We start from the raw sequence: 50256 nt of genomic DNA on the forward strand, positions 1-50256 counted from the left end.
CTCGCCAGCGCCGACGGACACCCCAGCGCCGACCCAGACGCCTGCGCCGACCGAGGCACCGCCGCCGCCAACCGACACGCCGGCTCCAACCGGGACACCGGTCCCAACCGACACGCCGGCGCCGACCGAGGCCGCCCACGGTCCGCAAGGCAACAACGGCCACGGCAACGGCGATCAGGACGCGCCGGGCAATTCGGGCGGCCACAACAACGCCGAAAACGCGGGCGGCGGATCGCCCGTGCCGACCGCCACCCCGGCGCCGACAGCGACGCCCGCGCCGACCGAGGCGCCGCACGGTCCGCAAGGCAACAACGGCCACGGCAACGGCGACCAGGACGCGCCGGGCAATTCGGGCGGCAACAACAACGCCGAGAACGCCGGCGGCGGCACGCCTTCGCCCACCGGCACGCCGGCGCCGACCGACGCCCCCGTGCCGACCACGACGCCTGCGCCGACCTCCACTCCGGCACCTACCGAGGCGCCCGGCAACTCGGGCAGCAACGGCAATGGCGGCAGCAAGGGCAACAACGGACACGGCAACGGTGACCAGGAGGCGCCGGGTAATTCGGGCGGCAACAACAACGCCGAGAACGCGGCCGGCACGCCGGCGCCGACGCCAACCCCGGCCCCGGCGCCGACCGAAACCCCGGCGCCGACCAGCGCGCCAGCGCCGACGACGACTCCCGCGCCCACGGCCACGCCGGCGCCGACCGAGTCCTCTGGCAACAACGGCAATGACGGCAGCAAGGGCAACAACGGCCACGGCAACGGCGACCAGGACGCGCCCGGCAATTCGGGTGGTAACAACAACGCCGAGAACGCGGCCGGCACGCCGGCCCCGACGCCAATCCCGGCCCCTGCACCGACCGAAACCCCTGCGCCGACGGAGGCGCCCGCGCCCACGTCCACGCCGGCGCCGACCGAGTCCTCGGGCAACAACGGCAATGGTGGCAGCAAGGGCAACAACGGCCACGGCAACGGCGACCAGGACGCGCCCGGCAATTCCGGCGGCCACAACAACGCCGAGAACGCCGGCGGCGGATCGCCGGTCCAGACCAGCGCTCCCGCGCTGGTCGAAACCCCCGCGCCCACGTCCACGCCGGCGCCGACCGAGTCCCACGGCAACTCCGGCAACTCCGGCAACAACGGCAACTCGGGCAGCAACGGCAACGGCGGCAGCAAGGGCAACAACGGCCACGGCAATGGCGACCAGGACGCCCCGGGCAATTCGGGCAGCCACAACAACGCCGAGAACGCCGGCGGCGGCGCGCCCGCGCCCACCAGCACGCCAACGCCGACGTCCACGCCGGCGCCAACCACCACGCCACAGCCGACCGACACCTCGGACAACGGCAATGGAAACGGCAACGGCAACGGCAACGGTAAAACCAAGGCCGGCGGCCGGGCGATCCAGGAGAACGCGGACAGCGCCAAGACCGCCGAGGCCAAGTCGCACGACGCCGGCGCCTCCGACGAGGGCACCTCCGCCAAGAGCCAGAGCCTTGCCGGCGACGACGCCCAGTCGCACGGCCTGGGCCAGTCCGACGCGCACGGCGTGACCGCGCCGCAGGACAGCATCCACACCGACGCCGGGAACGACATGTTCCACTTCGGCGACGTGCAGGCCAGCGCGCAGGGGGGCGGCACGGGCGGGAACTGGGCCGACGTGATCGAGATGGACTTCGGCCACGAGGCGGCGGCCGGCAGTGGCGGCGCCTGGACCGAGGAAATCGAGGGCCAGAAGATCGTCGACGGCCACGGGTCGGACGGCGAGCACGGTCCGCAGTTCGGGCCCGACCACCACGAACCGGCGTCGCTGGACCATATCGACAAGCTGCAGTGGTAGACTGACGCAACCCGGCAGGACGGGCGCTTCCCGGCAAGCGCCCGTCCGTTGTTCACGTTACGGATTCCACGCCTTTGCGACCGACCATCTTCGTCTCCATCGCCAGCTACCGCGATCCCGATTGCCAGAACACGGTGCGCGACCTGTTCGAAAAGGCCAGCCATCCCGAGCGCGTCTTCATCGGCGTCTGCTGGCAATACGTGCCGGTGGAGGACGACGACTGTTTCGTGCTGGAGACGCGCCCGGAGCAGGTGCGCACGCTGCGCGTGCACGCCTCCCAGAGCAAGGGCGCTTGCTGGGCGCGCAGCCAGCTGCAGTCGCTGTGGCGCGGCGAGGACTACTACCTGCAGGTCGATAGCCACATGCGCTTCGTCGCCGGCTGGGACGAGGTGCTGATCCGCATGCTGGCGCAGTGCGCCAGCCCCAAGCCCGTGCTGTCGACCTATCCGCTGGCGTTCACCCCGCCCGACACCTACGGCGCGGACGGCGTGGTGACGATCTATCCCAAGGAGTTCGACGAGTTCGGCGTGCTGGCGCAGCGTTCCGAGATGGCCAGCGTGAAGGACGCGCCGCCGCTGCCGCTGCAGAACGCCTTCATCGGCGCCGGCCTGGTGTTCGCGCCGGCGCGCATGATCGAGGAGGTGCCCTACGATCCGCACGTGTATTTCGAGGGCGAGGAGATCACGCTGGCGGCGCGCCTGTGGACCAGCGGCTGGGACATCTTCGTGCCCAACGCGGTCGTCGCCTACCACGACTACGGCCGCCGGCCGGAGCGCCCCCGCCACTGGAAGGACCAGACCGACTGGGACACGCTGAACCAGCACGCCCGCAAGCGCATCCGCCACGTGCTGGGGATGGAGCGCAACGCGGACAGCGCGCAACTGGTGGAGATGGCCCGCTACGACCTGGGCGCGGCGCGCTCGCTGGCCGAGTACGAGGCCTTCTCAGGCCTGGATTTCCGCGCCCGCCTGTACCTGGGGACGCCGCTGACCAAGCCCGACCTGGCGGCCGACCAGCCGGTGCAGGCCGCCGCGCGCAAGGCGGTGTTCACGCACATCTGGAGCGGCAACCTGTGGAACTGCGACGAGACCCGCTCCGGCAGCGGCTCGACGCTGGCGGGCACGGCGGCGCTGCGCAAATGGCTGCCGGAGACGCTGGACTTCCTGGGCGTGGACATCCTGGCCGACGCGGGCTGCGGCGACATGAACTGGAGCGTTGAACTGGCGGGCGCGCTGCGCCTGTACCTCGGCTTCGACATCGTGCCGGAGCTGGTGACGGCGTTGCGCGCGAAGCTACGCGAGCGCAGCAACTGCCTGGTCTCCGAGCTGGACGTCGTCACCGCCACCCTGCCGCGGGCGGACGCCATCCTGTGCCGGGATTGCCTGACCCATCTGCCGCTGGACGCCGTGCTGATGGCGTTGAAGCGCTTCCGCCAGAGCGGCGCACGCCACCTGATCGCCACCACCCACGCGGTCGGCCGCAACCACTGGATACGCACCGGCGGCTGGCAGGCGCTGGACCTCACGGCCGCGCCCTTCCACCTGCCGGCGCCGCGCCTGGTGCTGGACGAGGGCGGCACCAAGCGGCTGGGCGTGTGGGCGCTCTCCGACCTGCCTGAATAAGCTCTCCCGATCCAGAACTTAGCCATTCCTTCCTTGTCGAACCTGGACGAGGAGGGCAAGGCCCATGTTCGATGGCAAGACGATAGAGGAACTGCGCGGCGCCCTCCAGAGCTATGGCCGCCGGCGCTTCCCGGCGTTGCGCGAGGAGATCGACGACCTGGCGAGCCAGGCCTTGTCCGATCTGTGGGAGTACGTCGCCTGCGGGCAGGACGAGGGCAAGGATGCGCTGGATTTGCGCAAACTGGCGTTCGCCATCTTCCGGCGGCGTGCCGTGGACGGATTCCGGCGTAGCGCCCGTCTATGGGCCTTGAGCCTGGACACCCTGCCCGAGGCGGAGCTGCCGGCGGGCGCGGGCGTCGATCCGGCCAGGTCGGCCTTGTACAGCCGCATGCTGCGCATCTGCCTGGTGGAACTGGCCGACGTCGCCGAGTCCGACCGCGCGCTGTTGTCGGCGCTGGACAGTGGCGCGCTCGCGCCCGGCCAACCGATGGCCGCGCGCGAGCGGCAGCGGCTGCACCGGCTGCGGGTCCGCCTGCGGGATGCCATACGGCGGGAACTGGGGGAGGACGCCAGCCAATTGCTGCGCGAGGATTTCTGAATGGGGAGGACGTATGGCGACCTTCGATTTCGAGCCGTTTTTGCATATTGTGCACGTGTCCGACATGCATTACCGGGATGGCGGCGCGCCCACCGATCAGCGCGCCGATGATTTTGTACGGCTATCCACCAGGGTCTTGCGGCGGTTCGGATGGGCCGGGGGCGCCGACGCGCTGATGGAACTGTGGGATCAAGGTGTGGCCGGCCACGATTATCTCGCCCACCGCGAGATGTGTCGCTTTCTCTATGGCTTCGCCGCCAACCCGCAGTTCGGCGGGGTGGAAACCTGGCTGCTCGATACGGGCGACCTCAGCGCGATGGGTGACATGGAATCGCTGCGGAGCGCGATGGGCTGCCTGCGGAAGTACCGGACCCTGCTGCGGGCCAGCCAGTGGCTGGTGCTATACGGCAACCACGACGCGTGGCCAGCAAAGTTTCCGCTCGGAGTGGACGCGGGCGAGCTGGAGCGGCACCGCAGCGCTTTGCGCAACGGCATATTCCCGCCGCGCTGGCCGCAGGGGCCGCTAAGCATAGCGATCCCCCACAGCGCGTCCAGACTCTTGCTACAAGGGGTCAACAGCGCGATAGACGACCAATACTACAACTGGAGGGCGCTGGGGAGGGTTGGGTGCGACCCGCCGTGGGCGCCGGGCGAGGCGAGCGCGGATCAGCTGGATCAACTGGCGAGCGGTGTGGAACGAGGCTTCCATCCAGACGGCCGCACGCGCGACTTCCGCATCCTCGCGTTGCATCATCCGGTCCACTACCCACCGCCGAGGCCGTGGTGGACCATGAGCTTGATGAACGACCGCGACGTGGCACGCTCACTTATCCGTTTCGACCACAAACGGCGCGGCAAGCTGGCCCATCTGGTGCTGAGCGGCCATACGCACGAGACGTATCCGCCTGTCGGCAAACTCCCCGCCAGCGCGAATGCGATCTCGTATGGTCCACTGGCCGACGGCCAGGTGCAACTGATCGCCAACTCCCTGTCGCAGGTGGCGCGGTCCGGGAACCGCGCCGGCAGGTCGCCGACGAACTACGTGCCCAACGGCTTTCAGATCCTGACTTTCCTGGCCGCGCCGGACACCGCCGGCCATGAGCTGTTGCTGGAGCGGCGCGTGATCGGCCGGCCAGGAGGCGTTGGCGAATACGAGATACTGTATCCCAATCCCGCCCGGCCCGAGGTCGAGGCGATTGCCTTTCATTACTAGACCGCTAGGCACGACCTGCCACGGTTGGGTGGCGAGACGGCTAGTGGCGGGTGGAGGGGCCAGGCCACTCGCGCCTGCCGAGGTCCGTTGTGCCAAGTTCGGCTTGGCGGTGCGGCAGCGGGCCGCTTTGCTCGTTCTGCCGCTCCGCGTGCGAGGCGCCGGTCCAGCCGCTCGTCACGCCGCTGGCGGCATCGTTCAGTGCCTCCAGTAGCGCGCGCGCATCTTCCGGTTCGAGGAAGTAACGCGAGCAGATCAGTTCCATGTGGCGCTGATACTCGGATGGGCGCTGGTTTTCGGCCTGGCGCAGAAAGCCGCGGCTGAAGTGGCGGCGCAGTTCATCGGAAGCGGCGAAATCCATCCAGAAATTGACAAAGGCGCGCGCCAAGTCCTGGCTGCGAACCTTCAGCCATTCGGCGTCGGCCAACTCGTCGAATGCCGGCGCGCGCTGCAGTTCCAGCGTCAATTGCTCCCGCAGCAAGGCAAGCTCGCGCTGAAAAGCCGGTTCCTCACCCAATTCCGCCAGTATGGCGCACAGGCTGGCGCTGGTTTCCTCCGTCAGCACCTCGGCGCCGGATGACGCCGTGCGCCGCCGCATGGCGCGCTTGAACACTCGCTCCGCCTCCGGCTGCAGCGCCGCGCACAGCTGGTCGAGACGGCGGTTCAGCGCCGAGATTTCTTCTTCGGAATAAATTCTTCCAGGAGGTATGTAGTTGCGTTTCATTCGATTCCCCGGTGGTGTGAACGAGCGATGTTTTTATCGATCGACGGGGTATATCGCCGGCGCGCCGCGATCGTGACAAAAATTAGTGAATTTTTTTCGTCAGCGATGGGGCGCCGGGGGGATCAGCCGATGAAGGAATCGAACTGCAGGTCGAACTCCTGCAGCGCCTTCTGCGCGTTCTGCATCTTCCTGCGGAACTCGGGGCCGCGCTGCAGGGCCAGGCCCACGGCCAGCACGTCGATCACCACCAGGTAGGCCAGGCGCGCCGAGATCGGCGTGTAGGGGTCGATGTTGAAGATCAGGTCGATCGGGATGAGCACCGTCGCCAGCTCCGCCAGCGGGGTGCCGGACGGCGCCAGCACGATCACCTCCGCGCCGCCGCGGCGCGCCAGCTTCACCGAGCGCACCAGCGCCGGGCTGTTGCCGCGCTGGGAAATGGCCACCACCGCGTCGCCGGTGCGCAGCAGGGCGGCGGCGATGCTGTGGATGGCCGGGTCGGCGTAGGCCACGGTGGGCACGCCGGAGCGGAAGAACTTGTGCTGCGCGTCCGCCGCCACGATGCCGGAGGTGCCTTGGCCGTAGAACTCGATCTTGTTGGCGCGCGACAGGATGTCCAGCGCCTGCTGCACGGCGTCGGCCTTCAGGTTGTTGCGCAGGTCCAGCAGCGTGTTGATGGAGCGGCTGCAGATCTTGTTGACCAGGTCCGCCGCCAAGTCGTCCTGGGCCGGCTGGTCGTTCAGGCCGGGCAGGGCGAGCGCCAGGCCCTGCGCCAGCTTCAGCTTGAATTCGTGCCAGCCGTCGTAGCCCAGGGTGCGGCAGAAGCGCACCACGGTGGGCTCGGACACCTGCGCGGTGCGCGCCAGTGCCGTGATGTTCTGGTCCACGATCTGGGCCGGATTGTCCAGCACCGCCAGCGCGACCTTGCGCTCGGATTTCGAGAGCGCGTCGAGCTGGGTGCGGATGGAGTCGAGTAACATTGTGCGCCTGGTCTTCCGCTTAATCTTCCGGGAGGGCTTCTTCGCGCCACTGCAGGCCGTCGCGGCCGATCAGCGCGCTGGCGGCGGCGGGACCCCAGGTGCCGGACGCGTACGGCGTCGGCAGCGACTCGTCCTGCTCCCAGTGCTTCAGGATGGGCTCCACCCATTCCCACGCCGCCTCCAGCTCGTCGCCGCGCATGAACAGGGTCAGTTGGCCGCGCAGCACGTCCAGCAGCAGGCGCTCGTAGGCGTCCATGCGCGGGGACTTGAAGGTCTCGCGGAAATCCAGTTCCAGCTCGGCCGGTTTCAAGCGCATGCCCTCGCCGGGCGTCTTGGCCATCAGGTTCATGCGCAGGCCCTCGTCCGGCTGCAGGCGGATCACCAGGCAGTTCGGCTGGAAGCTGTTGGTTGGCTGGTTGAAGATCGAGTGCGGGATCTGCTTGAAGCGCACCACGATCTCGGCCAGCGAATCGGCCATGCGCTTGCCGGTGCGCAGGTAGAACGGCACGCCGGCCCAGCGCCAGGTGTCGATCTCGGCCTTCATGGCCACGAAGGTCTCGGTGCGCGAGCGTTCCGGCGCGTCCGGCTCGTCGCGGTAGCCCGGCACGGCCTGGCCGTCCACGTGGCCGGCGCGGTACTGGCCGCGCACGATGTTCTGCGCCAGCGTGGCGGGGGTGAACTTCTTCAGCGAGCGCAGCACCTGCAGCTTCTCGTCGCGCACGGCGTCCGGCGCGATCGAGGTGGGCGGCTCCATGGCCACGATGCACAGCAGCTGCAGCAGGTGGTTCTGCAGCATGTCGCGCAGCGCGCCGGAGGTGTCGTAGTAGCCGATGCGGTTGCCCACGCCCAGCTTCTCGGCGATGGTGATCTGCACGTCCGAGATCCATTCGCGGCGCCACAGCGGCTCGAACAGGATGTTGCCGAAGCGCAGGGCCAGCAGGTTCTGCACGGTCTCCTTGCCCAGGTAGTGGTCGATGCGGTAGATCTGCGATTCCTCGAACACCTGGCCCACTTCGGCGTTGATCTGCTTGGCCGAGGCCAGGTCGCGGCCCAGCGGTTTCTCCAGCACCACGCGCGAGTTCTTGGTGGCCAGGCCGTTTTCCTTCAGGTTGTCGCAGATCTGCGCGAACAGGTGCGGCGGCGTGGCCAGGTAGTAGACGCGGGTGATGGCGCCGTCGGTGCGCAGGGCCTCCACCAGCGGCGCGTAGGTGCCGGCGTCGGTGGCGTTCAGCGACACGTACACGATGCGCGCGGTGAAGCGCGCCCAGGCCTCGGGCGTGACGGCCGGCGCTTTGATCAGCGGCTTGGAGGTGTTGTTGACGATGTCGATGAACTCGTCCTGGCCGCAATCCTGGCGGCCCACGCAGATGATGCGCGCGGTCGCCGGCAGGTCGCCGCAGACGTCGCGGGAGTACATCGCGGGCAGCAACTTGCGCATCGCCAGATCGCCACTGCCGCCAAACAGAACCAGGTCAAAATCGGTAAGAGCCATAATGTGTGTATGTGTGCAAAAAGTTGTGCCGGGTAGTATGTGAAAATTTACTACATAAAAACGACAAAATCAAGAAAATTTACTACATCGACTCACTCGATATAGGCCGGTTCCACGCGGCCGGCGACGTCCACGCGGACCTTCAGCACGTGGCCGCTCAGCGGCAGCCGCGCCAGTTCCTCGGCGGGGCGCTTGCCGGCGCTGGTGATGTACAGCGTCTTCAAGTCCCCGCCGCCGAACGCCACCATCGTCGGGCAGCGCACCGGCAGCTTGATCTCGTCCAGCTCCTCGCCCTCCGGCGACAGTTTCAGTATGCGCCCGCCCTCGAACATCGCGACCCAGTAGTTGCCCTCGCTGTCGACCGCCGCGCCGTCCGGGCGGCCGCCGTAGCCGGGGCTGGCCTTGTCGGTGTCGAACTGCTTGAGCACCCGCTGGTCCGACTGCGTGCCGCTGGCCAGGTCGTAGGCGTAGCGGCTGACGCGGTGCGCGGCGGTGTCGGCGTGGTACATGACGCGGTTGTCCGGGCTGAAACCAAGGCCGTTGGAATTCATCATGCCGCCCGACCAGGCCTTGCGGATCTCGCCGCGTTCGAGCACGAACATCTCGGCGGCCTGCTTGTCGCGCGGCTCGTAGATGGTGCCGACCCAGAAGCGGCCCGCCGCGTCGACCTTGCCGTCGTTGAAGCGGGTGGTGGCGGTGTCGAACGGCGCCGGGGCGATGGCGGTCAGGATGCCGTCGTCCGTGTTCAGGTGCATGAAGCCCGCGCGCAGGGCGACCACCAGGCCGCCTTGCTCGCTGCGCGCCAGCGCCGAGGGCTCGCTGGCCATCGGGAACTTGTGGTGCTCGCCGCTGTCGACGCGCAGGCGGTGCACGGCGAAGCCGTCGATGTCCACCCAGTACAGCGTTTGTTCGCCGGCGTGCCACAACGGGCCTTCGCCCACCAGCATGGCGTCGCCGAAGGCGGATTCGATGTGATGGCTCATGGTGGCCTCAGCGCAGGGTTTGGGCGGATTTGGCCATCGCGATCAGCGCGTTGGTGGAGCTGTCGTGGCGCTCGGGCCGCGGCTCGCCGGCCAGCTCGGCCTGGATGTTCTTGGCCAGCACCTTGCCCAGTTCCACGCCCCACTGGTCGAAGCTGTTCACGTCCCACAGCACGCCCTGCACGAAGGTCTTGTGCTCGTACAGCGCGATCAGCGCGCCCAGCGAGTGCGGACCCAGCACGTCCATCAGGATGGTGTTGCTGGGGCGGTTGCCGGGGAAGGTCTTGTGCGGCGCCAGCAGGTCGATCTGCGCCTCCGGCACGCCTTGCGCCGCCAGTTCGGCGCGCACCTCGGCCTCGGTCTTGCCGGTCATGAAGGCCTCGGACTGGGCGAAGCAGTTGGCCAGCAGCGCGTCGTGGTGGTCGGCCAGCTCGTGGGTGGGGCGCAGCGCGGCGATGAAGTCCATCGGCGTCACGTCCGTGCCCTGGTGCAGCAGCTGGAAGTAGGCGTGCTGCGCGTTGGTGCCGCACTCGCCCCACACCACGGGGCAGGTCGGCGTGTCCACCGGCGCGCCGGCGCGCGTGACGCGCTTGCCGTTGCTTTCCATGTCCAGCTGTTGCAGGTAGGCGGGGAAGCGGTTCAGGTCCTGGTGGTAGGGCGCGATCGACAGCGAGGCGCAGCCCAGGAACTGGCGGTTCCAGAAGCCGACCAGGGCCAGCAGCGCCGGCAGGTTTTCCTCCAGCGGGGCGGTGCGGAAGTGCTCGTCCATTTCATGGGCGCCGGCCAGGAAGTCGCTGAAGTAGCCGAAGCCCACCGCCAGCGCGACCGGCAGGCCGATGGCCGACCACACCGAGTAGCGGCCGCCGACCCAATCCCAGAACGGGAACATGTTGGCGGCGTCGATGCCGAAGGCGGTCACCGCCTGCGTGTTGGTGGAGACGGCCACGAAGTGCTTGGCCAGGTCGGCCTCGGTGCCCGTCTTCAGGAACCAGCCGCGCGCGCTCTGCGCGTTCAGCATGGTCTCGGCGGTGGTGAAGGTCTTGGAGGCGACGATGAACAGCGTGGTCTCCGGGTTCACCAGCGACAGCGCGGCGTCCATGTCGTGGCCGTCCACGTTGGAGACGAAGTGCATTTTAAGGCGCGGGTGCGAGTAGGCGCGCAGCGCCAGGCACGCCATCTTCGGCCCCAGGTCCGAGCCGCCAATGCCGATGTTGACGATGTCGGTGATCGGCTTGCCGGAGTGGCCCAGCCAGGTGCCGTTGCGCACGCGGTCGGTGAAGTCCTTCACGCGGTCCAACACGGCGTGCACGTCCTGCGTCACGTTCTGGCCGTCCACCGTCAATTCCTTGCCTCGCGGCATACGGAGCGCGGTATGCAGCACCGCGCGGTGTTCGGTAAGATTGATTTTTTCGCCGGCGAACATGGCGTTGCGCATGCGTTCCACGCCGCGCTCGCGCGCCAGGGCGGTGAGCAGGGCCACGGTGTCGGTGGTCAGGCGGTTCTTGGAATAGTCCAGGCAGATGCCGGCGGCGTCCACCGACATCTTCTCGAAACGCTGGGGATCGGCCGCGAACAGTTCGCGCAGCGTCTGGGGCTGCACGTCGATGTAATGGGCGGCGAGGGCTTGGTAAGTGGCAGTCGTGGTCAGGGCGGGCTGGCGCATGGTGGTGAGCTCGTTCGTAACGTGGTTGCTTGGATAATATTCATCATACAGGAAAAACAGGTAAATTCACTACAAAATGTGCGTTCGCGGCTTCTACAAGGCCTATCCGCCCCGGATTGGCCCGCCGTAAACGTTCGTCCAGCCGAAAGAAATCGCTTTCGCGATTTCATTTTGTAGTAAAATTTCAGGCAAATACCTCTCATAAGGAACGATCATGGCGGTTCATCCTGTACTCGAAACCGTGACTGCGCGGATTATCCAGCGCAGCCGGCCCTCGCGCGGCGCATACCTGGCGCACCTGGAAGCGGCGCGCGTCAACGGCCCGCAACGCGGCGCGCTGTCCTGCACCAACCTGGCCCACGGCTTCGCCGCCTTCCCGGCCAACGACAAGCTGGTGCTGAAAGAGGTGAAGAAGCCCTCCGTGGCCATCATCTCCTCGTACAACGACATGCTGTCGGCGCACCAGCCGTTCGAGACCTTCCCGGCCATCATCAAGGACGCCGTGCGCAAGGTCGGCGCGGTGGCGCAGTTCGCCGGCGCCACGCCGGCCATGTGCGACGGCGTGACCCAGGGCCAGCCCGGCATGGAACTGTCGCTGTTCTCGCGCGACGCCATCGCCCAGTCGACCGCGATCGCGCTGTCCCACAACATGTTCGACTCGGTGCTGTACCTGGGCGTGTGCGACAAGATCGTTCCCGGCCTGCTGATCGGCGCGCTGCACTTCGGCCACCTGCCGGCCGTGTTCGTGCCCGCCGGCCCGATGACCACCGGCCTGTCCAACAAGGACAAGGCGGCGATCCGCCAGCGCTACGCGCAGGGCAAGGCCACCCGCGACGAACTGCTGGAAGGCGAGGCCAAGTCCTACCACGGCGCCGGCACCTGCACCTTCTACGGCACCGCCAACAGCAACCAGATGCTGATGGAGGTGATGGGCCTGCACCTGCCGGGCGCCGCCTTCATCTCGCCGGGCACCGAGCTGCGCGACGCGCTGACCGCCGCCGCCGCCCAGCGCGCCGCGCTGATCACCGCGCAGGGCAACGAATACATCCCGGTCGGCCACGTGGTCGACGAGAAGTCCATCGTCAACGCGGTGGTCGGCCTGCTGGCCACCGGCGGCTCCACCAACCACACGCTGCACCTGGTGGCCATCGCCAAGGCGGCCGGCATCGTGATCGACTGGAACGACTTCGACGAGCTGTCGAAGGTGGTGCCGCTGCTGACGCGCATCTACCCGAACGGCGAGGCGGACGTGAACCACTTCCACGCCGCCGGCGGCACCGGCTTCGTGATCCGCGAACTGCTGGACGCAGGCCTGCTGCACGACGACGTCAACACCATCCTGGGCAAGGGCCTGCGCAAGCACTGCGCCGAGCCGTTCCTGGCGGATGGTGAAAGCCCGCACGGCGTGACCTGGAGGGACGCCCCGCTGGAAAGCGGCGACGAGAAGGTGCTGCGCAAGCACACCAATCCGTTCTCGGCGGACGGCGGCATGGTGCTGGTGCAGGGCAACCTGGGCCGCGCCGTGATGAAGGTGTCGGCCGTGAAGGAAGAGCACCGCACGGTGCAGGCGCCGGCGCTGGTGTTCAACTCGCAGGAAGAGTTCATGGACACCTACAAGGCCGGCAAGCTCGATCGCGACTTCGTGGCCGTGCTGCGCTTCCAGGGTCCGCGCGCCAACGGCATGCCCGAGCTGCACGCGCTGACCCCGGCGCTGGCCAACCTGCAGGACGCCGGCCGCAAGGTCGCGCTGGTGACGGACGGCCGCATGTCCGGCGCCTCCGGCAAGGTGCCGGCGGCGATCCACGTGTCGCCCGAGGTGCTGGCCGGCGGCGCGCTGGGCCTGGTGCGCGACGGCGACATCATCCGCGTCGACGGTTTCACCGGCACGCTGGAGGCTCTGGTGCCGTCGGACGTGTGGCACGCGCGCGCGCTGGCCACGGCCGACCTGACGCCGAACGGCGTCGGCATGGGCCGCGAGCTGTTCGCCATGTACCGCAACAGCATCTCGGCGGCCGAATCGGGCGCGACCACGTTCCCGCTGCCGTCGCCGATCCCCACCACCGTGGGCCTGCACGCCCAAGACCCCGTCGGCAACACCGTTCCCGGTTCCGACGAAGATTACTCGACGAAGAAGGACTGACCATGACTCTGCTGGAAATTATGCGCACCTCCGCCGTGATCCCCGTGATTGCGATCGACGATCCGGACCACGCCGTGCCGCTGGCGAAGGCGCTGGTGGCGGGCGGCATCCGCGTGCTGGAGGTGACGCTGCGCACCAAACACGGCCTGGCCGCGATCAAGGCCATGACGGGGGTGGAGGGCGCCATCGTCGGCGTCGGCACGCTGACGCAGCCGGAGGAATTCGCCGCCGCGCGCGACGCGGGCGCCGTGTTCGGCGTCTCGCCCGGCCTGACGCCGGCGCTGATCGCCGCCGCCAAGAGCAGCGGCCTGCCGCTGCTGCCGGGCGTGATGACGCCGTCCGAGGTGATGGCCGCGCGCGAGCAGGGCTTCAAGCAGCTGAAACTGTTCCCGGCCGTGCCGGCGGGCGGCGTGGGCATGCTGAACGGCATCGGCGGCCCGCTGCCGGACGTGACGTTCTGCCCCACCGGCGGCATCACGCAGGAGACCGCGTCGCAGTTCCTGGCGCTGAAAAACGTCGCCTGCGTGGGCGGCTCGTGGCTCACGCCGAAGGACGCGATGCAGGCCGGCGACTGGGCCCGCATCACCGAAATCGCGCGCGCCGCCAGCGGCCTGCGTTGATCCAACGCAGCGCCGCCCCGGCGGCGCTCAGCAGACAGCGCGGGGATTTGTTAAACTGGACTTTTCCTTTTTGTAAATTCCTCGCGCCGTGGACTGCAAGCAGTACTTCCATCTGATTTCCACCATCAAGACCGGCTGGGCCGAGCGCTTCGACGAGCTCGACTTTTTGGGCGGCGACGGCGAACTGTTCAAGGGCGCCGCGCTGCGCGACGCCGGCAGCGCCTGTGAACTGATGCGGCTGACCAAGCAGCGCCATTTGTGCCAGTGCGAGGCCTGCCCGGCGGCTTGAATCCTCCCCGCGTTTTCGTTCGCGTTTTCGTTCGTTTTTCAGCTGAATTTTCCCATCTGTATTGAACGCGTGCGCCTTTTGGCGGCGTGCTAGCCTCGCCGGGATTTAGCCATTCCGGTTGCCCGGTCGCGTCCGTTGTCCAATGCTCAGCGAGGTACGTCATGCCAGTCTCGTCTTGCCGTCCGCCCCCTGTTTCACCTCCCGTTTCTATTCCCATGCGGCGTTGCCGCGCCGTGCCCCTGTTGCTGGCGCTGGCCGTCGGCCAGGCGTACGCGGCGGACGTGATCGGCACAGGCGCCAATGGCGCCAACGGCGCCGCCGGCGGCGCGCCGGGCGCCGCCGGCCAGGCGGGCACGCCGGGCCAGAACGCCGTGGCCAACGCCTTGGGCAACGCCGACGCGGCCAACCTCGCCACCGCGACCGGCGGCAAGGGTGGCAACGGTGGAAACGGCATCGCGGGCCTCGCGGGCCAGAACGGCGGCAAGGCCGGCGCGGGAGGCAAGGGCGGCAACGCGGCGGCCACCGCCGTGTCGGCACCGGCGGCGGGCGCCGCGTCCGCGCTGGCGAACGCCAATGGCGGCGCGGGCGGCGCGGCAGGCGTCGCCGGCGCCGGCGGGACCGGCGCGGCGCGGGGCGCGGGCGCCGCCTCGGGCGACGGCGGCGCGGCCGCGGCCACGGCGCGCGCGGTCGCGGCGGCCGGCGCGGCGGCGAGCGGCCACGCCTCGGCCACCGGCGGCGACGGCGGCGCGGCGACGCAGGATGGCGCGACGGGCCGCGGCGGCGCGGCGAGCTCCACGCTGGAATTGACGGGCCACAACGCCGTGGGCTACAGCTACGCGGCCGGCGGCAACGCGGGCAAGTCGCATCCGCAGGCGGTCAACCGGCGCGGCGGCGACGCGGCGGCCACCATGAAGCTGCGCGGCACGGGCACGCTGGAGGGCTACAGCGCGGCCGTGGGCGGCACCGGCGCGTACGACGCGTCCAACGCCTCCGGGGAGGCCGGCGCGCAGGCCGGCAGCCACTCGGACGCGCGCGTGACCGGCGGCGGCCGCGTGAGAGTCTCGGCCTCGGCCGCCGGCGGGCTGGGCGCGGCCGGCGGCGGCGCCGGCAACAGCGGCGGCAAGGGCGGCAAGAGCCGGGCCGGCGCCTATGGCGCCTCCGGCACCGGGGAGGTGGAGGTGAGCGTGACCCAGAACGGCGGGCTGGGCGGCAACGGCGTGGCCGGCGCCAGGGGTGGCGACGGCGGCGACACCTCGCTGCGCAACGCGGCCGGTGGCGCCACCAAGGGCGCGCTGACACTGATGCAGAACGCGCACGGCGGCAGCGGCGGCAACGGCACGGGTGCGGCCGACGGCGGCAAGGCGGGGCGCGCCAGGTCCGCGCTGAAGATAGCCGACGGCGCCGCCGCCAGGCTGGACGCGCGCAGCGACGCCAGCGGCGGCAACGGCGGCAGCGCGGAAGGCACGGGGACCGCGATGGCGGGCGGCAACGCGGTGTCGCGCGTCGCCGCCACGGGCGTGGGAGAGCTGTGGGTGTCCAGCACGGCGGGCGGCGGTTCCGGCGGCTACAGTGCGACGGGCAACGGATCGGCGGGCGGCAACGGCCGGAGCGAGGCGAGCGGCGCGGCGACGGGCGGCAAGGCGGTCACCGTGCAGGCGGCCGCGTACGGCGGCGTGGCCGGTTCGGCCATCACGGCGGGCGAGAAGGGCGGCGCGGGCGGCACGGCCCAGGCCAGGGCCAGCGGCAAGTCGGACGCCGGCGCGCTGCATGTGAGCGCCATCCAGCAGAGCGGCCCGGGCGGCTTCGGCGGCAATGGCGCGGCCGGCGGCGACGGCTCGGACAACACGATGGTCAACGCGGTGTCCGGCGCCACGGCGGGCGCGCTGTCGTTCTACCAGCGCGCGCGCGGCGGCGACGGCGGCGAAAGCCGCACCGGTCCGGGCGGCAAGGCCGGCGGCGGCGACGCCAGCCTCACGCTGGCCGACAACAAGGCGTCCAGCCTGAGCGGCTGGGTGCAGGCCGAGGGCGGCTACGGCGGCAACTCGTACGAGACCGCGTCCGCCATGGCGGGACGGGGCGGCGGCGCCAGGGGCGCGATAGACCTCGCCTCGACCAGGGCCGGCGCTGGCGTCAGCGCCACCAGCGTCGCCAACGCGGGCACGGGCGGCTACAACGAGAACGGCTACCTGGGCGACGGCGGCGACGCCATGTCGCTGGCGCGCGCCACGGGACGGGCCAACGCGCTCAGCCTGGCGCAGGCGTCGGGCGGCAACGCCGGCGCCACGCACGGCAAGGGCGGCGACGCGGCGGCGCGCTCGGAGGCGCTGTCGCAGACCGGCGCCTCCGCCACGGCGCGCGCCACCGGCGGCCTGGGCGCGGTCCAGGGCGACGCCAGCGCCTACGCCGGCGCCAGCTCGCTGGCCGCGGGTGGCGCGGCGCGGGCCGGCGCGCACGCGGCCGGGTCGCTGGGCGGCGCGGTGGCGGACGCCGACTCGGCCGGCGCGGGCGGCACGCGGGTGCGGGCCGTGGCGTCCGCGCCCATCGTCAACGGCGAGGCGCGCGGCGAGGCGCGTTCGACCACGTCCGGCGGCGCGGCGGCGGCGGTGGATGTGCTGAGCGGGACGCCGGTGGCGGCCACGGTGTCCGGCGCGCCGAACGCGGCGGCACGGGCGTCGGTGCTGGCGGGCGCGCCCGCCGTGGCGGCGGCGTTCGCCGGCGGCGAGATGGTCGGACATGGCGCGCAGGGCGTGTCTTATTTGCAGGACCAGGCGCCCGGCAGTATTTACACCTATGAATCGACCGGGCAGTTCCAGTTCAGCACGGCGGGCTCGCGCCAATTGCTGCTCGGCTTCCTGGGCGCCAGCGTGTTGAATCTCGGTTTCCAGCAGCTGGACCTGAACATCACCAACCATGGGACCAGCATTTACGCGCAATCGTTCACCTCGCTGGCCGAGGCGCAGTCCTTCTTCAACAACAGGGTGCTGGACCTGGGCGTGGTCGCCGGCGGCATGCAGGACCTCGTCATCCGCGCCGGCTGGAACGTGGAGGCGCAAAGCGGCTACGCCTTCGATTACGCCCTCGGCATCGCGGCCGTGCCCGAGCCGCAAACTTGGCTGATGCTGGGGCTGGGCGTCGCGCTGGTGCTGGTCTTCCGCCGCCGCTCGGGAAAATAACCAAGGCGGGAATAGACGAAAGCCCCGCCTGCGCCTTTCGGGTTGGCTTTATAAACCTGGGCCTTTTTATATCCGCCGCCGCAATGTCATTGCGCGGCGTCTTTTGATCGTGGATGTACATTTGGCCAAGCAGGCGGACGGCGGCTATTTTCCGAGATATTCGATTTGACGAGCGGCCGGAGTTTGTCGATATTGCCGGAATTGGCGGTCAGGCCCCGGACTGAAATTCCCTATTTTATAGTGAATGGAATGAAACTGGCTTGATACTGTGACCAGTTTATATTGTGGGCAAGCTGTGTGTTTTACGCGACCATCGCATTCGATTCAGGCGTGCGCGTCTTGCGCTACCGCAATATCGGCGGCATCATTCGTGCTCGTCATTCTCTGGCTTGTTCAAGCCGTTTAATAAATCACATGCGATATATTCAATATCCGCCTGTTCACTTAAAAGGAACCGGGCGATGAAGGCATTGTTTCAGGGAATTGCCTCTTTATTCAGAAAGCCCCCGCGAGAGGGCGTGCACGCCTATCTGGACAGCCGCCAGCAATTCAGCGAACAGCTGGTGTCCGTGTGGGACGCCCACATCGATTCCTCGCGCACGCAGATGGAGGACGCGATCTGCGCGCTGGCGGGCCGCTTCTCCGGCATCGTCGACAAGCTGGACCAGGCGCTGGCCGCCTCCGGCACCTCGGAGGACGGCGGCATCGTCGCCGTCTTCAATAACAGCGAGAAGGAACTGGGCGAGGTGCTGGCGCTGCTGAAGAGCACCGCCGCCAGCAAGGCCGCCATGCTGGACAAGGTCCAGCGGTTGCAGCAGTTCACCGTGCCGCTGCAGGCGATGGCGACCGAGGTGGCCAGCATCGCCTGGCAGACCAATCTGCTGGCGCTGAACGCCGCCATCGAGGCGGCCCGCGCGGGCGAGGCCGGCCGCGGCTTCGCCGTGGTGGCGCGCGAGGTGCGCGCGCTGTCGGCCAAATCGGCCGAGACCGGCAAGAGCATTTCGCAACAGGTGGGCCAGATCAGCGCCGCCATCCACTCCACCTGCGACGCCGCCGGCGCCTCGATGGCGCAGGAGCAACAGTCCATGCGGACCTCGGAAAACGTGATCGGCACCGTGCTGGCCAATTTCCAGGACGTGACGGGCGCGCTGCGGCAGTCGTCCGAACTGCTGCAGGAGGAGAGCCGGGGCATCAAGGAGGAGGTGGGCGAGGCGCTGGTGCAGCTGCAGTTCCAGGACCGCGTCAGCCAGATCCTGAGCCACGTGCAGCAAAACATCGCGCTGCTGCCGGACGTGCTGGAACAGCACCGCGCGCTGTGCGCGCAGGCCGCGCCCGAGGGGCCGCTGCCCCGGCTGGAGGCGCGGGACTTGCTGGCGCAGCTGGAAAGCACCTACGCGATGGCGGAGGAGCGCGCGCTGCACCAGGGCGGCGCGGCCTTGCCGGCGCCGGCCGCGCAAGAGGAAGAGGTCACGTTTTTCTAGGAGCCGATGATGAGTATTGACGCGCAGGCGGGGACCAGGGCGGCCCTTGCCATCGAAGGGGAATTGACCGGCCGCCGCGCCGAGGAACTGCGCCAGCGCGTGCTGGGGGCGCTGGAACGGCCGGAGACGCTGGAGCTGGACCTGGGAAGGGTGACCGGCTGCGACAGCGCCGGCGTGCAATTGCTGCTGCTGGCGAAGGCGCGCTCGCAGCAGGAGCGCAAGCACCTGCGCCTGGTGAACCACAGCCCCGCCATCCTGGACGTGTTCCGCCTGCTGGACCTGGCCTCGTGGTTCGGCGATCCGCTGCCGGAGGGCTGGCGCGCCGCCGCCTGATCCCGGAGCCGGCCTGCCGCCGGCGCGGGCCGCCTCAGGCGGTGTGCGCCACCACGCGGTTGCGGCCGCCCCGCTTGGCCGCGTACAGTGCGCGGTCGGCGGCGCCGATCAGGCCCGCCACGTCCAGCGAGTCCGGGCCGCTGTTGGTGGTGGCGATGCCCACGCTCACCGTGATGTGCTTGTCCTCCGAGCCCGCGCTGGCGTGCGGGATGCGCTGCTCGATGGCGCGCTGGCGCACCGCCTCGCCCATTTCCAGGGCCGCCTGGACGTCGGTGTCCGGCAGGATCATGGCGAACTCCTCGCCGCCATAGCGCGCCAGCAGGTCGGCCGAGCGGTGCAGCATGCCCTGCAGCGCCGCCGCCACCTGGATCAGGCACTGGTCGCCCTGCTGGTGGCCGTAATGGTCGTTGTAGGGCTTGAAGTAGTCGATGTCGATCATCAACAGCGACAGCGCGGTGCCGTAGCGCTTGGCGCGGCGCTGCTCCTTGTCGATCGCCACGTCGAAGTGGCGGCGGTTGGCGATGCCGGTCAGGCCGTCCGAGAAGGTCTGCGAGCGCAGCACCATGGCTTGCTCGCGCAGCAGCTTTTCGCGCCCCACGGCCATGCTGACGTCGTTGATCTGGATCAGGCAGTGGCGCGCCGCGCCCTCCACCGTCACCGGCGTCACGGCCACCGCCTGCTGCATGCGCTCGCCGCGCGCGGCCGCCGCCGCGTCGGCGTACAGCGGGAACGGCGACTTGTTCAGCGTCTGCGACAGCAGCGAGGGAAAGTTGTTGTGCAGGGCTTGGCCCACGGCGCTGGCCACGCGCTGGGCGCGCAGTTCGGGGAACACGGCGTAGAAATCCCGGCCCACCACGTCGGCCGCGGCGAGGCGGGAGTGGCGTTCCATCCATCGGTTCCACAGCGCCACGCGGCTGGCGTTGTCGAGCACGATCGCGCCCAGGTTGACAGCGCCCAGCACGCCTTCAAGCAGGCTCAGGCGGTTTGCATCTGGCTTCATCGTGTCAACCCTGGCCCATGACGCGGTTCAGGTAGAGGTTGATCTGTTCCTGCAGGTCGTTGAGGGCGGAGATGTCCAGGATGAAGGCGACATAGCCGTGGATCTGGTGCATCTCCAGGATGAAGTCGATGTGCAGCATCAGCACCACGGCCTCGGCCGCGCTGCCGGAGGCGCTGAGGATCTCCTCGCTGGTGCCGACGTGGTAGACCGGCAGCGAGCCCTCCAGCTCGCGCTGGAAGATGTTGGCCAGCGTGCCGACGCAGGAGTTCAGGATGATGTTGCCGATTTCGCTCATCGCCTCCTGTTCCATTTCCGTCAGCTGCTCCAGCGGCACCGATTCGCCCACCATCAGGCGCACGATTTCCAGGCTCTTATCCTCCGGGAACATGAGGATGGCCTCGGTCTGGAACGCGCCCTCGTAGTGCTGGCTGACGCCGCAGATGCGCTGGCCCTGGTCCTGCTTGTTCTTGCCGCCCAGGAGGGCGGCCGCCTCGGCGCGGTTCAGGAAACTGATCGACGGCACCGACATCGTCACTTCCTCGTTGACGATGCCGCTCATCGAGGCGGCGGCCTGGCCCACGCCGATGTTGAATATCTCGACCAGTGCATCGTGCTGCAGTTCGGTCAATGTCATCGTTTACGCTTCCAGCGGGGCGATCAGGGCCGCGATGCGGGCCTCGGTGATCGGTTTTTCCATGAAGCCCACGCCCAGCTCGGCCGCGCGGTTGCGCGTGGCGGTCTGCACGTTGGCGGTCAGCAGCGAAATGTGGGCGTGGGGCAGCAGCTTGCGCAGCTGCTCGGCGGCGGCGACGCCGCCCATGCCGGGCATGTTCACGTCCATCAGCACCAGGCTGGGCGTGAAGGCGTGGACCTTTTCCAGCGCCTCCTCGCCGGTGGCGGCTTCATGCACGATCCAGTCGGCGTGCATGCTGAGGATGTACTGGCGCGCCATCAGGCGCGACACGCGGCTGTCGTCGACGATCAATACGGTTGGGATGGACTCCATAAGTGTTCCGGGTAGGGCATATCAGATTGCTCATTTTCTCATACCCGGGGCGCTAGCGGTGAGGGTGGCGCAGCAAAATCGGCTTGCCGATCGGAAAATCGGCGCCGAAAGCGGGGGAGGAGGGCGCCCGATCCGCTAAAATAGCGGCTATTCCGCCATTCTTCCATCCAATAGCAACTATTATCATGACCCAAGACGAATTGAAACAAGCCGTAGCCCGCGCCGCCATCGCCCACGTGGAGGGCGACATCATCGGCGTCGGCACCGGTTCGACGGCCAACTTCTTCATCGACGAACTGGCCACGATCAAGCACCGCATCAAGGGCACGGTGGCCTCGTCCGAGGCGACCGCCGCGCGCCTGGCCGGCCACGGCATCCCCGTGCTGGACCTGAACGACGTGGCCGAGATCGCCGTCTACATCGACGGCGCCGACGAGATCACCGAGCGGGGAGCCATGATCAAGGGCGGCGGCGCGGCGCTGACGCGCGAGAAGATCGTCGCCTCGGTGTCGAAGAAGTTCGTCTGCATCGCCGACGGCTCCAAGCTGGTGGACGTGATGGGCAAGTTCCCGTTGCCGGTGGAAGTGCTGCCGATGGCGCGCAACGCCGTCGCGCGCCGCCTGGCCGCGCTGGGCGGCGAGCCGCGCCTGCGCCTCAAGCCGGGCACGCGGGAAGCCTTCGTGACCGACAACGGCGGCAACATCCTGGACGTGGCCGGCCTGGCCATCGCCGATCCGCTGGCGCTGGAGGGCACGATCAACCAGATCGTCGGCGTGATCGCGGTCGGCCTGTTCGCCGCGCGCGGCGCCGACGTTTGCCTGCTGGGCACGCCCGAGGGCGTGCGCACGCTGACCTTCTGATTTCCCCACGCCGACCGGGACGCCCCATGAAACGACTGCTGCTGTTCGCCATCCTGCCGCCGCTGCTGCTGGGCGCCTGTTCGCACATCCCCTTCCTGGGGGACAAGGAAAGGGAGCAGGCGGCCGAGGCGGCCCGCCGCGCCGCGTCCGAGCGCAAGCCGGCGCGGCCCGAGCTGGCCAGCGACGGCAGCAAGCGCCTGGTGATCGACGGCGTCGAGATCGAGCGGGTGGAATTCCGCGCCGGAGTGTCGTCGGCCACGGTGGAGAACATGGCCAAGCAGGGCGGCTGCGTGGGCGGCCCTGGCGCCGGGCTGGTGTCGCAGCCGGGGCCGGTGGAGATCTACCGCATGGTGTGCGGCGACGGCAGGACCTACCTGGCCAAGTGCGAACTGCGCCAGTGCAAGCCTTTGCGCTAAAACCCACTGCGGAACCCGGGGTCAGACCCCCAGGGGTCTGACCCCGGCCTTGGCACTTGGTTTGGCTGAAAAAATGGCGCCGGAAGGCGCCATGTTCATTGCCGCGGGCTTAACGCCTCAGTCCGCCGGCGGCACGTAGCCGGCGGCCGCGTCCGCGCCGTCGCCGAAGAAGTGCTTTTCCATCTGAGTGGCGAGGTATTTGCGCGCGCGCTGGTCGGCCAGGTTCAGGCGGTTCTCATTGACCAGCATGGTCTGGTGCTTGAGCCAGGCGGCCCAGGCCTCCTTCGACACGGACTGGTAGATCTTTTTGCCCAGCTCGCCTGGATACGGGGGGAAGTCCAGTCCTTCGGCTTCCTTGTCGAGTTTGATGCAGTGGACGGTACGGGCCATCTTGGCGCTCCTGAATGCGGTGAAAAAGAGGATTATAAGGTTTTAACCAAAACCTGGGATCGGCGCTGCCAGTTATACATGCGCTGGCGGTCCTTGGGCAGGGCGTCCACGGTGGCGGGCACGAAGCCGCGCTTCTGGAACCAGTGCGAGGTGCGGGTGGTCAGCACGAACAGCCTGGTCACGCCGATGGCGCGCGCGCGGTTTTCCATGTGCTTGAGGATACGCTCGCCGTCGCCCTGGGCCTGCACCTCGGGGTTGACGGTCAGGCATGCCATTTCGGCCATTTTCTGTTCCGGGAACGGATACAGCGCGGCGCAGCCGAAGATCACGCCATCGTGCTCGATGACGGAGAAGTACTCGATCTCGCGCTCGATCAGCTCGCGGCCGCGCTTGACCAGGGTGCCGTCGGCCTCCAGCGGCTCGATCAGCTTGATGATGCCGCCGACGTCCTCGATGGTGGCCTGGCGCAGGCTTTCCAGGTTCTCGTGGCTGATCATGGTGCCCACGCCGTCGTGGGTGAACAGCTCGAGCAGGGCCGAGCCGTCGGTCTCGTAGGGCACGATGTGGGCGCGCGGCACGCCGTTGGTGCAGGCCTTGACGCAGTGCTTGAGGTAGAAGGCGGTGGCCTCGGGCAGGAAGTTCGCCAGCAGCACGGCCTCGGCCTGGTGCGACGACAGCTCGCGGATCTCGGTGCCGCCGGCGTCCGTCATCAGCGGCGTTTCGCTGATGAAGATCAGCTTGTCGGCGTGCAGCGCGATGGCGGCGGTGACGGCCACGTCCTCCATGGTCAGGTTGAAGGCCTCGCCGGTGGGCGAGAAGCCCAGCGGCGACAGCAGCACCAGGCCGCCCGCGCCCAGCAGCGCGTGGATGGTCTCGGCGTCGACCTTGCGGGTGATGCCGGTCAGTTCCAGGTCCACGCCGTCGATCACGCCCAGCGGACGGGCGGTGACGAAGTTGCCGGAGATGATGCGGATGGCGGCGTGCGCCATCGGCGTGTTGGGCAAACCCTGGCTGAAGGCGGCCTCGATGTCCAGGCGCAGCTCGCCGGCGGCCTCCTTGGCGCATTCCAGCGCGGCGGTGTCGGTGATGCGCACGCCGTTGGTGAAACGGCCCTCGACGTTGCGCAGCGCCAGTTGTTCGGCCACCTGCGGCCGCGAGCCGTGCACCACCACGACCTTGATGCCGAGGGCGTGCAGCAGGGACAAGTCCTGCGCCAGCACGGGCAGGGCACCGGCGGCCACCAGCTCGCCGGGGAAGGCGACCACGAAGGTCTTGCCGCGGAAGGCGTGAATGTAAGGCGCGACTGAGCGCAGCCATTGGACGAATTCGGTAGGGTTTTCCATTAGCCGCATTATAATTCGGTGCGCGATGTTCGCGCCAAATACCTGTAAAAAACAATGTCAGAAGCCAGCAAGAAGTCCCCAGTTCCCTCCCAGCAGCCGAATTCCTCCGCCGCACCAGCAACGCCAGCACGACAAGGCGGCCGCGAGGGAGGGCGTCCACCGCGTGATGGCCAGACCGCCCGCGAGGGCGGACGTGCGCGGCGCGAGGACGCGGCCGGCGCCGAAGCCGTGGCTGGACAGGGGCAGCGCGCCCCGCGTTCCGACGCGCGCCCGCCACGCGACGATTCGCAGCAGCGCCGCGCGCCGCGCCCCGACGCCGCCGCGCAACAGGATGGCGCCGCCCCGCGTCCACCGCGCGCGGAGCGCGGCCAGGGCGCCGGTGCGGAACGCGCGCCCCGCGCCGAACGCGGCCCGCGCCTGACGCCGGAGCAGGTCGCCGCGCGCGAGGCCGAATCGGCCTTCCGCAACCCGATGCCGCCGCTGACCTATCCAGAGGACCTGCCGGTCTCCGGCCGCCGCCACGAGATCGCCGAGGCGCTGCGCAAGCACCAGGTCATCATCGTCTGCGGCGAGACCGGCTCGGGCAAGACCACCCAGCTGCCCAAGATCTGCCTCGAACTGGGGCGCGGCAGCAAGGGCCTGATCGGCCACACGCAGCCGCGCCGCATCGCCGCCTCGTCCACCGCCAAGCGCATCGCGCAGGAGCTGGGCACGCCGCTGGGCCAGAACGTGGGCTTCAAGGTGCGCTTCGCCGACACGCTCACGCGCGGCGCCGCCGTCAAGCTGATGACCGACGGTATCCTGCTGGCCGAGACGCAGACCGACCCGCTGCTCAAGGGCTACGACACGATCATCATCGACGAGGCCCACGAACGCAGCCTGAACATCGACTTCCTGCTCGGCTACCTGAAACAGCTGCTGCCGCGGCGCCCGGACCTGAAGGTGATCATCACCTCCGCCACCATCGACGCCGACCGCTTCTCGCGCCACTTCGGCACGCCGGAGAAGCCGGCGCCGGTGATCGAGGTCTCCGGCCGCCTGTACGCGGTGGAGGTGCGCTACCGCCCGGTGGAGCGCGACCAGGTGATGATGCCCGGTCCGAGCGCCGCTTCGGCCGGCGAGCCGAAACCGCAGGCCCGCGCCGCCGCCGCCGCGCGCGAAAAGCGCGACCTGATGGACGCCGTGATCGACGGTGTCGACGAGGTGTGCCGCATCGGCTCCGGCGACGTGCTGGTGTTCCTGCCCGGCGAGCGCGAGATCCGCGACGCCGCCGAGGCGCTGCGCAAGCACCATCCGCCGCACGTGGAGATCCTGCCGCTGTTCGCCCGCCTGTCGGTGGAGGAGCAGGACCGCGTGTTCCGCACCACCAACGCGCGCCGCATCGTGCTGGCCACCAACGTGGCCGAGACCTCGCTGACGGTGCCGGGCATCCGCTACGTGGTGGACGCCGGCCTGGCGCGCGTGAAGCGCTACAGCTACCGCAACAAGGTGGAGCAGCTGCAGATCGAGCCGATCGCGCAGTCCGCCGCCAACCAGCGCGCCGGCCGCTGCGGCCGCGTGGCCGACGGCGTCTGCGTGCGCCTGTACGACGAGCAGGACTTCCTGCAGCGTCCCAAGTTCACCGATCCCGAGATCCTGCGCTCGTCGCTGGCCTCCGTCATCCTGCGCATGAAGTCATTGCACCTGGCGGATGTGGAGGAATTCCCCTTCATCGAGCCGCCGCTGGCGCGCGCGATCGCCGACGGCTACCAGCTGCTGCAGGAGCTGGGCGCGGTGGACGAGTACAACCAGTTGACGCCCCTGGGCCGCAAGCTGGCCAAGCTGCCGCTGGACCCGCGCGTGGGCCGCATGATCCTGGCCGCGCACGACAACGCCTCGCTGACCGAGGTGCTGATCGTGGCGTCCGCGCTGTCCGTGCAGGACCCGCGCGACCGCCCGGTGGAGCACCAGCAGGCGGCCGACGAGGCGCACAAGAAGTTCGCCGACGAGAAGTCCGAGTTCCTCAGCTACATCAAGATCTGGCGCTGGTTCGAGAACGCCATCGAGCACAAGAAAACCAACCGCCAGTTGCAGGACAACTGCCGCGCCAATTTCCTGTCGCAGCTGCGCCTGCGCGAATGGCGCGACGTGCACTCGCAGCTGCTCACCATCGTCAAGGAGCAGGGCTGGCGCATGAACGAGGCGCCCGCCACCTACGAGAACCTGCACCTGGCGTTGCTGACCGGCCTGCTGGGCAACATCGGCTTCAAGTCCGAGGACGAGCCGGGCGCCGGCTACCTGGGCGCGCGCGGCATCAAGTTCCACATCTGGCCCGGCTCGCACCTGTCCAAGAAGCCGGGCAAGTGGATCATGGCGGCCGAACTGGTGGAGACCACGCGCCTGTATGCGCGCTGCGTGGCGAACATCGATCCGGAATGGCTGGAGAAGGTGGGCGGCCACCTGCTGAAGAAATCGTGGGGCGAGCCGCGCTGGGAGAAGCGCAGCGCGCAGGTCAGCGCGTCCGAGCGCGCCACCCTGTACGGGCTGGTGGTGTACAGCCAGCGCCGCATCAACTACGGCGCCTTCAATCCGGTGGAGGCGCGCGAGATCTTCATCCGCGACGCGCTGGTGGGCGGCGACTACGACACGCGCGCGCCGTTCTTCGCCCACAACCACAAGCTGGTGAAGGAGATCGAGAACCTCGAGCACAAGTCGCGCCGCCTGGACGTGCTGGTGGACGATGAACTGATCGCCGCCTTCTACGACAAGCTGGTGCCGGCCGACGTGGTGAACGGCGCCGGCTTCGAGAAGTGGCACAAGGACGCCACGGCGGCCGAGCCCAAGCTGCTGTTCCTGAACCGCGACGAATTGATGCGCCACGAGGCGGCCGGCGTGACCACCGACCTGTTCCCGAAAACGATGATGGCGGCGGGCCTGGAAATGGCGCTCACCTACCACTTCGAACCGGGCAGCGTGCGCGACGGCGTGACGCTGGCGGTGCCGCTGTACGCGCTGAACCAGCTGTCGCGCGAGCGCTGCGAATGGCTGGTGCCGGGCATGCTGAAGGAGAAGGTCCACCTGCTGCTGAAGTCCTTGCCGCAGAAGCTGCGCCGCCATTGCGTGCCGCTGCCGGACTACGCGGCCAAGTTCTGCGAACGGGTGCAGGCCAAGCTGAATTTCGGCCGGGGCGACCTGGTCGACGCCATCATCGCCGACATCCGCGAGCAGATCACCATCGGCGTGCTGACCACGGACTTCAAGCCCGAGACGCTGCCGGCGCACCACTTCATGAATTTCAAGGTGATCGACGAGCATGGCCGCCAGCTGGACATGGGACGCAACCTGGCGACCCTGCAGGCCGAATACGGCGCGCAGGCGCGTCAGAGCTTCCAGAAGATGGCCGAGGCGACGTCGCCGGCCGGCACCCAGCTGCGCGCGGGCGCGCCCGCCGGCGGCAGGGCTGCGGCCGGGGGCGGGCAGGGCACGGGCCAGGGCGCCGCGCAAGGCGGCGGTAAAACAGCGCACGGCGGCATCGCCGCCGACGCCGCGCGCGGCGCCAACGCGGCGGGCGGCAAGTCCGGCCAGCAGGCCGGCGGCGCGTCCGCATCGGCCTCCGCGCCCGCCGCGCCATCGGCCCACACCAACATCACCAGCTGGACCTTCGGCGAACTGCCGGAGATCCTGGAGATCGTGCAGGGCAAGCTGACCCTGATTGGCTTCCCCGCGCTGGTGGACAAGGGCGCGCACTGCGACCTGGAGGTGTTCGACGACCCCACCGTGGCCGAGCGCACCCACCGCGTCGGCCTGCGCCGCCTGTTCGCGCTGCAGATGAAGGACCAGATCAAGTTCATCGAGAAGAGCATCCCCAACCTGCAGCAGATGGGCATGCAGTTCATGTCCATGGGCACGCAGGAGGAGCTGCGCGACCAGATCATCAGCAAGGCGCTGGACATCGCCTGCCTGCAGGACCCGCTGCCGGTGGACGCGGCCACCTTCGCCAAGCGCAAGGAGGAGGGCAAGTCGCGCCTGGTGCTGCTGGTGAACGAGATCGCGCGCCTGCTGTCGCAAGTGCTGACCGAGTTCCACGGCCTGCCCAAGCGCCTGCAGGGCATCAACGCGCAGGCGGCGGCGGACATGCAGCAGCAACTGCAAGGCCTGGTGCACAAGCGCTTCCTGCTCGACAACGACTACGGCCAGCTGGCGCACTTCCCGCGCTACCTGAAGGCGATGAACGTGCGCCTGGAAAAGCTGCGCGGCGACCCCGCGCGCGACGTCAAGCTGATGGCCGACTGGCAAACGGCGGCCGCGCCGTTCCAGCGCCTGCTGCGCGACAAGTCGGCCGGCCGCAACACCGATCCGAAACTGGTGGAATTCCGCTGGATGCTGGAGGAGTTGCGCGTGTCGCTGTTCGCCCAGGAGTTGCGCACGCCGATGCCGGTGTCCGTCAAGCGCTTGCAAAAGGTGTGGGAATCCATGCAGCGCTGACGTTGGCGGTGCGCTAACGCACCGATGGACTCTCCCCGCGCGCGGTATATTGCACTGCAACATAGTGTTGCAGGGAGAGTCTCGATGGCCAAAGCAGCTCCGGGTATGCGCTTGCTGCGCAGTTTGGCCCGCGCCAGCAAGTCGCAACAGAAATTGGTGGCCAGCCTGTTCGCCGTGCCCAAGCCCAAACCCCAGCCAAAATCCAAACCGAAGCCCAAGCCCAAACCCGCGCTTCAAGCCAAGGCGCAACCCAAACGCGCGGCCGCGCCGGCCGCCAAGCTCGCCATCCGCGAGCATGCGCGCCCGGAAGTGCGCGCGCTGCCCGGCAAATGGTTGGCCGCGCAATACCGTTTGCCCGCGTCGGAAGGCCATGCCGCGGGGCAGCAAATGAGCTACTGGCTCTACCTGCCGGACCACGTCCCGGAGCGGGCCGCGCGCAGCGGCCTGCCGCTGCTGGTGATGCTGCATGGCTGCCAGCAGAGCGCCACCCAGTTCGCGCAGGGCACGCGCATGAACCGGCTGGCCGAGGAGAAGGGCTATGCGGTGCTGTATCCGCAGCAGTCCGCCAGCGCCCACGCGCAGCGCTGCTGGAAATGGTACGACCGCGCCACCCAGGAGGGCGGCGGCGACACGCGCGCGCTGGCCGGCCTGATCGAGATGGTCTGCGCGCACCACCCGATCGACCGGCGCCGCGTCTACGCCGCCGGCATTTCGGCGGGCGCCGGCATGGCCAACATCCTGGCGCTGAACCATCCGGAACTGATCGCGGCCGTGGGGCTGCACTCGGGGCCGGTGTTCGGCGGCGGCCACAGTACCGTGGGCGCGCTGCAGGTGATGCGGCACGGCACCGCCGGCCATCACGGCGCGATCCGCGGCGTGATGGCGCGGCGCCCCGCCTTTCCCGTGATGCCGACCCTGCTGATCCAGGGCGAGGGCGACCAGGTGGTGCGGCCCGTCAACCAGCGGCAGCTGGCGCAGCAAAGCCTGCTGTTGAACGGCGTGCCGGCCGGCACGCCCGTGAAGGTGGTGGCCAAGCCGGCCGGGCGCGGCGGCAGCCGCCTCGCGCACGAGATCCGCGACTACCTGGTGGGCGGCAAGGTGGTGCTGCGCGTGGCCAGCATCGACAGCCTGGACCACGCCTGGAGCGGCGGCGATCCGGAGCTGAAATTCAATTCCAAGGCGGGGCCGGACGCCAGCAAGATGATGCTCGATTTCTTCGGCAAGCACCGGCGCCTGGTGTCGCGCCGCAAAGCGGTGTCCGCCGCCTGAGCGTCACAGGAAGAAGGCCAGCGCCGCCACCGCCGTCGGCGGCAGCGCGCCCAGCAGCAAGCCGAGGGCGCCGATCGACTCGTCGCGGAAGCCGCGCCGCAGCAGCGACACGCCGGCCGGGTTGGGCGCGTTGGCGATCACCGTCAGGCCGCCGCCGGCCACGGCGCCGGCCACCAGCATGTATTGCGCCCGCGCCGACATGCCTTCGATCAGCGAGCCCAGGTAGGTGAGGGCGGCGTTGTCGGTGATGGCGGTCAGCGCCAGCGCGCCGAAGAACAGCGCCACCGGTTCCAGGCCGGACACGATGGGCTGCAGCCACCATTGCTGCATGCCGCCCAGGATCACCAGCCCGGCCAGGAAGAAGCCCACCAGCAGGCCCTCCTTCAGGATCAGCGGATGCTGGTGGCGCTGGTAGGCCTGGGTGAAACCCAGGAACAGCAGGAACACGCCCAGGAACAGCACCGGATGGTGGGCCAGCAGCACCACCGCCGCCAGGAAGGCCAGGTGGATCAGCGCCACCACCAGCGGCACCGGACGGTCGGTGCTGCGCGCGCCGCCGGCCGCCTCGATCGGCGCGGACGGCAGGTGGCGCCCCAGCAGCGCGCCGACCACGGTGGCGTTGACCACCACCGCCAGCGCCGCCTTCCAGCCGAAGTTGCCGAGCATGAAGGCGCTGTCCCATTGCCAGGTGGCGGCCACCATCAGCACCGGCGGCGCGGCGTAGGCGGTGAGCGTGCCGCCGATCGAGATGTTGACGAACAGCACGCCCAGCGCGGCGTATTTCAGCCACTCCGGCACCGCGTCCTGGCGGAACAGCAGCGGCGCCAGGATCAGCGCGGCCAGCGTCATCGCGGCCGGCTCGGTGATCAGGGAGCCGGCCAGCGGCACCAGCGCCAGGCCCAGCCACACCAGCGCCAGTTCCGCGCGCAGCGGCGCCATGCGCGCCAGCGCCCGCAGCGCGCGCTGCACCAGGTTCAGCACCGGCCAGGAGGCCGCCACCACCATCACCACGAACACGAACAGCGGTTCGGTGTACTGGCGCGACTCGGCGTAGGCGATGGCGTTCTGCCCGCCCGCCACCAGCGCCATCGCCACGATCAGGATGACGGCCCAGAAGCCGAACACCACCTCCACCTCGCCCAGCAGGTGGAACAGGCCCGCGTGGCGGGGATGGCGGTGCGCCAGCGCCTCGAAGGACTTGGCGGCGAAGGTGTGCAGCAGGGCCAGTCCGAACAGGACGGCGGCGATCAGCTGGATGGTGCTCATGTTGCTCCGTTGATAAGTAAGGCGGGCTCTATCTTACAGTAAGCCCTTGCCAAAACCCGCTCCAGAGAGTACTGTGTATTTGTACAGTATTTTAGATTTTTCGATTTCGATTCAGAGTTGCCATGACACGTCCACAACCCATCGCCGCGCCGGAAAGCCTGCACCCGTCCCTGTGGCTGGCGTCGCAGCTGGCGCACTCGGCCATCCGCTGCGTGGACACCGGCTACGCGGCGCTGTCGGCCCAGCTGCCCGGCGGCGGCTGGCCGCTGGGCTCGCTCACCGAGTTGATGCTGCAGCAGTCCGGCATCGGCGAGATCCGGCTGCTGCGGCCGGCGCTGGTGGGGGTGGCGCAGCGCCAGGTGGTGCTGCTGGGGCCGCCGCAACTGCCGCAGGGGCTGGCGCTGGCGGCGCTGGGCCTGCCCCCGTCCAAGCTGCTGTGGATACGCGGCGGCGAGACGAAGAAGGGCGGCGGCGGCGGCGGCGACATGCTGTGGGCCGCCGAGCAGGTGCTGCGCAGCGGCTGTTGCGGCGCGCTGCTGCTGTGGCAGCGCCACATGCGGGGCGAGACGCTGCGCCGGCTGCACCTGGCGGCGCAGTCGGGCGACACCCTGTTCTGCGTGCTGCGGCCGCTGTCGGCGGCGCAGGACGCGTCGCCGGCGCCACTGCGGCTGGCGCTGCGCGCGGCGGCGGGCGGCATCGACATCGAATTCGTGAAACGCCGGGGACCGCAGCGCGACGAGCCGCTGTTCCTGCCCATGCCACCCTCTTTGCTACAGCGTCATGCGTCTCTGGATCGGCTTTCACCTGCCACGGCTCCCGCTCGAAGTGTTCTGCCCCAGCTGGTCGGAGGATAGCCTCACCGTCGTGCTGGAGCAGGACGGCGTGCTGGCCGTGTCCGCGCGGGCGCGGGCGGCCGGCGTGCGCGAGGGCATGCGCCGCGGCGGCGCGCTGCTGATGGCGCCGGACGCGCAGCTGCGCGAGCGCGCGCCGCCGCTGGAGGCCGAGGCGCTGCACGCGGTGGCGATGGCGCTGCTGCGCTACACGCCGCTGGTGGCGCAGGCGGAGGAGGACACGCTGCTGATCGACGTCGGCGCCAGCCTGCGCCTGTTCGGCGGCGCGCGCGCGCTGTGCCGGCTGGCGCGCGCCAGCATGCGGGCGCTGGGCTTCACCGCCGTGCTGGGCTGCGCGCCCACCGCGCGCGGCGCCTGGCTGCTGGCGCGCGGCGGCGGCGGCCGTTCCTTGACCATCGACGGCATGACGCGCCGCCTGCGGCGCCTGCCCGCCGGCCTGCTGCCGCCGGCGCGGCCCTTCCTGGGCTGGCTCGACGGCATCGGCTGCTTCACGCTGGCCGAGCTGCGGCGCCTGCCGCGGCCCGGCCTGCAGCGGCGCTGCGGCCGCGCGCTGCTGGACATGCTGGACGCGGCGCACGGCGAGGCGCCGGAGATGTTCGACTGGATAACGGCGCCGCCCGGCTTCAAGGCCAAATTGGAGCTGTTCGACCGCGTCGAGCACGCGGACGCGCTGCTGTTCGGCGCGCAGCGCCTGCTGCAGCAAATGACGGGCTGGCTGTGCGCGCGCCAGTTCGCGGTCGAGCGCGTCAGCCTGCTGCTCGAGCACGAGCGCGGCCGGGTGGCGCGCGCGCCCACTCAGATCGAGATCGTGCTGGCCGAGGCCACCTGGCGCGACGAGCACCTGCTGCGCCTGCTGAAGGAAAGGCTGGGCAAGATCGAACTGGCGGCGCCCGTCATCGGCCTGAGCCTGGAGGCGCTGCGGGTGCGGCCGATGACGCCGCCGAGCGACTCGCTGTTTCCGGAGCCGGGCGGCAGCAAGGAGGACCGCGAGCGCCTGTTCGAACTGCTGGTGGCGCGTCTGGGCGCGGACAACGTGCTGCAGGCCGCGCCCCAGGCCGACTACCGGCCGGACCTGGCCAACGCCTGGGTGCCGGTGCACGAGAAGGTGCGCCCGGCCGAGCAGCGCGCCCGCATGCCGCCGCGCAGCCTGCCGCGCCCGGTGTGGCTGCTGCCCAAGCCGGTCGCGCTGCTGATGCGCGACCACCGGCCGTTCTACACCTCGCCGCTGCGCATGGTGTCGAACGCGGAGCGCATCGAGGCCGGCTGGTGGAGCGAGGCGCAGACGCGCGACTACTTCATCGCCGAGGGCGCCGACCACGCCCACTACTGGGTGTTCCGCGAGCGCCTGGGCGCGGAGGACGCGCCGCGCTGGTATCTGCACGGCCTGTTCGGCTGAGGCCGGCCACGGCCGGCGCGCGCTGGGCTACACTTGCGGCTGTTCACCATCTCCACCTTCACCTGGAACCATCATGCGTGCAGAACGACTGGAATTCGCCGGCGCCCACGGCCACAAACTGTCGGCCCGGCTGGAGTCGCCCGACGGCGCGGCGCGCGCCTACGCGCTGTTCGCCCACTGCTTCACCTGCGGCAAGGACGTGTTCGCCGCGATCCGCATCGCGCAGGCGCTGACCGAACACGGCATCGCCGTGCTGCGCTTCGATTTCGCCGGCCTGGGCGCGAGCGAGGGCGAGTTCGCCAACACCAATTTCTCCTCCAACCGGGACGACCTGGTGGCGGCGGCGGACTATCTGCGCGCCCACCACGCGGCGCCGTCGCTGCTGATCGGCCACAGCCTGGGCGGCACGGCGGCGCTGGCCGCGGCGGCCAGCGTGCCGGAGGCGAGGGCGGTGGTGACCATCGCCGCGCCCAGCGACCCGGCGTACGTGACCTCGCTGTTCAGCGAACACCTGGAACGGATCGCCGCCGAGGGCGAGGCCGAGGTGGAGCTGGCCGGGAGGCCGTTCCGCATCAAGCGGCAGTTCGTGGAGGACGCGGGTCGGCACAGCCTGAAGGAGAGCATCGCAGGGCTGCGCAAGGCGCTGCTGGTGATGCACGCGCCGGGCGACGAGACGGTGCCCATCAGCCATGCCATGGGCATTTTCACGCCGGCCAAACATCCCAAGAGTTTCGCGTCGCTGGACGACGCGGACCACCTGCTGACACGGCGCGAGGACGCCGTGTACGTGGCCGATCTGATCGCGGCCTGGAGCGGCCGCTATTTGCGGGGAGTGTGACTACTCGTCGAACTACTCGTCGAACTACTCGTCGAACTCGGAGCTGAGGTCTTTCCAGCCCTTGCGCACGGCGAAGGGCAGGAACTCGTCCGGCGTGTCGAGCACGATCAGTTTCTTTTCCTGCACCACCGGGTCGCCCGGCGTCGGGTCGGGGCCGGTGTAGCCCAGGCCGCGCAGGCGGGCGCCGATTTCGGCGATCAGTTTCTTGTCCCTGTGCAGGCCGTCGGCGGCGGGCGCGGCCAGGTCCACGAACAGGTCGATGACGCCGTAGCCCTCGTCGAAGATACGCAGGGCTTTGATGTCGAGGGAGCGGCCTGAGCCGTCGGTGGCCTTGAAGGGGCCGCTGAGCTGGATGTCGGTGTCTTGGTTCATGCGCTCAGCATACACCAATCGAGGCCGGGGCCGCCAGAGGGCCCCGGCGCCGGTCAGAGCGGCGACAGGATGGCCTGCAGCCGGTCCGGCGTGTCCGGGATGCGCTCCAGCCGCGGATACCGCAGCCCGCCATGGTAGTCCAGCAGGATGGTGCGGAACTTGCCGCCCTTCTTGACCAGCAGTTCGATCGGCTTGCCGGCGTCCTTGCCGCCGGTCTTGGCGGCCGTGACGGCGGCGCGCAGCACCTCCGGCTTGTAGGCCGTGCCGTTCACCGCCAGCACCGTGGTGCCGCCGCCCAGGCCGGCCTGGAAGCCCGGGCCCTCCCATTGCAGCGCCTCGACCTTGCCTTCGCCGTTCAGCGAGAAGCCCAGCGAGTACTGGAAGTCGGCCGACTTGGCGCGTTCCTCCACGCCCCTCAGGTAGGGCGTCGGCGTGTCGGTGTAGACCAGCTTCCAGCCGGCGCGGGTCAGGCCGTCCAGCGGGGCGGGGCCGTTGCCGTCCAGCCGGGCGCGCAGGAAGGCAGCCCAGTCGTGCGGCTGGAGCGCGTTCAGCGCCTTCACCACGTCCTCGAACACGTAGTGGTTGGCCGTGTAGGCGCCATTGTCGATGCCGAAGAAGTTGCGGGCAAAGTGGTCCAGCGATTTGCCGTCGGCGGACAGTTCGCGGATCTTGGTGTCCACGTCCAGCCAGATCAGGGCGCCCTCGTTGTAGTAGTCCTCGCTGCGCTGCCAGCTGCTCCAGCCCAGCGGGCGGCGGCCGTTGATGATGGGATCGTTGGTGGTGTCCTGCACCGGGCGCCAGGAACGGCCCCGCATCGCGTCGTAGCGCGCGGCGGTGGCCGCCAGCGTGTCGCGCACATGCTCCAGCTTGATCAGGCCGGAGCGCGACGACAGCACGTGGCCCCAGTACTGGGTCTGGCCCTCGTACACCCACAGCAGGCTGTTTTGCAAAGGGGTGTTGAAGTCGGGGACGTTCTGGTCGGCCGGGCGGCGGAACTTGCCGTTCCACGAGTGCGCGAACTCGTGCGGCAGCAGGCCGCGCATGGACTCGGCCTTGGCCCAGTCGGTGAAGTAGTCGAGCTTGACGCCGTTCTCGCTGGACTGGTGGTGTTCGCGGCCGATGCCGCCGAACTCCTCGCTCAGCGCCAGCAGGAAATCGTAGTGCGCGAAGTGCTGCGAGTTGAACAGCTTGTAGGTCTGCTGGATCAGCGCGCGGTGCAGTTCGATCTGCTCCGGCTTGGCCTCCACCGCCTCGGCCGTGTCGGCCACCACGTTCAGGTGCACCGGCAGTTTGGCGCCGGGATCGAGGTCGTAGCGCTTGAAGTGGCGGCCGGCGAACAGCGGCGAATCGACCAGCGTCTCCAGGTCCAGCGGCTTGAAGCGCACCACGTCGCCCTGGCGCTCCTGGGTCTCCAGCGCGCTGCCGTATTGCCAGCCCTCGGGCAGCGTCAGCGTGGGCTGGACCATGATGCGGCGCGTCGCGTAGCCGGCCGGGTAGAGCGCCATCGAATGCCACTGCACGCCCAGGATCTCGGCGGTGATGGTGGTGCGGCCCTGGTTGGCCTCGGTGGGCGACAGGTACTGGTATTCGGCCTCCACGCTGGCGGCGCCGGAGGGCACCTCGAGGTGGAAGGCGTGCACGTTGACGGTGTCGCGCTTCCAGGCCAGCGGCTTGCCGTTGGCGCTGAACCTGAGGCCGGCGAGCTGGTTCAGCGGCCCGCTGGGGCCGTGGTTGGCCGGCACCCACTGCGGATAAAGCAAGGTCAGCTTGCCGGGCTTGGCGGGAATGGTCTCGGTGACGCGGAAGATCTGCTGCGAGGTGTTGGTGGCGTCCACCCTCAGCGCGATCGTGCCCGGATAGGGCTGGTCGAGCGGGGCGGGGATGGTCTCCGCGCGGACGCCCAGGGTGGTGGCGGCCAGCAGGACCAGCAGGGATTGGCGCAGCGGTGTCATGGTGCGGAAGGGAGGTAAAAGGCTGAGTGTAGCACGCGGGCAACATCGCCCGTGTTTCAAAACGTGTCGAAAAAAAGTGAAAAAAGACCCCTTGAAAGCGCGGCCTGGCAACCGTATATCGGATGCACCGGTGGCCCAGAAGGGGACCGGAGGACCTTATCGCTTAACTTTAAAAGGATATGAATCATGCGTACTTTTGACCTGACTCCACTGTATCGTTCCGCCATCGGCTTCGACCGTCTGGCCCAGCTGCTGAACGACGCCCAGCGCGGCGACGCCCAGCCCAGCTACCCGCCGTACAACATCGAGCTTGTCTCGGAAGACAAGTATCGCATCGTGATGGCGCTGGCCGGCTTCGACCGCTCGGAGATCGACATCACCAGCGAGCGCGACTCGCTGCAAGTCGTCGGCCGCAAGCAGCGCGATGGCGTGGAACGCACCTATCTGCACCGTGGCATCGCCGCGCGCGATTTCGAACAGCGCTTCCAGCTGGCCAACCATGTGAAGGTGACCGGCGCCTCGTTCGACAATGGCATGCTGACCATTGAACTCGTGCGCGAGATTCCGGAAGCCCTGAAGCCGCGCAAGATCCAGATCGACGGTTCGGGCGCGACTGTCACCGCGCTGGAGCAGCGCGAGGCGGCGTGATCGCCGCCGGTGCGGTAGCGTAGTAGCAACAAGCAGTAACAAGCTGGCCGGGCAATCCGGCCAGCGTCACGTCCGCGCCACGCGCGGCTAGCGTGCCGCAAGCAAGGTTAAGCGGCACCTAAGTCTTCTGCCTCATATTGAATCCATCGAAAAACCCCATTCAATCAGGAGTGCAGCGATGCAAAACAATACTGTTTCTGGAACCATGAAGCGTGGCGTCCTGGCCCTGGCTGTGCTGGGCGCCGTCGGCGCCGGCGGTGCGGTCATCGTCCAACAAAACAACGCCGCCGCCGTGGCGCGGGAGCCGTCCGCCGCCGCCGCGCCGGCCCAGGCCCAGGCGCCGGCGCCGGTGGCCGCGCCGATGATCACCATGCCCGACTTCAGCGTGATCGCCGAGCGCAACGGCCCGGCCGTGGTCAACATCAGCGTCACCGGCAGCACCAAGACCAGCTACGACGGCCCGCAGGGCCGCGGCCGCGATCCCTTCGGCGACGACCCGATGTCCGAGTTCTTCCGCCGCTTCCAGGGGCCGCGCGGCGGCGAGCGCCCCGCGCCCACGCAGGGCGTCGGCTCGGGCTTCATCATCAGCGCCGACGGCATCATCCTGACCAACGCCCACGTGGTGCGCGACGCCAGCGAGGTGACCGTCAAGATGACCGACCGCCGCGAATACCGCGCCAAGGTGCTGGGCTCCGATCCCAAGACCGACGTGGCGGTGCTGAAGATCGACGCCAAGAACCTGCCCGTGGTGCCGCTGGGCCGCATCAGCGACCTGAAGGTCGGCGCCTGGGTGCTGGCGATCGGCTCGCCGTTCGGCCTGGAGAGCACGGTGACGGCCGGCGTGGTCAGCGCCAAGGGCCGCTCGCTGGGCCCGGAGGACAGCTACGTGCCCTTCATCCAGACCGACGTGGCGGTCAACCCCGGCAACTCGGGCGGCCCGCTGTTCAACACGCGCGGCGAGGTGATCGGCATCAATTCGCAGATCTACAGCCAGACCGGCGGCTACCAGGGCCTGTCGTTCGCGATCCCGATCGACGTCGCCGTCAAGATCAAGGACCAGATCGTCGCGACCGGCAAGGTGGCGCACGCCAAGCTGGGCGTGATGGTGCAGGAGGTCAACCAGAGCTTCGCCGACTCCTTCAACCTGGCCACGCCGGAGGGCGCGCTGGTGGCCAACGTCGAGCCGGGCGGTCCCGCCGACAAGGTGGGCCTGAAGGCGGGCGACGTGATCCGCAAGGTCAACGGCCAGAAGATCGTGGCCTCGGGCGACCTCCCCGCCATCGTCGGCCTGGCCATGCCGGGCGACAAGGTGACGCTGGAGGTGTGGCGCCAGGGCAAGGCGATCGAGCTGAGCGGCAAGCTGGGCAACGCCGCCGACAAGGTGGCCGACGCGGCCCGCGCCGACGACGGCGCCAGCAGCAAGGTCAAGCTGGGCCTGCAGCTGCGCCCGCTCGACCCGCTGGAGCGGCGCCAGTCCGGCATCGCCTCCGGCCTGCTGATCGAGGGCGCGGGCGGCGCGGCCGCCTACGCCGGGGTGCAGCCGGGCGACGTGTTATTGTCGGTGAACGGCCGCGCGGTCAACACCATCGAGCAGGTGCGCGACGTGATGGCCAAGTCCGAGAAGTCGGTGGCCTTGCTGATCCAGCGCGGAGATGACAAAATCTTCATCCCGGTGCGGATCGGTTAAATAAACAAGGAAGGGCACGCCATGCGCCTGCTGTTGGTGGAAGACGATACGATGATCGGCGAGGTGGTGCTGGACCTGCTGCGCGCCGAGCACTACGCGGTGGACTGGGTCAAGGACGGCGACATGGCCGACACCGCCCTGCAGACCCAGACCTACGACCTGGTGCTGCTGGACCTGGGCCTGCCGCGCAAGGACGGCCTGGAGGTGCTGCGCGCGATGCGCGCCCGCAAGGAGCTCACGCCGGTGCTGGTGGCCACCGCGCGCGACGCGGTGCAGCAGCGCATCGCCGGCCTGGACGCGGGCGCCGACGACTACGTGCTCAAGCCCTACGACCTGGACGAGCTGCTGGCGCGCATCCGCGCGCTGCTGCGCCGCTCCGCCGGCCGCGCCGAGCCCGTGTTCGAGCACAAGGGCGTGACCATCAACCCGCAGACCCGCGAGGTGCTGGCCAACGGCGCGCAGGTCAACCTGTCCGCGCGCGAGTGGGCGGTGCTGGAGGCGCTGATCGCGCGCCCCGGCATCGTGCTGTCGCGCGCCCAGCTGGAGGAAAAGCTGTACAGCTGGAAGGACGAGGTCAACAGCAACGCGGTGGAGGTCTACATCCACGGCCTGCGCAAGAAGCTGGGCAGTGAACTGATCCAGAACGTGCGCGGCCTCGGCTACATGGTGCCCAAGGCATGAAGATGCCCGTCACGCACTCGTTGCGTGGACGCCTGCTGTGGTTCCTGCTGGCGGCCATCATGCTGACGGCGCTGGGCCAGGCCATCATCGCCTACCGCAGCGCCCGCAACGACGCGGACGAGATCTTCGACTACCACATGCAGCAGATGGCGCTGTCGCTGCGCTCCGGCGCGCCGCTGTCCAACCAGGGCGACGGCTCGGCCGACGTCGGCAACGACGACATGGTGGTGCAGGTGTGGACGCCGGACGGCGTGCAGATCTTCCGCTCGCTGTCGCGCGCCGAGCTGCCGCAGCGCGCCGTGCTGGGCTTTTCCAACGTGCGCGTGCGCGGCGCCACCTACCGCGTGTTCTCGGTGCAGACCAGCAGCCAGACCGTGCAGATCGCGCAGGACATGGCGGTGCGCCAGCGCATGGCCGGCGCGCTGGCGCTGCGCACCGTGGCGCCGATCGCCATGATGGCGCCGCTGCTGATGCTGGTGGTGTGGTGGGTGGTCAGCGGCTCGCTGGCGCCGGTGTCGCGGGTGCGCAAGCAGGTCGCCGCGCGCCAGGCCGACGACCTGTCGCCCGTCTCCGAGAACGACCTGCCGGACGAGGTGCGCCCGCTGGTGCAGGAGCTGAACCTGCTGTTCGGCCGGGTGCGCACCGCCTTCGAGGCGCAGCAGCACTTCGTGGCCGACGCCGCCCACGAGCTGCGTTCGCCGCTGGCGGCGCTGAAGCTGCAGGCGCTCAGCCTGCACCGCGCCGACACGCCCGAGGCGCGCGCCGTGGCCGTGGGCCGCCTGACGGCCGGCATCGAGCGCGCCACGCGCTTGGTCGAGCAGTTGCTGGTGCTGGCGCGGCAGGAGGCCGGCGGCGAGCACAAATTCGAGCAGGTGAACCTGGCCGACCTGGCCAAGCGCACGCTGGGCGACCTGGCTGGCGCGGCCCAGGCGCGCGACATCGACCTCGGCCTGCACCACGCGGACGAGGCCGTCGTGGACGGCCAGGCGGACGCGCTGCTGATCATGCTGCGCAACCTGGTCGACAACGCCATCAAGTACACGCCGGCCGGCGGCACGGTCGACGTCGAGGTGCGGCGCGCCGGCGCCGGCGCCGTGCTGCGCGTCGAGGACAGCGGACCCGGCATCTCGCCGGAGGAGCGCGAACGGGTGTTCAGCCGCTTCTACCGCGTGCCCGGCAGCGCGGCCGGCGGCAGCGGCCTGGGCCTGGCCATCATCAAGGCCATCGCCGAGCGCCACGGCGCCACCCTGTCGCTGGAGCAGTCGGCCCGGCTGGGCGGGCTGCTGGTCGAAGTCGCGTTTCCCACCACCGGAAAGGCCGCGCCCGGCTAGAATGTCGTTTTGACATAGTCAGCGGAGCGGCGCATGAAGAAAATCGGCTTTTCGGGCACCCTGGACCCGATCACCAACGGCCACATGTGGGTCATCGGCGAGGCGCGCGAGATCGCCGACGAGGTGGTGGTGTTCCTGTCCGAGAACTCGGCCAAGCAGCCCAAGTTCTCGGCCGAGCAGCGCAAGGACATCATCGCCCGCAGCTGCGCCGAGCGCGGCTGGGGCAACGTGCAGGTGATGATCGTGAAAAGCGACTACACGGCGCGCGTGGCCAAGCGGCACGGCGTGGACTACCTGATCCGCGGCATCCGCACCACCGCCGACTTCGACTACGAGAACCTGATCCAGCAAACCAATGTGGACGTCATCGGCGGCGCCAAGACCATGTTCGTGATGCCGCCGCGCGACCTCGGCTCGGTCAGCTCCAGCTTCGTCAAGGCGCTCGAGGGGCCGGTCGGCTGGAACTGGACCATGAAGAAGTTCGTGCCGCCGCCGGCCTACCAGGAATGGATCATGAGCTGGCTGCGCAAGGAGTGGGAGGGCCTGTGGCGCTACGCCAAGGCCGACGCGGCGGCCGTGGCCCACGCCGACCAGTGGTTCGAGCGCCTGACCGGCAGCGGCGCCTACGGCGGCGCGCAGCGCCAGTACCACAACCTGGACCACCTGGTGCACGGCCTGGCCGAGATCCGCACCTGGGCCGCCAACGTCGGCCCCAGCGCGCGCGACGCCAACCTGGTGCGCGCCGCCTTCTGGTTCCACGACGCCCATTACAGCCACGCCGTCAGCGGCGCGCTGTCGAACGAGGAGGAGAGCGCGCAGCTGTGGCTGAAGAGCGGCCTGGACGCCGACATGGCCGACGACGTCGCGCTGCTGATACGCGCCACCGACCATTTCCAGAGCGCGGCCGTGTCGCACCCGCTGAAGCAGACCATGCTCAGCGTCGACTTGGCCATCCTGGGCCAGGACGAGGAGGTCTACAGCCACTACGCGCAAGGCATCCGCGAGGAATACCGCCACGTGCCGGCCGACCGCTACCCGGTGCTGCGCGGCCAAGTGCTGACCTATCTGCGCCAGAAGGCGCTCGACGGCACGCTGTTCGGCGACGCCTTCTTCGCCGAGCAATACAACGCCCTCGCCATCGCCAACATGGGCCGCGAGCTGCGCGCGCTGGGGCAATAAACCTATGATCGGCGGTTGGCGCGCCGCTAGCTTCCTTTCTGCAGGCTGATCGAGAATTCGATCAGTTCGCGCTGGCGCGATTGCAACGCCGTGCGCGCGGCATGGCGGACTTCCGGCACCCAATCATTCGCCCTGTGAAGCAACTCGACAATGGCCGCATACGTGCCTAGCTGCGCCAAATAGGGAAGCGCCTTTTCACGCACATGGCCGTTCCGGTGTCTTGCCATTTCCAGCAAGGTTGGTTCTGTCGGTTTCTGCTCGGGCGAAGCGCGGGCTTCTTCGGCATTGTTACCGGTCCGATATGAAACGGCTTAGATGAACGCTGACGGTGGCAGATGAAACCGCTCAGCCAAGGCGCGGATCTGGCGAACATTGAGCTCGCGTTTGCCGCTTAGGATCTCAGAGACCACACTCTGAGCCCCAATTTCGGGCACTTCTGATTGAGACAGGCCATGCTGTTCCATCATCAAACGTAACATATCGGTTGGCGACACTTTCTCTTGCGGGTAGTGAATTGCTTCGTAGTCGCCTATCACGTTGCCCAAGGCGTTGACGAGGTCGGCCAATGGATGGCCCTCCACAGCCGCGCCAGCGTCCAGCAATGCGTTCAGTGAGGATATTGCTGTTTCGTATTCCTTCTCCGAGTTAATAGTATGCAGAGGGACATGCGCTTTCAGAGCGGTAAAGTGATTCGTGATCTCCGCGATCACCGAGTGATCCATTACGGCTTCCATTTGTTGTACTCCTGGTGAGTGAACACGTGCCGGACATACACTTTTTGCTGGATGAAGTTAATCCAGGTGATTACGCGATACTTGTTTCCGCCGATGCCGAAAATGTAGTAGTCGCCAACGCGGTCGGTCGCATTGAAGACGTTTTTGATATCGGCATAGTTGACGAAACTTCGAGTTTCTATCGCCTTTCTCCAAGTCTGTAGCGGTATGCGCGCGGCAGGTTGCCTTGCCGAGAAGTCGAGCAGTGCTTTGTTTGATATCAAGTGCATATGGACAGCTTATAGCAAATTGCTATAGCCGTACATGCCAAAAAAAACGCCCCGGAAACGGGGCGTTCGAAGGCTCGTGGTTTGGCTTAGAACTTGACCCACAGGCGGCCGAAGTAGGACGCGCCGTTCAGGCCGAACTGCACGCTGTCGTACTTGAAGCCGTTGTCGGTCTCGTCCGGGTTCTGCGCGCTCGGCTTGACGTTGAAGATGTTGGCGCCGCCGAAGGTGAGCTTGGCGTTCTTGCCGACGCTGTAGGTCAGGCTCAGGTCGGCCGAGGTCTTGGCCTCGTACTTCGCGTTCGGCACGCCGCCGGCCGTGCCGCTGAAGGTGCCCAGGGTCTGCGGTCCGAAATGGATGATCTTGAAGTCGGTCTCGACCGGCCCGGTGGCGTAGGTGAAGCCCAGCGTGGCCTTGCGGCGCGGGCCGCCCTGCTCGATGAACAGGCGCTCGCGCTCGGACAGCAACACGTCCTCGTAGCCGCGCAGCGAGGCCGGCGCGTGGATGCCGGTCACCTCGGTCTTGCTGAGGTTCATGGCCAGGAAGGTGGTCAGGCGGTTGCCGCCCAGCGTCGCCTTGTGCGACGCGGTCAGATCCAGGCCCTGGGTCTTGGTGTCCACCGAGTTGACGAAGAACTGCGCCTCGCCCACGCCCAGCGCGGCCAGGCGGCCGGCCAGCTCGGGGTAGTTGCCGGCGTTGAAGCGGCCCGACAGCACGATGCGGTCCTTGATCTTGATGTCGTACAGGTCGGCCGTGACCGACAGCGCCGGCGTCGGCGTCCAGGTCGTGCCCAGCGTGAAGCTGGTCGACTTCTCCTCTTTCAGTTTCGGAATGCCGGCCGCGTTGGCGACCGCGCCGCCGTTGGGCGCGAGCACCACGTCGGTCGGCACGCCGCTGATGAAGTCGGTGAAGGTGGACGAGAAATACACCTGCTGCAGCGAAGGCGCGCGGAAGCCGGTGGAGGCCGAGCCGCGCAGCAGCAGCGCCGGCGCGGCGCGGAAACCGCCGGCCAGCTTGCCGGTGGTGGTCGAGCCGAAGTCGCTGTAGCGCTCGTGGCGCACGGCGCCCTGCAGCTTGACGCGCTCGCTCAGGTCCAGCTCCAGGTCCAGGTAGGCGGCCGTGCTGTGGCGCTTGGCGTTGGTGGCGTCGGCCGGCTGGAATCCGGGGAAGCCCTGGCTGCCGGCGTTGCCGCCGAAGCCGACACCGTCGGCGTCGATCCAAGAGCCCGGCTCGCCGGCGAAGATCTTGTACCGCTCGCCGCGGTACTCGGCGCCGAAGGCCACGTTCAGGCCGTTCATCACGCCGTCGTAGTAGCGGCTGAAGTCGGCGTTGGTGGTCATCTGCCGGAACGAGAAGCCGCCCGCGTCGAAGGCCGACGGGCTGACGCCCCGGCCGCCCTTGACCAGGTCGGCGTTGGCGATGGACGCGTTCAGCGTGTTGTTGATGTTGTACATCATCTTGTTGTAGCCGTAGGTCTGCGAGAAGTCCGCGTTCCAGTCGCCGATCCGCGCGCGGTGGCCGACGGTCGCGTAGCGGTCGTCGATGGCGCCGTCGATGTAGGGCACGAAGCCGTTCGGGTACATGGCCGCCGAGTTGCGCGACGGGATGTCGTCGCTGCCCACGCCGCCGCGCGACCAGGCCGCGCTGGAGGCGTCGCGGGTCTGCGCGCCGCCGGTGAAGTAGAACTTGCCGCCCGGGACGGTGGGCAGCTCGCCGTTCACGTACAGGGTCTGGTTCTCGACCTTGGTGTCGCCGATGGTGCGCGGATTGCCCGCCTCGGCGCGGTTGGAGCGGCCGCGGTCCAGGTATTCGCCGGTGACGCCGACCACGCCGCCGCCCAGCGCCACGCCGCAGTAGGCGGACGCCAGGTAGTTCTTGCCGTCGCCCTCGGCGTACTGGCCGTAGCCGGCGACGGCCTCGCAGCCCAGGCTCTTCTTCAGGCCGATGTCCATCACGCCGGCGATCGCGTCCGAGCCGTACTGGGCGGCCGCGCCGTCGCGCAGCACCTGCACGTCCTTGATGGCCAGCAGCGGGATCGCGTTCATGTCGGTGCCGGTGTTGCCGCGGTTGCGCGCGCCGAACAGGTTGACCAAGGCCGTGGTGTGGCGGCGCTTGCCGTTCACCAGCACCAGGGTCTGGTCCGAGCCCAGGCCGCGCAGCGCGGCGGAGTCGACCAGGTCGGCGCCGTCCGCGCCGGTCTGGCGGGTGGAGTTGAAGGAGGGCGAGATATAGGTCAGCGCCTGCGCCAGGTCGAACTGGGCGCCCTGCTCGGCGGTCTTGTTCATCGGGATGATGTCGACCGGCACCACGGTGTCGGTGGCCGAGCTGGCGGCGCGGCGCGAGCCGACGATGTTCACGGTCTGCACCGGCGCGGCGGCCGGCTCGGTGGCGGTCTGGGCCTGCGCGTGCGGCAGGACGGCCAGCGCGGCGCCGCCGTACAGGCTGATGAGTACTGCTTTGCGTAGTGCGGAAGTCGAAAACAAGTGTATCTCCGGTGGAAAAATTGCCGGAATTCTAATCGATACGCGTCGCGCGCAACAACTCCGCAGGACCGCGCGGGCTGTGCGTGGCGGCCGGAAGCGGGTAAAATACTGTATTTATATACAGTACAACAACCATGCCGCCCCCAAATCCGTCGCCAGCGGCCGGCTTGCCCCCGTACGCGGAGCTGTTCTGCCTGACGAACTTTTCATTCCTGCAAGGCGCCTCGCACGCCGAGGAGCTGGTCGAGCGCGCCTTGCGGCTGGACTACGCCGCGCTGGCGATCACCGACGAGTGCTCGCTGGCGGGCGTGGTGCGGGCGCACGGGGTGGCCAAGCGGGCCGGATTGCCGCTGCTGATTGGAGCCCATTTCCACCTGACCGATCCGGACGGCACGCCCGGCCTGTCGCTGCTGGCGCTGGCGCAAAACCGCGAGGGCTACGGCAACCTGTCCGAACTCATCACCCTTGGCCGCACCCGGGCGGAGGTGGCCAAGGGCAGCTACCTGCTGCGCCCGGACGACTTCGCCGCGCCGTTGGCGGCCCAGGCCCACCTGAAGGGCTTGCCGCACTGCCTGATGGTGTTGCTGCCGCGCTATCCGTCCGACCAGCCGGAGGACGTCGACCGGTTGCACCTGCAGGCCGCGTGGATGGCGGCCCAGTTCCCCGGCCGCGCCTGGATCGGCCTGAGCCTGTTGCAGCACGCCTTCGACGAGGCGCACCGCATGGGCATCGACGAGGTGGCGTGGCAGCACGGCCTGCCGGTGGTGGCGGTGGGCGACGTGCGCATGCACGTGCGCTCGCGCAAGCCCCTGCTGGACACCCTGACCGCCGTGCGCGTCGGCCGTCCCGTGTCGGAGTGCGGCTACGAGCTGGCGCAGAACGCCGAGCAGCACCTGCGCTCGCGGCTGCGGCTGGCCAATCTGTTTCCACGCGCGGCGCTGGACGAAACCGTGCGCATGGCGGGGCTGTGCGCGTTTTCGCTGGACGAGCTGAGGTACGAGTACCCGCACGAGCTGGTGCCGGCCGGCCACACGCCGGCCAGCTATCTGCGCCAGGAAACCTACCGTTGCGCGCAGCAGGACCGCTACCCGCACGGCATACCGGAAAAGGTGCGCGACCAGGTCGAACAGGAGCTGACCCTGATCGCCGAACTGGGCTACGAGTTCTACTTCCTCACCGTGTACGACATCGTGCGCCACGCCCGCTCGCTGGGCATCCTGTGCCAGGGCAGGGGATCGGCGGCCAATTCCGCCGTCTGCTACTGCCTGGGCGTGACGGAGGTGAATCCGGCCGAGAGCAAGCTGCTGGTGGGGCGCTTCATCTCGCGCGAGCGCGCCGAGCCGCCCGACATCGACGTGGACTTCGAGCACCAGCGGCGCGAGGAGGTCATCCAGTACATCTACACCAAATACGGCCGCCACCGCGCGGCGCTGGCCGCCACCGTGATCTGCTACCGCCCCAAGAGCGCGCTGCGCGACAGCGGCAAGGCGCTGGGCGTGGACCTGGCGATCGTGGAAAAAGTGGCCAAGTCGCACCGCTGGTTCGACAGCAGGAAGGACTTGCTGGGACGGCTGGGCGAATGCGGCCTGGACCCGGAATCCATGCTGGCCAAGCAATGGGCCTCGCTGGCGTACCAGTTCCTCGGCATGCCGCGCCATCTGTCGCAGCACGTGGGCGGTTTCGTGATCGCCAAGGACAAGCTGTCGCGCCTGGTGCCGATCGAGAACGCCACCATGGTGGACCGCAGCGTGATCCAGTGGGACAAGGACGACCTGGAGGAACTGGGCCTGCTGAAGGTGGACGTGCTGGCGCTGGGCATGCTGTCCGCGCTGCGCCGCTCGCTGGAGTTGATCGGCCAGCGGCGCGGCGAGCAGTTCCGGCTGCAGGATATTCCGCGCGAGGACACGCGGACCTACGACATGATGTGCGAGGCCGACACCATCGGCGTGTTCCAGATCGAGTCGCGCGCTCAGATGAGCATGCTGCCGCGTTTGCGGCCGAGGACGTTCTACGACCTGGTGGTGGAGGTGGCCCTGGTGCGGCCCGGACCGATCCAGGGCGGCATGGTCCATCCCTATCTCCAGCGCCGCATGAATCCGGAACTGGTGGAGTATCAACCACGCCTGGAGGAGGCCCTGCAGCGTACGCTGGGGGTGCCGATCTTCCAGGAGCAGGTCATGCAGATCGCGATGATCGCCGCCGATTTCTCGGCGGGCAAGGCGGACCAGTTGCGGCGCGCGATGGCGGCGTGGAAGCGCAAAGGGGGCATGGAGAAGTACGAGGAAGACATCATTGCGGGGATGACGAAAAACGACTACCCGCTGGAATTCGCGCAGGCCATCTGCAAGCAGATCCAGGGCTTCGGCGAATACGGCTTCCCCGAGTCGCACGCCGCCAGTTTCGCCTTGCTGACCTACGCCAGCTCCTGGATCAAATGCCACGAGCCGGCCGCCTTCCTGTGCGCCTTGCTCAACAGCCAGCCGTTGGGCTTCTACGGCCCGTCCCAGCTGGTGCAGGACGCCAAGCGCCACGGCGTCGTCGTGCGTCCGGCCGACGTGGCCATCAGTGGCTGGGATTCGGCGCTGGAGGAGGAGACCGGTCCGCGCGGCCAGCCCGCCGTGCGGCTGGGCTTTTCCGTGCTGCGCGGCATGCGGCCCGAGAGCGCCGAGCGCATCGAAATGGCGCGCGCCGTGCGGCCCTACGCCAGCGTGGCCGACCTGGCGCGGCGCGCCGACCTGGACCGGCACGACCTGCAAGTGCTGGCCGGCGCCAACGCCTTGCACGGCCTGGCCGGCAACCGCCGCCAGGCCTTGTGGGAGGCGGTGGGCGCCGTGCCGGACAAGGACCTGCTGCGTCCCACCGAACCGGACGAGGAGGCCCCGCGGCTCAGGCCGCCCAGCGAGGGCGACGACATCCTCGGCGATTATCGCGCGCAGGGCATGACGCTGGGCCGCCACCCGCTGGCGCTGCTGCGTCCGCAACTGCTGGCCCAGCGCTTCCTGCCGGCGTCCACCTTGAACACCTACACCAACGGCCAACTGGCGCGCGCCTGCGGCATCGTCACCGTGCGGCAGCGGCCGGGCACGGCCAAGGGCGTGCTGTTCATCACCATCGAGGACGAGACCGGCAATGTGAACGTCATTATCTGGCCGGCGCTGGTCGAGCAGCAGCGCAAGGAAGTGCTGGGCGCGCCGCTGCTGGGCGTGTACGGCGTGTGGCAACAGGAGGGCATCGTGCGCCACCTGGTGGCCAAGCGCCTGGTGGACATGAGCCACCTGCTGGGCCGCCTGCCCACCGCCAGCCGGGATTTCTGCTAGGCGGTATGACCTTCGGCCGATGTTATGGCATTCGCCGCCGCATGGCTCTCCAAAATATCGGTCGTACGCGCTCTTGATGTGGATGACGGTGTCAACGCGACTGACTCAGCGCAGCGGAATCACCGACTCGACGTTAGCGTCCTCCGGCAGCGCGTATTCGCCGCGCTCGTAGGCGGCCAGCGTCTCGCGCGCTTGCGCCGCGTAGCGCTCCGGCACCATGACGCGCGTGCCGCCGATGGCGGGGGCCAGCAGCAAATGGGTTTGCGTCAGGTGGTCGTCGGCGAGCACGGCGGGGATGCCGGCGGCGGCCAGGCAGCCGCGCGCCAGGTGGGCCTCCATCGGCACGAGAAACGTCGCGATCACTTGGTAACCATGGTCCATATTTCCTCCGCTATCGGGCCATATTACAGCACAGCAAGCGCGCGGGCCCGCGGCGCGCACGCGTCTACGGCGGCGACGAGAAATAACGGACCAGCAGGAACACGCCGGAGCACAGCACCAGCACGTTGACCACCTTGAGGAATTGCTCCCGGCTCAAGCGCAGCGTGATGCGGCGCCCGGCGTGGACGCCGCACAGCATGGCCGTGGACAGGAACAGCGCCATGCCCAGGATGCCCGCGTCGGCGTAGACCCCGGCCAGCAGGAAGAACACCAGCCGGGTCAGGGTGCTGAGCCCGATCAGCGTGCTTTGCGTGACCCGGATGCTGTCCTTGTCCTCGATGCGCCCGCCCAGGTAGATCGAATAAATGAAGCCGCCGCTGCCGAACAAGGCGCTGAACACGCCGCCTATCAGGCCGAACGGCCGGGCCAGCGACGGGGCGAAGCGCCGCGCGGGTTTGTAGCCGCTCAATGAATACAGCGCGTAGGCGACGACGAACACGCCGAGCAGCAGCAACAAGAAAGCGGCCTTGGTGAACAGCAGGATGCACGCGCCCAGCGCGCTGCCGGCCACCATCATCGGGACCAGGCGCCGCAATTCGCCGAGCTCCGCGCTGCGACCGTGCCGCAGCAAATTGCTGGCGGCGGCGAAGAAGTCCAGCAAGGCCAGCAGGGGAACGATGTGCGCCACCGGCATGAACTGCGCCAGCACGGGACTGGCCACCAGGGCGGTGCCGAAACCGGCGATGGAGAAGATCACATAGGCGAGCAGGACGCTCAGCCAGATGGCGCCAAGATGACTGTACGGAAGATGATCCATCGCTTAGCCGAACCGTTCGCAGGGAAACGTCCAGTGTGCCGGATCGCGGCAAGAATGTATATTTGGTAATAACGCGTAGCGAAAAAAAAGGCTATGTCGCGGCTAGGTGTGGAAATACGCCGACCGCTGCTTTCAGTAGTGTCGTTGGTGTATTGATGCGC

Annotated in this window: 41 protein-coding genes and 1 pseudogene; 23 read left to right on the plus strand and 19 right to left on the minus strand. The window is 68.7% G+C overall.

From position 1 onward, the window contains the following. The 4 genes and pseudogenes from BM436_RS32660 to BM436_RS32675 all read left to right on the plus strand — a co-directional run. Window positions 1-1846: pseudogene (locus BM436_RS32660) on the plus strand (hypothetical protein); the annotation flags it as partial. 74 nt (window positions 1847-1920) lie between these two features. Further along, a complete protein-coding gene (locus tag BM436_RS32665) occupies window positions 1921-3468 on the plus strand; it encodes a GlcNAc-transferase family protein (protein WP_093560733.1) in 1548 nt (515 codons plus the stop codon). Between the two features lie 64 nt (window positions 3469-3532). After that, on the plus strand, window positions 3533-4066 hold the full coding sequence (locus BM436_RS32670) for a hypothetical protein (RefSeq protein WP_093560735.1): 534 nt from the start codon (window positions 3533-3535) through the stop codon (window positions 4064-4066). 13 nt (window positions 4067-4079) lie between these two features. After that, complete coding sequence (locus BM436_RS32675) at window positions 4080-5279, plus strand: metallophosphoesterase family protein (RefSeq protein WP_177307713.1); 1200 nt, start codon at window positions 4080-4082, stop codon at window positions 5277-5279. Window positions 5280-5319: 40 nt separating this feature from the next. Here the strand turns inward: BM436_RS32675 and BM436_RS32680 are convergent, their stop codons facing one another. From BM436_RS32680 to pgi, 5 genes are all read right to left on the minus strand, one after another. After that, the gene (locus BM436_RS32680; protein WP_093560739.1) at window positions 5320-6000 is read right to left on the minus strand and encodes a hypothetical protein; all 681 of its coding nucleotides are present in this window, start codon (window positions 5998-6000) and stop codon (window positions 5320-5322) included. Between the two features lie 122 nt (window positions 6001-6122). Beyond that, complete coding sequence (locus BM436_RS32685; protein ID WP_093560741.1) at window positions 6123-6977, minus strand: SIS domain-containing protein; 855 nt, start codon at window positions 6975-6977, stop codon at window positions 6123-6125. 19 nt (window positions 6978-6996) lie between these two features. Continuing rightward, on the minus strand, window positions 6997-8469 hold the full coding sequence (zwf, locus tag BM436_RS32690; RefSeq protein ID WP_093560743.1) for a glucose-6-phosphate dehydrogenase: 1473 nt from the start codon (window positions 8467-8469) through the stop codon (window positions 6997-6999). Window positions 8470-8561: 92 nt separating this feature from the next. Next, window positions 8562-9452: an SMP-30/gluconolactonase/LRE family protein gene (locus BM436_RS32695; RefSeq protein WP_093560745.1), complete on the minus strand. Its 891-nt coding sequence runs from the start codon at window positions 9450-9452 to the stop codon at window positions 8562-8564. A gap of 7 nt (window positions 9453-9459) precedes the next feature. Further along, window positions 9460-11112 (minus strand): glucose-6-phosphate isomerase, encoded by a 1653-nt coding sequence (gene pgi / locus BM436_RS32700; protein ID WP_093560747.1) that lies wholly within the window; start codon window positions 11110-11112, stop codon window positions 9460-9462. Between the two features lie 214 nt (window positions 11113-11326). Between pgi and edd the strand changes: the two genes are divergently transcribed. The 6 genes from edd to BM436_RS32730 all read left to right on the plus strand — a co-directional run bounded on the left by edd (window position 11327) and on the right by BM436_RS32730 (window position 19148). Beyond that, window positions 11327-13252: a phosphogluconate dehydratase gene (gene edd / locus BM436_RS32705; protein WP_093560749.1), complete on the plus strand. Its 1926-nt coding sequence runs from the start codon at window positions 11327-11329 to the stop codon at window positions 13250-13252. A gap of 2 nt (window positions 13253-13254) precedes the next feature. Next, window positions 13255-13872 (plus strand): bifunctional 4-hydroxy-2-oxoglutarate aldolase/2-dehydro-3-deoxy-phosphogluconate aldolase, encoded by a 618-nt coding sequence (gene eda, locus BM436_RS32710; protein ID WP_177307715.1) that lies wholly within the window; start codon window positions 13255-13257, stop codon window positions 13870-13872. A gap of 88 nt (window positions 13873-13960) precedes the next feature. After that, the gene (locus tag BM436_RS32715) at window positions 13961-14161 is read left to right on the plus strand and encodes a hypothetical protein (RefSeq protein ID WP_093560751.1); all 201 of its coding nucleotides are present in this window, start codon (window positions 13961-13963) and stop codon (window positions 14159-14161) included. A gap of 233 nt (window positions 14162-14394) precedes the next feature. Beyond that, window positions 14395-17334 carry a PEP-CTERM sorting domain-containing protein gene (locus tag BM436_RS32720; RefSeq protein ID WP_143133414.1) on the plus strand — a complete coding sequence of 980 codons (2940 nt, stop codon included), beginning with the start codon at window positions 14395-14397 and terminating at the stop codon, window positions 17332-17334. A 518-nt stretch (window positions 17335-17852) separates the two neighbouring features. Further along, window positions 17853-18815 carry a methyl-accepting chemotaxis protein gene (locus BM436_RS38195; RefSeq protein ID WP_307666883.1) on the plus strand — a complete coding sequence of 321 codons (963 nt, stop codon included), beginning with the start codon at window positions 17853-17855 and terminating at the stop codon, window positions 18813-18815. 9 nt (window positions 18816-18824) lie between these two features. Then, entirely contained in the window at window positions 18825-19148 is a 324-nt protein-coding gene (locus BM436_RS32730) for an STAS domain-containing protein (RefSeq protein WP_218164979.1), read from the plus strand. Between the two features lie 34 nt (window positions 19149-19182). On the opposite strand, the gene BM436_RS32735 is transcribed toward BM436_RS32730, so the two are convergent. The 3 genes from BM436_RS32735 to BM436_RS32745 are packed head-to-tail and all read right to left on the minus strand — an operon-like array spanning window position 19183 to window position 21154. Then, window positions 19183-20148, minus strand: coding sequence for a sensor domain-containing diguanylate cyclase (locus BM436_RS32735; protein WP_093560759.1), 966 nt, complete (start codon window positions 20146-20148; stop codon window positions 19183-19185). Between the two features lie 4 nt (window positions 20149-20152). Beyond that, a complete protein-coding gene (locus tag BM436_RS32740; RefSeq protein ID WP_093560761.1) occupies window positions 20153-20782 on the minus strand; it encodes a chemotaxis protein CheX in 630 nt (209 codons plus the stop codon). Window positions 20783-20785: 3 nt separating this feature from the next. Further along, entirely contained in the window at window positions 20786-21154 is a 369-nt protein-coding gene (locus BM436_RS32745) for a response regulator (RefSeq protein ID WP_093560763.1), read from the minus strand. Between the two features lie 185 nt (window positions 21155-21339). Between BM436_RS32745 and rpiA the strand changes: the two genes are divergently transcribed. Continuing rightward, complete coding sequence (gene rpiA / locus BM436_RS32750; RefSeq protein WP_093560764.1) at window positions 21340-22014, plus strand: ribose-5-phosphate isomerase RpiA; 675 nt, start codon at window positions 21340-21342, stop codon at window positions 22012-22014. A gap of 26 nt (window positions 22015-22040) precedes the next feature. Further along, window positions 22041-22430 carry a hypothetical protein gene (locus tag BM436_RS32755; protein WP_093560765.1) on the plus strand — a complete coding sequence of 130 codons (390 nt, stop codon included), beginning with the start codon at window positions 22041-22043 and terminating at the stop codon, window positions 22428-22430. 117 nt (window positions 22431-22547) lie between these two features. On the opposite strand, the gene BM436_RS32760 is transcribed toward BM436_RS32755, so the two are convergent. Together BM436_RS32760 and argA are read right to left on the minus strand one after the other, a co-directional pair. Further along, entirely contained in the window at window positions 22548-22820 is a 273-nt protein-coding gene (locus BM436_RS32760) for an oxidative damage protection protein (protein ID WP_093560767.1), read from the minus strand. 32 nt (window positions 22821-22852) lie between these two features. Then, a complete protein-coding gene (argA, locus tag BM436_RS32765; protein WP_093560769.1) occupies window positions 22853-24163 on the minus strand; it encodes an amino-acid N-acetyltransferase in 1311 nt (436 codons plus the stop codon). 54 nt (window positions 24164-24217) lie between these two features. On the opposite strand from argA, the gene hrpA reads away from it, so the two are divergent. Together hrpA and BM436_RS32775 are read left to right on the plus strand one after the other, a co-directional pair. Further along, the gene (gene hrpA, locus BM436_RS32770) at window positions 24218-28627 is read left to right on the plus strand and encodes an ATP-dependent RNA helicase HrpA (RefSeq protein WP_093560771.1); all 4410 of its coding nucleotides are present in this window, start codon (window positions 24218-24220) and stop codon (window positions 28625-28627) included. A gap of 84 nt (window positions 28628-28711) precedes the next feature. Next, complete coding sequence (locus tag BM436_RS32775) at window positions 28712-29896, plus strand: extracellular catalytic domain type 1 short-chain-length polyhydroxyalkanoate depolymerase (protein ID WP_093560773.1); 1185 nt, start codon at window positions 28712-28714, stop codon at window positions 29894-29896. Window positions 29897-29899: 3 nt separating this feature from the next. Here BM436_RS32775 and BM436_RS32780 read toward each other — a convergent pair whose 3' ends face one another. Then, on the minus strand, window positions 29900-31162 hold the full coding sequence (locus BM436_RS32780) for a putative Na+/H+ antiporter (protein WP_093560775.1): 1263 nt from the start codon (window positions 31160-31162) through the stop codon (window positions 29900-29902). Between the two features lie 122 nt (window positions 31163-31284). Here BM436_RS32780 and imuA point away from each other — a divergent pair, with 122 nt between their 5' ends. The 3 genes from imuA (at window position 31285) to BM436_RS32795 (ending at window position 34247) form a co-directional block, all read left to right on the plus strand. Then, window positions 31285-32016: a translesion DNA synthesis-associated protein ImuA gene (imuA, locus tag BM436_RS32785; RefSeq protein WP_093560777.1), complete on the plus strand. Its 732-nt coding sequence runs from the start codon at window positions 31285-31287 to the stop codon at window positions 32014-32016. Further along, window positions 31943-33409, plus strand: coding sequence for a Y-family DNA polymerase (locus BM436_RS32790; RefSeq protein ID WP_093560779.1), 1467 nt, complete (start codon window positions 31943-31945; stop codon window positions 33407-33409). The genes imuA and BM436_RS32790 overlap by 74 nt, the downstream gene beginning before the upstream one ends. Window positions 33410-33482: 73 nt before the next feature. Further along, window positions 33483-34247, plus strand: coding sequence for an alpha/beta hydrolase family protein (locus tag BM436_RS32795; protein ID WP_093560781.1), 765 nt, complete (start codon window positions 33483-33485; stop codon window positions 34245-34247). A 24-nt stretch (window positions 34248-34271) separates the two neighbouring features. On the opposite strand, the gene BM436_RS32800 is transcribed toward BM436_RS32795, so the two are convergent. Both BM436_RS32800 and BM436_RS32805 read right to left on the minus strand, forming a co-directional pair. After that, the gene (locus BM436_RS32800) at window positions 34272-34619 is read right to left on the minus strand and encodes a hypothetical protein (protein ID WP_093560783.1); all 348 of its coding nucleotides are present in this window, start codon (window positions 34617-34619) and stop codon (window positions 34272-34274) included. A gap of 53 nt (window positions 34620-34672) precedes the next feature. After that, entirely contained in the window at window positions 34673-36571 is a 1899-nt protein-coding gene (locus BM436_RS32805; RefSeq protein WP_093560785.1) for a M61 family metallopeptidase, read from the minus strand. Between the two features lie 186 nt (window positions 36572-36757). Here BM436_RS32805 and BM436_RS32810 point away from each other — a divergent pair, with 186 nt between their 5' ends. The 5 genes from BM436_RS32810 (at window position 36758) to coaD (ending at window position 42097) form a co-directional block, all read left to right on the plus strand. Further along, window positions 36758-37219, plus strand: coding sequence for an Hsp20 family protein (locus BM436_RS32810; protein ID WP_093560787.1), 462 nt, complete (start codon window positions 36758-36760; stop codon window positions 37217-37219). A gap of 205 nt (window positions 37220-37424) precedes the next feature. Continuing rightward, window positions 37425-38906 (plus strand): Do family serine endopeptidase, encoded by a 1482-nt coding sequence (locus BM436_RS32815; protein WP_229490953.1) that lies wholly within the window; start codon window positions 37425-37427, stop codon window positions 38904-38906. Window positions 38907-38927: 21 nt separating this feature from the next. After that, window positions 38928-39587, plus strand: coding sequence for a response regulator transcription factor (locus tag BM436_RS32820; protein WP_093560791.1), 660 nt, complete (start codon window positions 38928-38930; stop codon window positions 39585-39587). A gap of 2 nt (window positions 39588-39589) precedes the next feature. Continuing rightward, window positions 39590-40918 (plus strand): ATP-binding protein, encoded by a 1329-nt coding sequence (locus BM436_RS32825; protein ID WP_371859699.1) that lies wholly within the window; start codon window positions 39590-39592, stop codon window positions 40916-40918. Between the two features lie 33 nt (window positions 40919-40951). Next, on the plus strand, window positions 40952-42097 hold the full coding sequence (gene coaD, locus BM436_RS32830; protein WP_093560795.1) for a pantetheine-phosphate adenylyltransferase: 1146 nt from the start codon (window positions 40952-40954) through the stop codon (window positions 42095-42097). A gap of 26 nt (window positions 42098-42123) precedes the next feature. Here coaD and BM436_RS36625 read toward each other — a convergent pair whose 3' ends face one another. From BM436_RS36625 to BM436_RS32845, 4 genes are all read right to left on the minus strand, one after another. After that, a complete protein-coding gene (locus BM436_RS36625) occupies window positions 42124-42333 on the minus strand; it encodes a hypothetical protein (RefSeq protein ID WP_143133415.1) in 210 nt (69 codons plus the stop codon). A 75-nt stretch (window positions 42334-42408) separates the two neighbouring features. Further along, window positions 42409-42831 carry a helix-turn-helix domain-containing protein gene (locus BM436_RS32835; protein WP_093560797.1) on the minus strand — a complete coding sequence of 141 codons (423 nt, stop codon included), beginning with the start codon at window positions 42829-42831 and terminating at the stop codon, window positions 42409-42411. After that, entirely contained in the window at window positions 42819-43100 is a 282-nt protein-coding gene (locus BM436_RS32840; RefSeq protein ID WP_093560799.1) for a type II toxin-antitoxin system HigB family toxin, read from the minus strand. Before BM436_RS32840 ends, BM436_RS32835 begins: the two co-directional genes overlap by 13 nt. An 86-nt stretch (window positions 43101-43186) precedes the next feature. After that, window positions 43187-45580, minus strand: a complete 2394-nt coding sequence (locus BM436_RS32845) for a TonB-dependent receptor plug domain-containing protein (protein WP_093560801.1) — start codon at window positions 45578-45580, stop codon at window positions 43187-43189. Window positions 45581-45714: 134 nt separating this feature from the next. Here BM436_RS32845 and BM436_RS32850 point away from each other — a divergent pair, with 134 nt between their 5' ends. Further along, window positions 45715-48897: an error-prone DNA polymerase gene (locus tag BM436_RS32850; RefSeq protein ID WP_093560803.1), complete on the plus strand. Its 3183-nt coding sequence runs from the start codon at window positions 45715-45717 to the stop codon at window positions 48895-48897. 105 nt (window positions 48898-49002) lie between these two features. On the opposite strand, the gene BM436_RS32855 is transcribed toward BM436_RS32850, so the two are convergent. Together BM436_RS32855 and BM436_RS32860 are read right to left on the minus strand one after the other, a co-directional pair. Then, window positions 49003-49278 carry a putative signal transducing protein gene (locus BM436_RS32855; RefSeq protein ID WP_093560805.1) on the minus strand — a complete coding sequence of 92 codons (276 nt, stop codon included), beginning with the start codon at window positions 49276-49278 and terminating at the stop codon, window positions 49003-49005. Between the two features lie 64 nt (window positions 49279-49342). Continuing rightward, window positions 49343-50095: a sulfite exporter TauE/SafE family protein gene (locus tag BM436_RS32860; RefSeq protein WP_093560807.1), complete on the minus strand. Its 753-nt coding sequence runs from the start codon at window positions 50093-50095 to the stop codon at window positions 49343-49345. Window positions 50096-50256 lie beyond the last annotated feature (161 nt).

It is taken from the genome of Pseudoduganella namucuonensis (assembly GCF_900116645.1).
GTDB lineage: Bacteria > Pseudomonadota > Gammaproteobacteria > Burkholderiales > Burkholderiaceae_D > Rugamonas > Rugamonas namucuonensis.

Excerpts from the sequence above, each read along its gene's own strand:
- BM436_RS32670 (WP_093560735.1), top strand. The coding sequence starts at position 3,533 with ATGTTCGATGGCAAGACGATAGAGGAACTGCGCGGCGCCCTCCAGAGC.
- BM436_RS32675 (WP_177307713.1), top strand. The coding sequence starts at position 4,080 with ATGGCGACCTTCGATTTCGAGCCGTTTTTGCATATTGTGCACGTGTCC.
- BM436_RS32680 (WP_093560739.1), bottom strand. The coding sequence starts at position 6,000 with ATGAAACGCAACTACATACCTCCTGGAAGAATTTATTCCGAAGAAGAA.
- BM436_RS32685 (WP_093560741.1), bottom strand. The coding sequence starts at position 6,977 with ATGTTACTCGACTCCATCCGCACCCAGCTCGACGCGCTCTCGAAATCC.
- zwf (WP_093560743.1), bottom strand. The coding sequence starts at position 8,469 with ATGGCTCTTACCGATTTTGACCTGGTTCTGTTTGGCGGCAGTGGCGAT.
- BM436_RS32695 (WP_093560745.1), bottom strand. The coding sequence starts at position 9,452 with ATGAGCCATCACATCGAATCCGCCTTCGGCGACGCCATGCTGGTGGGC.
- pgi (WP_093560747.1), bottom strand. The coding sequence starts at position 11,112 with ATGCGCCAGCCCGCCCTGACCACGACTGCCACTTACCAAGCCCTCGCC.
- edd (WP_093560749.1), top strand. The coding sequence starts at position 11,327 with ATGGCGGTTCATCCTGTACTCGAAACCGTGACTGCGCGGATTATCCAG.
- eda (WP_177307715.1), top strand. The coding sequence starts at position 13,255 with ATGACTCTGCTGGAAATTATGCGCACCTCCGCCGTGATCCCCGTGATT.
- BM436_RS32730 (WP_218164979.1), top strand. The coding sequence starts at position 18,825 with ATGAGTATTGACGCGCAGGCGGGGACCAGGGCGGCCCTTGCCATCGAA.
- BM436_RS32735 (WP_093560759.1), bottom strand. The coding sequence starts at position 20,148 with ATGAAGCCAGATGCAAACCGCCTGAGCCTGCTTGAAGGCGTGCTGGGC.
- BM436_RS32740 (WP_093560761.1), bottom strand. The coding sequence starts at position 20,782 with ATGACATTGACCGAACTGCAGCACGATGCACTGGTCGAGATATTCAAC.
- BM436_RS32745 (WP_093560763.1), bottom strand. The coding sequence starts at position 21,154 with ATGGAGTCCATCCCAACCGTATTGATCGTCGACGACAGCCGCGTGTCG.
- rpiA (WP_093560764.1), top strand. The coding sequence starts at position 21,340 with ATGACCCAAGACGAATTGAAACAAGCCGTAGCCCGCGCCGCCATCGCC.
- BM436_RS32755 (WP_093560765.1), top strand. The coding sequence starts at position 22,041 with ATGAAACGACTGCTGCTGTTCGCCATCCTGCCGCCGCTGCTGCTGGGC.
- BM436_RS32760 (WP_093560767.1), bottom strand. The coding sequence starts at position 22,820 with ATGGCCCGTACCGTCCACTGCATCAAACTCGACAAGGAAGCCGAAGGA.
- argA (WP_093560769.1), bottom strand. The coding sequence starts at position 24,163 with ATGGAAAACCCTACCGAATTCGTCCAATGGCTGCGCTCAGTCGCGCCT.
- hrpA (WP_093560771.1), top strand. The coding sequence starts at position 24,218 with ATGTCAGAAGCCAGCAAGAAGTCCCCAGTTCCCTCCCAGCAGCCGAAT.
- BM436_RS32775 (WP_093560773.1), top strand. The coding sequence starts at position 28,712 with ATGGCCAAAGCAGCTCCGGGTATGCGCTTGCTGCGCAGTTTGGCCCGC.
- BM436_RS32780 (WP_093560775.1), bottom strand. The coding sequence starts at position 31,162 with ATGAGCACCATCCAGCTGATCGCCGCCGTCCTGTTCGGACTGGCCCTG.
- imuA (WP_093560777.1), top strand. The coding sequence starts at position 31,285 with ATGACACGTCCACAACCCATCGCCGCGCCGGAAAGCCTGCACCCGTCC.
- BM436_RS32790 (WP_093560779.1), top strand. The coding sequence starts at position 31,943 with ATGCGTCTCTGGATCGGCTTTCACCTGCCACGGCTCCCGCTCGAAGTG.
- BM436_RS32795 (WP_093560781.1), top strand. The coding sequence starts at position 33,483 with ATGCGTGCAGAACGACTGGAATTCGCCGGCGCCCACGGCCACAAACTG.
- BM436_RS32800 (WP_093560783.1), bottom strand. The coding sequence starts at position 34,619 with ATGAACCAAGACACCGACATCCAGCTCAGCGGCCCCTTCAAGGCCACC.
- BM436_RS32805 (WP_093560785.1), bottom strand. The coding sequence starts at position 36,571 with ATGACACCGCTGCGCCAATCCCTGCTGGTCCTGCTGGCCGCCACCACC.
- BM436_RS32810 (WP_093560787.1), top strand. The coding sequence starts at position 36,758 with ATGCGTACTTTTGACCTGACTCCACTGTATCGTTCCGCCATCGGCTTC.
- BM436_RS32815 (WP_229490953.1), top strand. The coding sequence starts at position 37,425 with ATGAAGCGTGGCGTCCTGGCCCTGGCTGTGCTGGGCGCCGTCGGCGCC.
- BM436_RS32820 (WP_093560791.1), top strand. The coding sequence starts at position 38,928 with ATGCGCCTGCTGTTGGTGGAAGACGATACGATGATCGGCGAGGTGGTG.
- BM436_RS32825 (WP_371859699.1), top strand. The coding sequence starts at position 39,590 with ATGCCCGTCACGCACTCGTTGCGTGGACGCCTGCTGTGGTTCCTGCTG.
- coaD (WP_093560795.1), top strand. The coding sequence starts at position 40,952 with ATGAAGAAAATCGGCTTTTCGGGCACCCTGGACCCGATCACCAACGGC.
- BM436_RS32835 (WP_093560797.1), bottom strand. The coding sequence starts at position 42,831 with ATGGAAGCCGTAATGGATCACTCGGTGATCGCGGAGATCACGAATCAC.
- BM436_RS32840 (WP_093560799.1), bottom strand. The coding sequence starts at position 43,100 with ATGCACTTGATATCAAACAAAGCACTGCTCGACTTCTCGGCAAGGCAA.
- BM436_RS32850 (WP_093560803.1), top strand. The coding sequence starts at position 45,715 with ATGCCGCCCCCAAATCCGTCGCCAGCGGCCGGCTTGCCCCCGTACGCG.
- BM436_RS32855 (WP_093560805.1), bottom strand. The coding sequence starts at position 49,278 with ATGGACCATGGTTACCAAGTGATCGCGACGTTTCTCGTGCCGATGGAG.
- BM436_RS32860 (WP_093560807.1), bottom strand. The coding sequence starts at position 50,095 with ATGGATCATCTTCCGTACAGTCATCTTGGCGCCATCTGGCTGAGCGTC.